The 57671-nt window shown below is 46.0% G+C and carries 55 protein-coding genes (2 of these 55 only partly in view); 45 read left to right on the plus strand and 10 right to left on the minus strand.

Annotated features, from left to right (window positions below):
• The 6 genes from DWZ38_RS03975 to DWZ38_RS04000 form a co-directional block, all read left to right on the plus strand.
• Positions 1 to 296, plus strand: partial view of a hypothetical protein gene (locus tag DWZ38_RS03975; RefSeq protein WP_117850241.1) — the 3' portion only. 3094 nt of this gene lie to the left of the window's left edge; only the last 296 of its 3390 coding nucleotides appear in the window; its start codon lies off the left edge, out of view; it ends in the stop codon at positions 294 to 296.
• Positions 297 to 312: 16 nt separating this feature from the next.
• Complete coding sequence (locus tag DWZ38_RS03980) at positions 313 to 1506, plus strand: ABC transporter substrate-binding protein (protein ID WP_117850243.1); 1194 nt, start codon at positions 313 to 315, stop codon at positions 1504 to 1506.
• Positions 1507 to 1573: 67 nt separating this feature from the next.
• Positions 1574 to 2626 (plus strand): iron ABC transporter permease, encoded by a 1053-nt coding sequence (locus DWZ38_RS03985; RefSeq protein WP_117850245.1) that lies wholly within the window; start codon positions 1574 to 1576, stop codon positions 2624 to 2626.
• Positions 2627 to 2628: 2 nt separating this feature from the next.
• The gene (locus DWZ38_RS03990; RefSeq protein ID WP_117850247.1) at positions 2629 to 3729 is read left to right on the plus strand and encodes an ABC transporter ATP-binding protein; all 1101 of its coding nucleotides are present in this window, start codon (positions 2629 to 2631) and stop codon (positions 3727 to 3729) included.
• 622 nt (positions 3730 to 4351) lie between these two features.
• Positions 4352 to 4648 (plus strand): type II toxin-antitoxin system RelE/ParE family toxin, encoded by a 297-nt coding sequence (locus DWZ38_RS03995; RefSeq protein ID WP_117850250.1) that lies wholly within the window; start codon positions 4352 to 4354, stop codon positions 4646 to 4648.
• A gap of 22 nt (positions 4649 to 4670) precedes the next feature.
• Entirely contained in the window at positions 4671 to 5723 is a 1053-nt protein-coding gene (locus tag DWZ38_RS04000) for a HigA family addiction module antitoxin (RefSeq protein ID WP_117850252.1), read from the plus strand.
• Between the two features lie 407 nt (positions 5724 to 6130).
• Here the strand turns inward: DWZ38_RS04000 and DWZ38_RS04005 are convergent, their stop codons facing one another.
• The 3 genes from DWZ38_RS04005 to DWZ38_RS04015 are packed head-to-tail and all read right to left on the minus strand — an operon-like array spanning position 6131 to position 11530.
• Positions 6131 to 8509 (minus strand): glycoside hydrolase family 95 protein, encoded by a 2379-nt coding sequence (locus tag DWZ38_RS04005; RefSeq protein ID WP_178105272.1) that lies wholly within the window; start codon positions 8507 to 8509, stop codon positions 6131 to 6133.
• Between the two features lie 43 nt (positions 8510 to 8552).
• Entirely contained in the window at positions 8553 to 9731 is a 1179-nt protein-coding gene (locus DWZ38_RS04010; protein ID WP_117850257.1) for a response regulator, read from the minus strand.
• 29 nt (positions 9732 to 9760) lie between these two features.
• Positions 9761 to 11530, minus strand: coding sequence for a sensor histidine kinase (locus DWZ38_RS04015; RefSeq protein WP_117850260.1), 1770 nt, complete (start codon positions 11528 to 11530; stop codon positions 9761 to 9763).
• A gap of 278 nt (positions 11531 to 11808) precedes the next feature.
• Between DWZ38_RS04015 and DWZ38_RS04020 the strand changes: the two genes are divergently transcribed.
• From DWZ38_RS04020 to DWZ38_RS04045, 6 genes are all read left to right on the plus strand, one after another.
• Positions 11809 to 13155: a carbohydrate ABC transporter substrate-binding protein gene (locus tag DWZ38_RS04020; protein ID WP_117850262.1), complete on the plus strand. Its 1347-nt coding sequence runs from the start codon at positions 11809 to 11811 to the stop codon at positions 13153 to 13155.
• Between the two features lie 111 nt (positions 13156 to 13266).
• Entirely contained in the window at positions 13267 to 14148 is an 882-nt protein-coding gene (locus DWZ38_RS04025; protein WP_117850265.1) for a sugar ABC transporter permease, read from the plus strand.
• Between the two features lie 10 nt (positions 14149 to 14158).
• Positions 14159 to 14986 carry a carbohydrate ABC transporter permease gene (locus DWZ38_RS04030; protein ID WP_117850267.1) on the plus strand — a complete coding sequence of 276 codons (828 nt, stop codon included), beginning with the start codon at positions 14159 to 14161 and terminating at the stop codon, positions 14984 to 14986.
• A 14-nt stretch (positions 14987 to 15000) separates the two neighbouring features.
• Positions 15001 to 16434: an alpha-L-fucosidase gene (locus DWZ38_RS04035; protein ID WP_117850269.1), complete on the plus strand. Its 1434-nt coding sequence runs from the start codon at positions 15001 to 15003 to the stop codon at positions 16432 to 16434.
• Between the two features lie 136 nt (positions 16435 to 16570).
• Positions 16571 to 17434: a YitT family protein gene (locus DWZ38_RS04040; protein WP_117850271.1), complete on the plus strand. Its 864-nt coding sequence runs from the start codon at positions 16571 to 16573 to the stop codon at positions 17432 to 17434.
• A 110-nt stretch (positions 17435 to 17544) separates the two neighbouring features.
• On the plus strand, positions 17545 to 18915 hold the full coding sequence (locus tag DWZ38_RS04045) for an MATE family efflux transporter (protein WP_117850274.1): 1371 nt from the start codon (positions 17545 to 17547) through the stop codon (positions 18913 to 18915).
• 46 nt (positions 18916 to 18961) lie between these two features.
• Here the strand turns inward: DWZ38_RS04045 and DWZ38_RS04050 are convergent, their stop codons facing one another.
• Positions 18962 to 19483 carry a hypothetical protein gene (locus tag DWZ38_RS04050; RefSeq protein ID WP_117850277.1) on the minus strand — a complete coding sequence of 174 codons (522 nt, stop codon included), beginning with the start codon at positions 19481 to 19483 and terminating at the stop codon, positions 18962 to 18964.
• A gap of 175 nt (positions 19484 to 19658) precedes the next feature.
• Here DWZ38_RS04050 and DWZ38_RS04055 point away from each other — a divergent pair, with 175 nt between their 5' ends.
• Both DWZ38_RS04055 and DWZ38_RS04060 read left to right on the plus strand, forming a co-directional pair.
• Entirely contained in the window at positions 19659 to 21035 is a 1377-nt protein-coding gene (locus DWZ38_RS04055) for a sodium-dependent transporter (RefSeq protein WP_117850279.1), read from the plus strand.
• Between the two features lie 94 nt (positions 21036 to 21129).
• The gene (locus DWZ38_RS04060; protein ID WP_117850282.1) at positions 21130 to 21837 is read left to right on the plus strand and encodes a FadR/GntR family transcriptional regulator; all 708 of its coding nucleotides are present in this window, start codon (positions 21130 to 21132) and stop codon (positions 21835 to 21837) included.
• Positions 21838 to 21910: 73 nt separating this feature from the next.
• On the opposite strand, the gene DWZ38_RS04065 is transcribed toward DWZ38_RS04060, so the two are convergent.
• On the minus strand, positions 21911 to 22183 hold the full coding sequence (locus tag DWZ38_RS04065) for a hypothetical protein (protein WP_117850284.1): 273 nt from the start codon (positions 22181 to 22183) through the stop codon (positions 21911 to 21913).
• A gap of 79 nt (positions 22184 to 22262) precedes the next feature.
• Between DWZ38_RS04065 and DWZ38_RS04070 the strand changes: the two genes are divergently transcribed.
• From DWZ38_RS04070 to DWZ38_RS04135, 14 genes are all read left to right on the plus strand, one after another.
• Positions 22263 to 22967 carry a LytTR family DNA-binding domain-containing protein gene (locus DWZ38_RS04070; RefSeq protein WP_021926241.1) on the plus strand — a complete coding sequence of 235 codons (705 nt, stop codon included), beginning with the start codon at positions 22263 to 22265 and terminating at the stop codon, positions 22965 to 22967.
• 7 nt (positions 22968 to 22974) lie between these two features.
• A complete protein-coding gene (locus DWZ38_RS04075) occupies positions 22975 to 23637 on the plus strand; it encodes an ATP-binding protein (RefSeq protein ID WP_021926240.1) in 663 nt (220 codons plus the stop codon).
• Positions 23638 to 23755: 118 nt separating this feature from the next.
• Positions 23756 to 25690: an ABC transporter ATP-binding protein gene (locus tag DWZ38_RS04080; protein ID WP_243000141.1), complete on the plus strand. Its 1935-nt coding sequence runs from the start codon at positions 23756 to 23758 to the stop codon at positions 25688 to 25690.
• Positions 25677 to 27548, plus strand: coding sequence for an ABC transporter ATP-binding protein (locus tag DWZ38_RS04085; protein WP_117850289.1), 1872 nt, complete (start codon positions 25677 to 25679; stop codon positions 27546 to 27548). Before DWZ38_RS04080 ends, DWZ38_RS04085 begins: the two co-directional genes overlap by 14 nt.
• A gap of 149 nt (positions 27549 to 27697) precedes the next feature.
• Positions 27698 to 28363 (plus strand): response regulator transcription factor, encoded by a 666-nt coding sequence (locus DWZ38_RS04090; RefSeq protein WP_021926237.1) that lies wholly within the window; start codon positions 27698 to 27700, stop codon positions 28361 to 28363.
• Positions 28360 to 29790: a HAMP domain-containing sensor histidine kinase gene (locus tag DWZ38_RS04095; RefSeq protein WP_117850292.1), complete on the plus strand. Its 1431-nt coding sequence runs from the start codon at positions 28360 to 28362 to the stop codon at positions 29788 to 29790. The genes DWZ38_RS04090 and DWZ38_RS04095 overlap by 4 nt, the downstream gene beginning before the upstream one ends.
• Positions 29791 to 30058: 268 nt before the next feature.
• Positions 30059 to 31030, plus strand: a complete 972-nt coding sequence (locus tag DWZ38_RS22670; RefSeq protein ID WP_243000142.1) for a DUF6034 family protein — start codon at positions 30059 to 30061, stop codon at positions 31028 to 31030.
• A complete protein-coding gene (locus DWZ38_RS22675; protein ID WP_243000150.1) occupies positions 31012 to 31647 on the plus strand; it encodes a DUF6034 family protein in 636 nt (211 codons plus the stop codon). Before DWZ38_RS22670 ends, DWZ38_RS22675 begins: the two co-directional genes overlap by 19 nt.
• 1 nt (position 31648) lies before the next feature.
• Positions 31649 to 32539 carry a hypothetical protein gene (locus DWZ38_RS04110; protein WP_117850296.1) on the plus strand — a complete coding sequence of 297 codons (891 nt, stop codon included), beginning with the start codon at positions 31649 to 31651 and terminating at the stop codon, positions 32537 to 32539.
• Between the two features lie 21 nt (positions 32540 to 32560).
• On the plus strand, positions 32561 to 33289 hold the full coding sequence (locus DWZ38_RS04115) for an ABC transporter permease (RefSeq protein WP_243000143.1): 729 nt from the start codon (positions 32561 to 32563) through the stop codon (positions 33287 to 33289).
• Positions 33267 to 33926 carry an ATP-binding cassette domain-containing protein gene (locus tag DWZ38_RS04120; RefSeq protein WP_117850299.1) on the plus strand — a complete coding sequence of 220 codons (660 nt, stop codon included), beginning with the start codon at positions 33267 to 33269 and terminating at the stop codon, positions 33924 to 33926. The genes DWZ38_RS04115 and DWZ38_RS04120 overlap by 23 nt, the downstream gene beginning before the upstream one ends.
• A gap of 312 nt (positions 33927 to 34238) precedes the next feature.
• The gene (locus DWZ38_RS04125) at positions 34239 to 35495 is read left to right on the plus strand and encodes a hypothetical protein (protein WP_178105273.1); all 1257 of its coding nucleotides are present in this window, start codon (positions 34239 to 34241) and stop codon (positions 35493 to 35495) included.
• The gene (locus DWZ38_RS04130; protein ID WP_021926230.1) at positions 35492 to 36247 is read left to right on the plus strand and encodes a hypothetical protein; all 756 of its coding nucleotides are present in this window, start codon (positions 35492 to 35494) and stop codon (positions 36245 to 36247) included. The genes DWZ38_RS04125 and DWZ38_RS04130 overlap by 4 nt, the downstream gene beginning before the upstream one ends.
• Positions 36248 to 36388: 141 nt before the next feature.
• A complete protein-coding gene (locus tag DWZ38_RS04135) occupies positions 36389 to 36940 on the plus strand; it encodes a CDP-alcohol phosphatidyltransferase family protein (protein WP_021926229.1) in 552 nt (183 codons plus the stop codon).
• 76 nt (positions 36941 to 37016) lie between these two features.
• Here the strand turns inward: DWZ38_RS04135 and DWZ38_RS04140 are convergent, their stop codons facing one another.
• The 4 genes from DWZ38_RS04140 to DWZ38_RS04155 are packed head-to-tail and all read right to left on the minus strand — an operon-like array spanning position 37017 to position 40768.
• Positions 37017 to 37805, minus strand: coding sequence for an ABC transporter ATP-binding protein (locus DWZ38_RS04140; RefSeq protein ID WP_117850307.1), 789 nt, complete (start codon positions 37803 to 37805; stop codon positions 37017 to 37019).
• Between the two features lie 27 nt (positions 37806 to 37832).
• A complete protein-coding gene (locus tag DWZ38_RS04145; protein ID WP_021926227.1) occupies positions 37833 to 38840 on the minus strand; it encodes an iron ABC transporter permease in 1008 nt (335 codons plus the stop codon).
• Positions 38833 to 39834, minus strand: coding sequence for an iron ABC transporter permease (locus DWZ38_RS04150; protein WP_021926226.1), 1002 nt, complete (start codon positions 39832 to 39834; stop codon positions 38833 to 38835). Before DWZ38_RS04150 ends, DWZ38_RS04145 begins: the two co-directional genes overlap by 8 nt.
• A gap of 1 nt (position 39835) precedes the next feature.
• Entirely contained in the window at positions 39836 to 40768 is a 933-nt protein-coding gene (locus DWZ38_RS04155) for an ABC transporter substrate-binding protein (RefSeq protein WP_117850309.1), read from the minus strand.
• A gap of 201 nt (positions 40769 to 40969) precedes the next feature.
• Between DWZ38_RS04155 and DWZ38_RS04160 the strand changes: the two genes are divergently transcribed.
• From DWZ38_RS04160 to DWZ38_RS04190, 7 genes are all read left to right on the plus strand, one after another.
• Positions 40970 to 41998 (plus strand): AraC family transcriptional regulator, encoded by a 1029-nt coding sequence (locus tag DWZ38_RS04160; RefSeq protein ID WP_021926224.1) that lies wholly within the window; start codon positions 40970 to 40972, stop codon positions 41996 to 41998.
• A gap of 9 nt (positions 41999 to 42007) precedes the next feature.
• The gene (locus DWZ38_RS04165) at positions 42008 to 42370 is read left to right on the plus strand and encodes a hypothetical protein (RefSeq protein WP_117850312.1); all 363 of its coding nucleotides are present in this window, start codon (positions 42008 to 42010) and stop codon (positions 42368 to 42370) included.
• 384 nt (positions 42371 to 42754) lie between these two features.
• The gene (locus tag DWZ38_RS04170; RefSeq protein ID WP_021925126.1) at positions 42755 to 43000 is read left to right on the plus strand and encodes a TM1266 family iron-only hydrogenase system putative regulator; all 246 of its coding nucleotides are present in this window, start codon (positions 42755 to 42757) and stop codon (positions 42998 to 43000) included.
• A 214-nt stretch (positions 43001 to 43214) separates the two neighbouring features.
• Positions 43215 to 44276, plus strand: a complete 1062-nt coding sequence (gene hydE, locus DWZ38_RS04175; protein WP_021925125.1) for a [FeFe] hydrogenase H-cluster radical SAM maturase HydE — start codon at positions 43215 to 43217, stop codon at positions 44274 to 44276.
• A 74-nt stretch (positions 44277 to 44350) separates the two neighbouring features.
• Positions 44351 to 45766 carry a [FeFe] hydrogenase H-cluster radical SAM maturase HydG gene (gene hydG / locus DWZ38_RS04180; protein WP_117850314.1) on the plus strand — a complete coding sequence of 472 codons (1416 nt, stop codon included), beginning with the start codon at positions 44351 to 44353 and terminating at the stop codon, positions 45764 to 45766.
• A gap of 95 nt (positions 45767 to 45861) precedes the next feature.
• The gene (gene hydF / locus DWZ38_RS04185) at positions 45862 to 47064 is read left to right on the plus strand and encodes a [FeFe] hydrogenase H-cluster maturation GTPase HydF (protein WP_117850316.1); all 1203 of its coding nucleotides are present in this window, start codon (positions 45862 to 45864) and stop codon (positions 47062 to 47064) included.
• Between the two features lie 284 nt (positions 47065 to 47348).
• Complete coding sequence (locus tag DWZ38_RS04190) at positions 47349 to 47552, plus strand: hypothetical protein (protein WP_117850319.1); 204 nt, start codon at positions 47349 to 47351, stop codon at positions 47550 to 47552.
• Between the two features lie 91 nt (positions 47553 to 47643).
• Here DWZ38_RS04190 and DWZ38_RS04195 read toward each other — a convergent pair whose 3' ends face one another.
• Positions 47644 to 48555, minus strand: a complete 912-nt coding sequence (locus DWZ38_RS04195; RefSeq protein ID WP_021926199.1) for a LysR family transcriptional regulator — start codon at positions 48553 to 48555, stop codon at positions 47644 to 47646.
• Positions 48556 to 48668: 113 nt separating this feature from the next.
• Here DWZ38_RS04195 and DWZ38_RS04200 point away from each other — a divergent pair, with 113 nt between their 5' ends.
• The 10 genes from DWZ38_RS04200 to DWZ38_RS04250 form a co-directional block, all read left to right on the plus strand.
• Positions 48669 to 49553, plus strand: coding sequence for a 4Fe-4S dicluster domain-containing protein (locus tag DWZ38_RS04200; RefSeq protein ID WP_117850322.1), 885 nt, complete (start codon positions 48669 to 48671; stop codon positions 49551 to 49553).
• Positions 49554 to 49956: 403 nt separating this feature from the next.
• Complete coding sequence (locus DWZ38_RS04210; protein ID WP_178105274.1) at positions 49957 to 50160, plus strand: HEPN domain-containing protein; 204 nt, start codon at positions 49957 to 49959, stop codon at positions 50158 to 50160.
• A gap of 408 nt (positions 50161 to 50568) precedes the next feature.
• Positions 50569 to 52110: an ABC transporter substrate-binding protein gene (locus tag DWZ38_RS04220; protein ID WP_117850329.1), complete on the plus strand. Its 1542-nt coding sequence runs from the start codon at positions 50569 to 50571 to the stop codon at positions 52108 to 52110.
• Entirely contained in the window at positions 52110 to 52685 is a 576-nt protein-coding gene (locus DWZ38_RS23280; protein WP_347518772.1) for an ATP-binding cassette domain-containing protein, read from the plus strand. The genes DWZ38_RS04220 and DWZ38_RS23280 overlap by 1 nt, the downstream gene beginning before the upstream one ends.
• A complete protein-coding gene (locus DWZ38_RS23285; RefSeq protein WP_347518775.1) occupies positions 52598 to 53134 on the plus strand; it encodes an ABC transporter ATP-binding protein in 537 nt (178 codons plus the stop codon). The genes DWZ38_RS23280 and DWZ38_RS23285 overlap by 88 nt, the downstream gene beginning before the upstream one ends.
• On the plus strand, positions 53127 to 54029 hold the full coding sequence (locus DWZ38_RS04230) for an ATP-binding cassette domain-containing protein (protein WP_117850332.1): 903 nt from the start codon (positions 53127 to 53129) through the stop codon (positions 54027 to 54029). The genes DWZ38_RS23285 and DWZ38_RS04230 overlap by 8 nt, the downstream gene beginning before the upstream one ends.
• A complete protein-coding gene (locus DWZ38_RS04235) occupies positions 54030 to 55037 on the plus strand; it encodes an ABC transporter permease (protein WP_021926193.1) in 1008 nt (335 codons plus the stop codon).
• Positions 55034 to 55930 (plus strand): ABC transporter permease, encoded by an 897-nt coding sequence (locus DWZ38_RS04240; RefSeq protein WP_117850334.1) that lies wholly within the window; start codon positions 55034 to 55036, stop codon positions 55928 to 55930. The genes DWZ38_RS04235 and DWZ38_RS04240 overlap by 4 nt, the downstream gene beginning before the upstream one ends.
• A gap of 137 nt (positions 55931 to 56067) precedes the next feature.
• The gene (locus DWZ38_RS04245; RefSeq protein WP_243000144.1) at positions 56068 to 57291 is read left to right on the plus strand and encodes a HipA domain-containing protein; all 1224 of its coding nucleotides are present in this window, start codon (positions 56068 to 56070) and stop codon (positions 57289 to 57291) included.
• A 213-nt stretch (positions 57292 to 57504) separates the two neighbouring features.
• Positions 57505 to 57671 carry the 5' end (the start) of a class I SAM-dependent methyltransferase gene (locus DWZ38_RS04250; protein ID WP_117850337.1) on the plus strand. Its footprint extends 565 nt past the window's final position, so the window shows 167 of its 732 coding nt (coding positions 1–167); its start codon is at positions 57505 to 57507; its stop codon lies beyond the right edge, outside the window.

Consider the following 57671-nt stretch of genomic DNA (forward strand, 5'->3'; position numbering starts at 1 on the left):
CTGCAGCATTAGAGAATGGCTCTGTATCCTTCGCAGGCAAATACGATGACACCGACTATAAAGAGCTTGTTAAGAGCCAGTGCAATCTTGCCATCCTTCCATCCGATATTCTTCCGGCAGAGGAAACAGAAACAGAAGAAAAGCTGGAAGCACTGAAGGATATGGCAGCGAAGTATGCAACCCTGAAGATTCCGTTTATTATTGACCGTTCTGCAGACGAAGAGGATGAGGATGCAAAAGCAGAATGGACAAAAGCATTCCAGGCAATTTTCACTGAAACAGATGAAGAGGCATAAGCCACAGGAGAAAACTATGTACGATAAAAAGCTGAAATACCGGATTCTTGGCATTTTTGCAGCAGCTGTGATGACTTTTACAGCAGTAACTCCTGTATGGGCAGAAGAAAATACGGAAGTATCTGAAACAGATGCTTCCGTGGACACTTCCTCTGACCATACAGCACCAGACCTTCCGGGACTTACTTACCAGTCCACCATGGAGCTGTCCTTTGCAGAATGCTTTGATGTGTATTACTATAATGATGGCTATAAGCTTCTGGATGTCCATGATGATGCACAGTACCTTGTAGTACCGGAAGGAATGGAGGCACCGGATGGTCTGGATGACAGCATTCAGGTTCTCCAGCAGCCATTGGATACCATCTACATGGCAGCCACTTCCCCAATGGCATTGTTTGATGCCATCGGCGCGGTAGGTTCCATCAAATTATCCGGACTGGATGCTTCCGGCTGGTATATCCAGTCAGCTGCAGATGCCATTAATTCCGGTGACATGACCTTCGCAGGCAAATATGATGAACCGGATTATGAGCTTCTGGTAGGAGAGGACTGTGATCTTGCAATTGAATCTACCATGATCCTCCATGCACCAAAGGTACAGGAGATGATCGAAACCCTTGGAATTCCGGTATTTATCGACCGTTCCAGCTATGAAAGCCAGCCCCTTGGCCGTACGGAGTGGATCAAGCTTTACGGAGCTATGATGAACAAGGAAGAGGAAGCAGCCGCTTTCTTTGACAGTCAGGCGCAGATCATTGAGAAATTAAAGGATTTCACCAACACAGAGAAAACCGTGGCATTTTTCTATATCAACACCAGCGGTTCCCCGGTTGTCCGAAATCCCAAAGATTACATTTCCAGCATGATCGACATTGCAGGCGGGCGAAATGTATTTGCAGACCTTCAGGATGACAGCGGCAAAACCTCTGTTTCCATCACAATGGAAGAGTTTTACAACACTGCTGTGGATGCAGATTATCTGATCTACAATACCAGCATTGATGCCTCTGTAAAGAGCCTTGACGACCTTCTGGCTAAGGACAGTCTTCTGGCTGATTTCAAGGCAGTAAAGGATGGAAATGTATGGATCACCGATAATTCCATGTATCAGCATACGGATACCATCGGCGAGCTGATCAATGATTTTAACCTGATGCTCACAGGCGGCAGCGAGGAGGATATGACCTTCCTGCACAAATTGAACTGATTTTTAAGCGGACTTCTGTAAAGTGGTCCGCTTTCCCATAATAAAACACAAATGGAGTAAACCTAGAATGAGTAAACAACCTGGTGGAACCAGCTTCCACATGGAAAATTTCAAAAGAAGATCCCGCTACGCCCTGGTGTTTATTCTTTTGATCCTGGCATTTTGCGTGATCACCGTGCTGAATATCAATACCGGTAATGTCCATATTTCCCTGTCAGAAATCGCAGACATTCTTTTAAAAAAAGTGACAGATACAAAAGAGTACAGCATTATCTGGAAAATCCGTCTGCCCAGAATCCTGATGGCAGCTATTTTGGGCGGCGCTTTATCCTTATCCGGTTTTTTGCTGCAGACCTTTTTCGAAAACCCAATTGCTGGACCATTTGTACTTGGCATTTCCTCCGGTGCAAAAATGGTAGTAGCTCTTACCATGATTTATTATCTTGGAAGAGCAGCAAATGTTACTTCTTATACCCTGATCATTGCAGCCTTTATCGGTTCTTTAATTTCAATTGGATTTATCCTTTTGATTTCAAAAAGGATCAAGCATATGGCTACCCTTCTGGTTGCCGGAATTATGATCGGCTATATTTGCTCTGCAGTGACAGACTTTGTAGTTACCTTTGCAGATGATTCCGATATTGTTAATCTCCACGGCTGGTCTCAGGGAAGCTTTTCCGGTATGAGCTGGAGCAACGTATATATTTCCTTTGTGGTAATCGGAATTACCTTGATTCTGACCTTCCTTCTGTCAAAGCCCATAGGTGCTTATCAGCTTGGAGAGGCATACGCCCAAAGCATGGGAGTAAATATCCGCTTCTTCCGTGTTGCCCTGATCCTGCTTTCCAGCATTTTGTCTGCAACCGTAACTGCTTTTGCCGGACCGATTTCCTTTGTTGGAATCGCAGTTCCCTTCCTGATGAAAAGAAGCTTTAACACATCAAGACCACTTATTATTATCCCGGGAACCTTTCTTGGAGGAGCTGTTTTCTGTATGATGTGTGACCTGATCGCCAGAATGGCATTTGCACCGCTAGAGCTGAATATCAGTACTGTCACCTCCATATTTGGTGCACCGGTAGTTATTTTTATGATGCTGCGTAAAAAGAGAGGAAACTAAGGATGGAAAATTACTATTTTAAAATGGACCATCTGTCCGTAGGATACAACAAAAAAGCACTGATCCACGATATCTGTATTGGCATCAAAAAAGGAGAAATTGTGACTTTGATCGGACCAAATGGCTCCGGTAAATCTACAATTTTGAAAAGTATCACCCGTCAGCTGCAGATTATTGGCGGAAAGGTTTACTTTGACGACCAGAATCTCACCTCCTTTTCTTTTAGGGATCTTTCCACCCGTATGGCGGTGGTTCTTACAGAGCGTATGAAGCCGGAGCTGATGACCTGCCATGATATTGTGGCAACAGGACGCTATCCTTATACAGGACGGCTTGGTCTTCTTACAAGAGAGGATGAGGAAAAGGTAGAAGAGGCCATGCGTGCAGTACATGCCCAGGAGCTTGGAGGCCGTGATTTTAACAATATCAGTGACGGACAGCGGCAGCGTGTTCTGCTTGCCCGTGCCATCTGCCAGGAGCCGGATGTTATTATCCTGGATGAGCCAACCTCCTTCCTTGATATCAAGCACAAGCTGGATCTGCTTTCCATTCTCCGGGATATGGCAAAAATGAAGCATATTACAGTGATCATGTCTCTTCATGAAATCGATCTGGCACAGAAGATTGCAGATAAGATTATTTGCGTAAAAGGAGACACCATTTCCCATTTCGGAAGACCGGAGGATATTTTTGAGGAAAATATGATCCGGGATTTGTATGACATTAACAATGGCTTTTTTGATCCGCTGTTTGGAAGTATTGAGCTTCCAAAGCCGGAGGGAGAGGCGAAAACATTTGTAATCTGCGGAAACGGAACCGGTATTCCTGTGTTCCGGCAGCTGCAGAAGGAGCATACGCCGTTTATTGCGGGAATTCTTTATACCAATGATGTAGACTACCGTCTGGCACGACTTCTGGCGGCAGATGTGATAACAGAAAGGCCTTTTATGGATATTTCTGAAGAGACCTTTCAAAAAGCCCTCCGTGTGATGGAGCAGTGTGAGAGAATCATTTGCACGGATGTACCTGTGGGTAGCTGTAATATGCGGCTGGGGCAGTTGATTGAGGCGGCAAAAAAGAGCGGAAAGATGGTTAGGGGCTGAGGGGGAATTTAGTGAAGCAGTCGTTTACAGGACGTGAGTTCGCAAGGTATATTCATCGCAGGTCGTCGCAACACTCCGACGAGCTAACTGCCAACTGCGACTAAACATCTCAGGAGAGCCTTCAATGTTAAGTCTTCGTAGGCAGTGGATCTCGTCTCCGTTAAGAGCGCTCCTGAAATGACCTGCTCACGAATATACCTTGTGAACTCACTGGTTACTGGTAAGGCGAATGTGCTGAAACGATACTTCTTCACTGGCACTGAGAGGGAATTCAGACCGATGCTTATTGACTGGCATTAAGGAGAATTCTAGCAAAGTGGGGCGTGCAGATTGCGGGAATGATTTTTCAAATACGCTCTAAGCAGGTCATTTCAGGTGCGTCTTTAGCAGTTAGTTCACCGGAGCGTTGCACCGACCTGCGTGGAATAACAGGTGTTCAGAGGCGTCCGCCTTGATTCACTAAACTGCATCTTAGCATCAGTTTCCGGTTAACTCACTGGAATCGAGATGGTTGTAGGATATTTAATTTACCTGTTAGGTTAATTGTAAAATTGACACATATTAAGAAATGTGCTAATATTTTATTAACCTAGCAGGTAAATTTTTTATAGGAGAGTGGCGGTTGGAAATTACGTACAAAAACAATAAAATCAGGAAAATTTGTACGGATATCAAGGTCGCTGAAAAAACATACGGTGCCCAAATGGCAGAAAAAATAGACATGCGTATAGGTGAAATATCAGCGGCTGACACAGTGGAAATGATGATTCAATTTCGTATTGGTCGCTGTCATCCTTTAACGCAAAACCGAAAGGGCCAGTATGCTATGGATCTTGTTCATCCGTACCGGTTAGTATTTGAAAAAAATGGAAATGAAATCCAGATTGCGAATATTTTAGAAATCGTTGATTATCATTAACTAGTATATCGGAGGTATTACTATGATCAGGAGCAGAAGTTATATAGCGACACCACCTGGAGCCACAATCAAAGAGCAGTTAACTGACAGAGGCATGAGTCAGAAAGAATTTGCCGCAAGAATGAATATGTCAGAGAAGCATATCAGCAAGCTTATTAATGGAGAGGTGCAGCTTACTCCAGACTGTGCAGTCAGACTGGAAGTGGTTCTTGGTGTGTATGCCAAGTTTTGGAATAACCTTGAAGCCGCCTACAGAGAGAAGTTAATTAAGGTTGAAGCTGAAAATTCAATGGAACAGGATGAAGAAATTGCCAGAAAGTTTCCTTATAGTGAAATGGCAAAATATGGCTGGGTTCCTGCTACAAGAAATATAAAAGAAAAAGTGATCAACTTAAGAAAATATTTTGGGATTGTGGAACTTTCCTTGTTAGAAAACAGGCAGATTACACGAATTGCCTGCCGCAGACTGGCGATTACGGAAAAAAGTGATTTGGCACTTATGGCCTGGGCGCAAAGAGTAAAGGTTATTGCCAGGGAAATTGAAACAAAACCGATAAATGTGAAAGGACTCAATAATAGACTTGATGAGATTCGAAAGCTGACACTGATGGAGCCGAAACAGTTTAGTCCTAAATTAAAATTTCTTTTATCGGAGTATGGAATTGCATTAGTTTTTTTGCCGCATTTGAAGGGTTCTTTTTTGCACGGAGCTACATTTCTTGATGGAAACAAAATTGTTTTGGGCCTGACTGCCAGGGGAAGTGACGCGGACAAATTTTGGTTCAGCCTGTTCCATGAGTTAGGGCATATTATGCTTGGACACATAGGAAATTCTGATGGAACATCGGAGCAGGATGAAATTGCTGCAAATGAATGGGCGAGAGATCAGCTGATTCCAGCAGATGCTTTTATAAAGTTTAAAGAGAATCATGTATTTTCCATTGATGCGGTGAGGGTATTTGCAGGAATGATTCATATTGCTCCTGGAATTGTAGTTGGCAGATTGCAAAATGAAGGTGAAATTAAGCATAATATGCTCAATGAGTTGAAAGAACACTATGTTATTATTGGGTAATTGAAACTTTCTGTCCTACAGAAATGATGCAGTTTTTGTCACATTGGCGGGACTTAGTGAAGCAGTTGTTTTAGTTGTTTTGTTACCAGGACGTGAGTTCGCAAGGAGAATGTGCTAAAACGATACTTCTTCACTGGCACTGAGAGGGAATTCAGACTGGTACTTATTTACTGGCATTAAGGGGAATTCCAGCCGATGCACAGCCTCTGGACACCTGTTACTCCTAAGCAGGTCATTTCAGGTGCGTCCTTAGCGGAGGTGAAATCCACTGCTTATGAAGGCTTAATCGTGAAGGCTCTCCTGAACGATTTAGCCGTAGTTAGCAGTTAGTTCCCCGGAGCGTTGCACCGACCTGCGTGGAATAACAGGTGTTCAGAGGCGTCCGCCTTGATTCACTAAATTCCGCCTCAGCTCAGCCCCCCATTTCCTTCGTACGCCACACCCCCACGCAGTGAATACCCCCTCACACCCCCTTTTCCGACACGGAGACGCAAAGTGGTATCATGAGCAGGAGTTAAGGTATAGGTGACATTCTTCCCCTCCCATTTAAGATCCACGCGGATGTTCCCACGGGCAATGAACCCGGTGGCTTCCCCGTTTCTCCAGGAGGGTGGGAGCGCAGGGAGAAGGACAAGCTCTTCGCCCTGGCTTTGAACCAGAACCTCGGCGACAGCAGCACTGTAGCCTAAGTTTCCGTCAATCTGGAATGGCGGATGAGCACAAAACAGATTGGGATAGATACCGCCTCTTCGCATTCCCATTTCTTTCGTTGGATCTACCACGTAAAACAGATTTTTCATAATTTTCTCTACATGAGCGCCATCCTCCATACGCGCCCACATCAGAACCTTCCAAGCCAGACTCCATCCGGTCCCCTCGTCTCCCCGAAGCTCAAGACTCTTTCTCACTGCTTTATACAATTCCGGTGTCTGAGGAGTAATGCCGCAGCCAGGATGAAGCTCGTAAAGATGGGAAACATGGCGATGATGCACATCCTGCTCCGGAAATTCCTGGTTCCACTCCAGAATCTGCCCCTTGCTTCCCACCGCAGTAGGTACCATGCGCTCCAAGGCTTCCAGTACATCATACAATATCTGGCTCTGCAGGCCAAGCACTTCACAGCCCTTCACATAATCCCGAAACAGATTTCTTACAATGGCAAGGGTATTTTCACTGTATTTGGCCACGGAACAATCCTCATAAAACAGATTTTCCGGTGAGGTAGCGGGGCAGATAGCAAGTCCCTGATCTGTTTCCTGAAGCTGAGCCAGACAGAATCGCACATTTTCCTCCAGTATAGGCATAATTTCCTTCAAATACTCTTTATCTTCCGTAAATAAATACTGATCAAACAGGTTTCTGCAGAGCCATGCCTCCCCAAATGGCCAGAACGACCATACCGCCTTTCCCGTTGCAGGAGAGGTTTTACCCCAGATATCTGTGTTGTGGAAGCAGGTGGTTCCCTCACAGTTAAACAGCTCTCTGGCAGTTTTCTGTCCGTTTTTTACCAGTGCTTTGCAAAGATTTACCAGCGGCTCCTGCATTTGAGCAAGATTCAAGGGACCTGTCATCCAGTAATTCATTTCTGTATTGATATTTACGGTGAAATCTCCGAACCATGGGGGAATAATATCATTGCTCCAGATTCCCTGCAGATTGGCAGCCTGGGTGCCCGGTCTGGAAGAGGAGATGAGCAGATATTTTCCGAAAGCAAACAAGATTGCATAAAGCTCCGGGTCAGATGCACCCTCATGAAATGCGGCAAGACGCTCCCGCAGATCATACCGGGAATTTCTATTCGAAAGCTTCTGGACATCATCCCACAGTCTTAATGAAGTTCTTCCATAAAAAGATTTATATTCTTTCACATGCTCATCCAGCAGCTCTTCAAAAGGTTTTGAAAGTTTCTCTAAATCATCAGCCAGCATATGACGAATTTCTGTATCGGAATACTGGCTGGTATATGCTTTGTCAAATCCCCGGAAGCTGGTACGAATTGCCATACGGATTTCCACCCCTGTCACATGCTCCAAAAGAATTCCATCCGCAGACACGGCAGCACTTCCACCTTCTGCAGTTACACACCCTTCTCCTATAAAGTGTACGCCCTGAAGCTCTGGTTCTTCGGGGAAAAGAAACTCTTCCGGTTTATTTTCCTTAATAACCTTCAGTCCGCTTCTTCCCGGACAGATTCCGGTAAGCGTGAAATGATTTTCCTTATAATCCTTCTCACGGATAAAGGCTCCGTCACAGTGAATAAAAATGGAGAATGGCTTGGTGCTTTTGATCTGATACACAAGTCCCTGAGCCGGTGCGCTGATAAAGCAGGTACGTGTAACCTTAGCTTCATTTCTCACATAGTGCTCAAAGGCCACAGCCCGGTCTAAATCCAAACACCTTTCATAATCTGTCACAGATGTATCAGAATCTGGTGAAGCACCTGCAAATGTATCTTCATCAGCACCATAATTATCCTCCACAAAATCCAGATGCAGATCTCCAAAGGGCAGATAAACCTGTACATCCTCAGCTTCTTCCAGCTTCTTTTCTATGACCATTTTTGCTTCTTCATATTTCCCGGCTTTTGCAAGCTCCCCGGCCTGCTTCACCACTTCAGGGGAAAGCCCGGTCTGTCCGCTGTAAGGAGAGCCTGACCATAAGGTATCTTCGTTTAACTGCAGTACTTCATGATCCGGGGTTCCGTGAATAACTGCTCCTATTCGTCCATTTCCCAGAGGAAATCCTTCCAGCCAGCATTTTGCCGAATTTTTAAAATATAATTCCATATATGTAGTCCTTTCCTTATTGTTTATTGGTATTATGATCCGCCTACTGATGATACTTCTTTCCATATTCTGATGGGGAAATCCCCATGTATTTCTTAAACAGCCTGCTGAAATAAAGCTGATCATCAATTCCTACCATGGAAGAGATCTCTTTCATGGATAGGGTATTCTCTTTGATCAAGGTTGCAGCCTTGCGCACCCGCAGATTATTCAGATAGTTGGTAATGCTTGTTCCAACCTCTGATTTAAAAATCCTGCACAGATAACTGGAGCTTAAATTCACATTTGCGGAAATAGAAGCCAGGGTAAGCCTGTACATATAATTTTCCTCCATATATTCCAGGGTCTTAGCCACATCTGCTTTATAATGTCCCTCACTGGAGGAAAATTCCCGGAATACACTCCGTGCTTCCTCATAATTTTTCATCATTTCCTGATAGGGCATATCCGGTGCAAAGGACTGGTACATGGTAAAACGATTGTACAGTTTTTTCACCAGCTGCTCCACCTTAATTTCACTGCCAGACAGCTCTGCCTGGGAAAAAACAACCAATGCGCTATAATCATTCAGTACCAGAATATAGGGCTGCAGCACTCCCTGGACCGCATCCAGGATCATATCCCGCAGAAGATTTCCGGATATGGAAAACGCTTCGTTAGATAAAAACTTCTCAAAGGTTACATAGCAGATGGCACAGGAAGCTTCCATAAACGCAAGTCTGGTTTTGTCGTGCTCAGCAATAAAATCTGAAAGCTTTGCATCCTTCCTGAAAAATTCCAGCAGCAGCGCTTGCATATTCTCTTTTGGATCCTTTTTTTCAGTTTCCCAATGACTGGGCACTCTGTCCTTTAATTTTTCTACCGTTTTATTTAAACAGGCAAGAAGGGTATCCGGCTGGATCTTAATTTTCAGCAGATAATCTGCCGCACCAAGCAGCAAGGCACTTCTCACAGAATCAAAATCCTCGTAATTGCTAAGAACCAGAATTTCACCGGGATATCCTTGTTCCTTTAAGATACGGATCAGCTCCAGCCCATCCATCCCGGGCATTTTCAGATCTGTGATGATCACATCCGGATGATGCTGGTTAATCAGAGGCAGTGCCTCAAGCCCATTTGATGCCGTTCCGCAAATAGAAAAGCCATGCTCCTCCCAGGGCAGGATGGAGCGAAGGGCAATCTTTACAATGGGCTCATCATCAATAATCAGTATACTGTACATGTATTATCCTTTCCGACCAATTGTGTATTTTATGAAAGTGAATCTGCATAGAGCTCCGGCAGAGTAAGCGTACACCTGGTTCCTTCTCCTGGCTGACTGTCAATTTTCAGCCCGTATTCCCGTCCGAAATTCAGCTGGATCCGATCATTTACATTGGCAACGCCAATTTTTTTTCGCTCCGGGTGGGGTGCCAGGGCGTCGTCCGTCACCTTAAAGCCTTTACCGTCATCGGACAGCTCTATAACCACATGATCTTCTTCTCGCCAGCAGGTAATCTGGATTTCCATTACGGTACCGTTATCTGAAGAGCCATGCATCACCGAATTTTCTGCCAGTGGCTGCAAAATCAGCTTGGGAACCAGGCAGGAGAGCAGTTCATCCTCCTCCACATGGAAGGAATACTCAAAGCTGCCAGCGTAGCGGATTCTGAGAATGGAAAAATAGTTTTCCAGATTTTCCAGTTCTTCCCGAATGGTAATATATTCGTTCTTATTGGTAAGGGTATTCTGTAAAAGACTGCTTAGTGCCTGAATTCCATCGCTTACGATCAGATCCTTATGCATAGCAGCCACAAACCGAAGGCTGTTCAGAGTGTTAAAAAGAAAATGAGGATTCAGCTGATACTGAAGCATCTGCAGCTCCAGTTCCCTTTTTCTCTCTTCCTGAGCCTTCTGCTGAGCCATCAGATGTTCAATGGTGTCTGCCATATGATCCATACTTCCGGAAAGTCTGGAAAGCTCGTCTTTATGATTGTCCTGAATACGCACAGATAAGTCCCCATGGGAAAGTGCTTTACAGAATTCCAGCATTCTTTTAATGGGAGACATAATTCCCTGATATACCATGGCTACGATCCCGATGCACAGCAAAACCAGAAGCATCACCACCGCAAGAATCTGCTTTAGCATGGCATAAACCTCTGAATTAATATAGTGGTAGGGCATGGTATATACAAATAGCTGATTCAGGTTTTTGTTATAAATGTAAGTTACCAGCTGTTCCTCCCCATCCTCCTGGATACTGAAGGAATCTGTTTTCTTTGGAAGCATTTCCCCGATTCTTTTCATAAGCTCTTTATCAATTTTCTTCCCCAGAGATATACTTCGGTTCCAGGAAGAAAGCACGGTTCCATCCATATTCATATACATAATATTGGAAGAATCCGACAGCCCTACAGGCTCCAGTACCGTCTTGGAAAAAATTTTCTCCTCAATGGAAATCAGGGTATATCCGATTACCCGGCTTTTGGAATACTGCTCATAAATCCTTCTTCCAAGAACCAGAATATCCCGGTCCCGGTAAGTGTGTACGTAAGCCCACACATCCTGATCCTGCTCCTCAAGCCGGGAAAGGATCCGGTCCACATCCTTCTGATAGAACCCGTCATACCCCAGATCATAAAAAATATTTCCCTCTGTATCATAGACGGTAATGTTTTTCGCCTGGGCGGGATAGATGATCTTATTGCGGATCATGCTCTGGATCTCATTGATCGCCTGATTCTTCTCCATGTCCGTCATGTCTTTTTTCAGAAGGCCTTCCTTAATCTCCTCGCTGATGCAGATAGAGCCGCACAGATACTGGTATTTTTCAATCTCGCTTACCATGTTCAGATTGATCATGGACAGGGTCTGGGAAATGGACGCAGAAAGCTTCTCCTGAAGTGCCACGGAAAATATATGAAAAGAATAGCCGCTGATCCCCGCTAATGGAATAATAGAAATCATCAGAAGGGCAATTACAAGTCTTGTTTTGATACTGAATTTACGAAATCCCTGAAAATGATGTTTTTTTCCCATGGCGGATCCTCCCATTGCTTTTGTCCTCTGACGGATATCTGTCAAAATATTATTATTTTCATTCATTATACAGGAAAAAAACAGAATAATCTATGTAAAAGCAAAAGACAAAAAAATAATACATATATGCCGCAAGAAAATCCATATCAGATATATTTTACAAGAAAATGTTCCATAGCAAGAGTTATTTTGTCGATTTACTATAAATGATTTTTCAAATATAATAGCATCATCAGGCAAACATAATAAAACAGCCAACCAGAAGGAGGAAACACCCTATGAAAAAAAGATTTGCAGCATCCGCTATGATCCTTGCCATGAGCGCAGCTACTGTACTTTCCCCGCTCACAGCATTTGCGGAAGCAGAAGAGCAGGAACTGAACATTGCCATTTTCCAGGGCGGATACGGAGATGCTTACTGGAACCAGATGGTAGAGCTTTTTGAAGCAAGCCATGAGGGCGTGAAGGTAAACATGACCATCAGCCCGACTATCGGTGATATCATCCGTCCACAGATCGTAGCCGGAAACGCACCGGATTTTATCTGCCTCAATGATGGAGCCGAGGATGGCGTTATCCTTTCCCTGATCAAGGAGCATGCGCTTCTCAATCTGGACGATGTATTTGACGGAGAAAACTATGCAGGAACCGGAACTCTTCGGGATGATATTACAGATGGTATCCTTTCCAGCACCAAATGTGCGCCTTACGGAGATGACGAAATCTATCTTGCACCATTTAGCAGCGGCCCGCAGGGTCTGATCTACAATAAGACCTTCTTCGAGGAAAATAATCTGGAAGTTCCCAAAACATGGGATGAGTTTTTCACACTTGGCGATACCTTGAAGGATATTGACGGACGTGCGCTTTTTACCTATCAGGGAATTTATCCAGGATACATGGAAGAAATGCTCTGGCCGGCAATCGCAAATGAGTGCGGCGAGGAAGCCCTTACCAGGATTGCCAATTATGAGGAAGGCTCTTTCAATAACGAAGGTGTGTTAAAGGCCCTTACCCATATCAAAGAGATCGCAGAAAAAGGCTATTTGTTAGAGGGTACTGTGGGCATGAACCATACGGAATCCCAGACAGAAATGATGCTTGGAAAAGCAGCATTTATCACGAATGGAACCTGGATGGAAAATGAGATGCAGGATGCTCCAAGAGAAGAGGGCTTTGAGTTTGCAATGGCTCCGATTCCGACTGAGAACGCAGACGATGTGCATTACATATTCGACAGCTGCGAGCAGTTCTCCATTCCGGCAGCTGCAAAGAATCCAGAGCTTGCAAAGGAATTCCTCCGTTTCCTGTACAGCGATGAATCTGTATCTGCATTTGCAGAGGCTTCCGGTGCACTTTACGCAACCAAGAGTGCCCGCGAGGTAGCAAAGGACAAGCTGTCTGCAGCAATCTACAACATGTACGGAATCTATGAAGAAGCAAAGGCATCCTCCTTGATTATGAGCTTCTCCGCAGTTCCGGCTGACTGTAAGGTGAATCCTAAGGATGAAATCTTCAACCCGATCACTTCTGTTATGAATGATGAAATGACAGTAGAAGAGTGGGCTCAGAATGTAGAAGATGCTTTTGCGCAGATTCGCGCTGACCAAGAAGCTGCAAAATAACAGGAGGAATATTGTTTTCCATAGAAAGGCTGCTGCACATGTATGCAGCAGCCTTTCTTCACCCAAAACGGATATTTCCATAACTTTAATATAAAAACGAGGTGACCTAGCGTGGTAAAAAAACCGAAATTATTCATAGCCTTATGTACACTTCCGGCTTTAATCCTTACGATCATCTTTATGATCGTTCCCATGGTGAATGCAGTTTACCTTTCCTTTACCAGCTCTACTGCACTCAGCGTTGGCTTTAACAGCAAATTCGTATTTTTAGATAACTATATTTACATGTTTCAGGACAAAGATTTTATCCGGGCTCTGCTTAACACCTTTAAGCTGATGCTGGTGATCCCGGCTGTGACTATTTTCCTTAGTCTGATCTTTGCCTTTATTCTCACCCAGGGCGAGCTTCAGGAAAAATCCTTTTACCGTACTGTTTTCTTTTTCCCAAGTATTATATCCATGACAGTTGTAGGTATTGTGTGGTCCTTTGTGTTTAATCCTACAAGAGGAATTCTGAACCATCTTCTGGATATGTTTCATCTTTCCACCTGGAAGCATGCCTGGCTTGGAGAGGGAAAAACTGCTCTGTGGTGTATCGGTGCTGCTCTGGTATGGCAGGCGATCGGATATTATATGGTAATGCATGTGGCTTCTATTGATGGAATTTCCCAGGAGGTGTACGAGGCAGCTTCTATTGATGGTGCTACCGGAACACAGAAATTTTTTAAGATCACCATTCCGCTTCTTCGAAAATCCATTGGAACCACCTATATTTTATCTCTTTCCGGAACCATAAACCTAAGCTTCACCCTGTCAAATGTTATGACAGGCGGCGGACCAAACGGGGCGTCCAGTGTCCTTCTTCAGTATATGTATACCCAGGGCATGCGAAACGCCAACTTCGGATATGCTATGGCTATTGCCATGTTTACCCTTGTACTTGCAATTATCATTGCAATAATCTCACGAAAGCTGTCGTCTGAAAAAGAATAGGAGGGAACTGATGAAAACTGTAAGAACATGGTGTGTCAGAATCCTGATGATTCTGTTCACGATTATTTTTCTTTATCCGCTTTTCTGGAACCTGATGTCTGCATTTAAAACCAATACAGAGTATCTGACGGATCCTTATGCGCTGCCTGCAGCACTGAATTTTGACAACTTTATTGCAGCCTGGGGAAAAGCAAACATTGCAGCCTATTTTGGAAATTCCGTACTGGTAACGGTACTTTCAACCGTGCTTTTGCTTTTATTTGTTATTCCTATTTCTTATGCGCTGGCAAGATACCGTTTTGTAGGGAGCAAGCTGATCTCAACCATTTATATGGCATGCATTTTCCTGCAGGCAACCTATATTATGATTCCTCTGTTTCTGGAATTACAGGCAATAAACGGATTGAACAATCTTCCGGTACTGTGCCTTGTTTATGCAGTCATGCAGTTTCCGTTTTGTATTTTTACTCTCCAGGGCTTTATGTCCGCTGTGCCAAGGGACTATGAGGAATCTGCCAGAATTGACGGCGCTACCAACCTTCAGCTTCTGCTTAAGGTAATGGTTCCTCTTGCCAAGCCTGGAATCGCTACCATTACCATGTTAAGTGCCATGGGCTTTTGGAATGAATATCCGCTGGCTCTTGTACTTCTCACAGAGGATGCAAAAAAAACACTTCCAATTGGTATGGCAAACCTGTTTGAGGTGCAAAAGTACGCTACAGACTGGGGTGCATTGTTTGCAGGACTTGTGATCGTCATGATTCCGACGATTATTATTTATCTTATTGGACAAAGATATCTGCTGCAGGGAATCGGCGCAGGCGGCTTAAAGGGTTAGAGAGGAGTTTATATATGCCAACAGATCAGGAATTAATTCGAATTGTTCCAAGTGACAGGCAGCTTGCCTATCAGGAAACGGAATTCTATGCATTTTTTCATTTCGGAATGAATACATATACAGACAGAGAATGGGGCGACGGAACCGAAGATCCCAAGCTTTTTAACCCTGCCAAGCTGGATGCCGACCAGTGGGTATCTGCAGCCAAAAGCGCAGGCATGAAGGGCGTGATCCTCACCTGCAAGCACCACGACGGCTTCTGCCTTTGGCCCACCAGATACACCAGTCACAGCGTTGCCTCAAGCCCATGGAAAAAGGGAACCGGTGATGTAGTCAAAGAGGTTTCGGATGCCTGCCGCCGTCACGGCATGAAATTCGGAATCTATCTTTCCCCCTGGGACCGGAACCAGCCCTGCTATGGAACGGGAAAGGAATATGATGATTACTATCTGGCTCAGCTTACCGAGCTGCTCACCGGATACGGAGAAATATTCAGTGTCTGGCTGGATGGTGCCTGCGGCGAGGGACCAAATGGCAAAAAACAGGTCTATGACTGGGAACGCTATTATGCCTGCGTGCGCAAATATCAGCCAGACGCCTGCATCTGTGTATGCGGCCCGGATATCCGCTGGTGCGGCAATGAAGCCGGAGATGTGCGTAAATCCGAGTGGAGTGTAGTTCCTGCCCGTACTGCACTGGCAGAGAGCATACAGGAAAAAAGCCAGCAGGCAGATGATGAGGAATTCCGTCAGCGAAAAATTACAAGTGACATGGAGGATCTTGGAAGCAGAGCCGCTCTTCAGGGAGAAAAGGACCTGATCTGGTATCCTGCTGAGGTCAATACCTCCATAAGACCGGGCTGGTTTTATCACACAAAAGAAGATAATCAGGTAAAAAGCCTTGAAGAGCTGATTTCTATTTACTGCGGATCTGTAGGTGGAAACGCTACCTTTCTTCTTAATGTTCCGCCTATGCCAAACGGGCTGCTCCATCCAAATGATGTTGCCAGGCTGGCAGAATTGGGACAGTGGAAGAGAAGTGCATTTTCCGGCAATCTTGCAGAATTTGCAGAGATAACTGCGTCCTCCGAAGATGCCGCTCATCCGGTTCAGAATGTTCTCACAGACACCAGAACCACCTGGTACCAGCCAGAGACAGATGCCAAAACCGGAGCTTTCCCAGCGGAACTTATTTTCAATCTGCATACCCAAAAGGCACTGGGCTATCTGGTAATAAAAGAGGCAATCCAGCACAGCCAGAGAGTGGAAGCCTTTTGTGTCTACGCACAAAAAGAAGAGAAGTGGGTTCTGGTTTATGAAGGAACCGTTATAGGATATCAGAAAATCGTGAAGCTTTCCGAAGCTTTCACCAGGAAGCTTAAAATTGTATTTTCTGATTATCGTGTTGCGCCTTTAATTTCCTTTGTGGGAATTTATCCCAAAAGATAATTTCATAAAATACCATTATTTTCCAGATAATTTTCTTTTAAACATATTATTATTCGCAATTCTTTGAGCGCAGTTTCTTTACAGAGACTGCGTTTTACGTTATACTTAAGATATCCAAAGAAGGAGAGTAAAACTTATGAAAAAGAAAATATTTACAAAAGACAACCTGATTTTTTTCCTGATCCTCAATCTGGGACTGATTTTCACGGCAGTAGGAATTTCCATTTTTAAAACACCCAACCATTTCGCATTTGGGGGAACCTCCGGTCTGTCCATCATACTGTCCACCCTTTTTCCACAATGGAATGTCGGTGTATTCATGTGGATCGTCAATGCAGTGCTGGTTGTGCTGGGATTTTTCTTCCTGGGAATCCATTCCATGGGCTGGACCATTTATTCCTCCTTTGCCTTGTCCTTTTTTGTCAGTGCCTGTGAATTTATTTACCCATTACAGGCACCACTGACTCATGATGTATTTTTGGAGCTGTGCTTTGCCGTTATTCTCCCCGCAGTTGGTGCTGCTATGGTATTTAATGTAGGTGCCTCTACAGGCGGTACCGATATTGTGGCTATGATCCTGCACAAATACACAAGCCTTGAGATCGGACGCGCCCTTTTGGTCAGTGACCTTGGAATCGTGCTTGTGGCAGCCTATCTTTACGGCGCACAGACCGGACTTTACTGTATCCTGGGCATGATCCTGAAATGCACCGTAGTAGACAGCGCCATTGAGAGCCTGAACCTTCGAAAGGTCTGTACCGTAATCTGTAAGTATCCGGACGAAGTAGAGGCTTTCATTATCAATGATCTTCACCGTTCTGCTACTGAGCAGAAGGCTTTCGGCATTTACACAAAAACGGAGCAGAAGGTGCTGATGACCGTTCTCACCAGAAGTGAGACCAACCGTCTTCGTATTTACCTGCGCCATCTGGATCCCCATGCTTTTATCACCATTGTAAACAGCAGTGAAATTATCGGAAAAGGGTTCCGAAGTATTTAAATGCCAGAAATCAGAATAGTGTAATTATCAGTCATAATAAGGGTGGTATTTTTCTCTCTGAAGCATTATAATGATATGACACAAATTTATAATGACTTGAAGGGGGAACTATGAAAAGTACGGTTTCAACGGGGAAAGACAACTTTTACCCGCAGATTTTCCGGCTGGCAATTCCGATCATTATCCAGAATCTGCTCAGCGCGGCAGTAAATTCAGCTGACGTGATCATGCTGAATTACGTAGGTCAGTCTGCTATCTCGGCAGTATCTCTGGCCGCCAATTATTCCAATATTTTGTTTATGGTTTATTACGGACTGGGAACAGGAGCGTCCCTTTTGTGTTCCCAGTATTCCGGCAAAAAGAACTTCCAGGCCATCCATGCAGTCGAAGGAATTGCCCTTCGTTTTTCCGTGGCAATATCCATTCTGGTGGCATTGGTGGCCTTTACTATGCCCCAACGGATGATGACCCTTTTTACATCTGACAGGGAACTGATTGCCATCGGCTCATCCTATCTGCGGATCATGGGAATCACATACATCTGCTGGGGAATTTCGGAAATTTACCTGGCGGTTCTTCGAAGCATCGGGCGTGTTACCGTCAGCATGGCCCTGAATATGCTGGCATTTATCCTGAATGTTTTGCTCAATGCCACTTTTATTTTCGGCCTGTTCGGGGCGCCGCGTCTTGGAGCTACCGGTGTTGCCATTGCAACTGCGCTTTCCAGACTGATCCAGCTGATTGCCTGCCTGATTGTTTCTTTCTTAAGCAAGGATGTGAAATTAAATCTTGCTTACATGTTCCTTAGAAGCAAGGTACTGCTGAATGATTTTATCCGGCTGTCACTTCCGGCACTTGGAAATGACCTGTCCTGGAGTGTTGCCTTTTCCATGTACTCCGTAATCTTAGGACACCTTGGCACAGACGCGGTTGCCGCCAATTCCCTGGTAGTAGTGGTGCGAAATATCGGCTCTGTATTCTGTTTTGCCATTGCAAGCGCAGGAACCATTTTGCTGGGACAGATTATGGGACAGGGGAACCTGGAAAAATCCAAACGATATGCTTCCAGAATGCTTCGCCTGACGGTAATCACAGGGGCTGTGGGCGGTCTGATTGTTCTTGCAGTCACGCCCTTTGTCCTGAGATTTGCATCTCTGAACGAGACTGCCATGCATTATCTGAAATATATGCTTCTTATCAACACCTACTACATTATGGGTTCTGCAGTCAATACTGCGCTGATCGCCGGTGTGTTCCGAGCCGGAGGGGATACTAAGTTCGGTCTGATCTGTGACACTATAGACATGTGGGTATACGCCGTACCCCTTGGCTTTTTCGCCGCATTTGTCCTGAAGCTTCCTGTGCTGTGGGTATATTTCCTTTTGTGCACCGACGAATTTGTGAAATGGCCCTGGGTATTTCGCCATTACCGAAAAGGCACCTGGGCAAAAAATATAACACGAGACGATCTGTTTGAATAAAACAAGGAAAAGGCAGCCGGAGTATATGATCCCGGCTGCCTTTTCCTTAGATTTCCACAAGAATTCCCTTTTCCTTATCATAGTGGCAGTACTTTCCGGTGCCAGAAATAAAGGGCTGATAAGTATCTGTGCGGGTATCCTTCACATACACGATTCCGGTGGCGATCATCTCCACCAGAGAAAAGCGTTTGCTTAAACTGGAAATCCACGCATAAGTCTTATTGCTGTCAGAATCTGCAGCTACCAGACTGTAACCCTCATCGCATGGCTTCAGGGTGAAATAAATCTTCTCCGGCTTGGTGCTCTCCTTAAATACCTGGCTGGCAATGTAGGAAGAAAAATGCTTCTCTACAAATTCCTGGAAAGAGTGGAGGGTATAAACTTCTCCGCTTACTTCATCCGTAATCCTGTCTCCGCGCTGCAGTCTTGCCTTGATCAGGGACAATGTTTCAATAGTCCAGTTGATAAAGGAAATGCTGCTGTAGGTCATGCTCTCCAGAAGCTGGTCGATCAGTTTCTTTGTCAATACGTTTGACTTGGTTGCTTCGTTAAAAAGTTCTTCATTCATAATCCGCGCCCTCCATAGTATAAGATGGTAATTGATAATTTTATTATAAGAGCCTAAGCTCAAAAAAGCAATAAGTTGCCCCATTCTTTCTATATATCATTTGCCTTTCCTGAAAAATCGTGGTATCATCTATAGCAGTATTATTCAAACAAACAGACGCGGAAAGGAAAATTTTATGGAAAAACACCATCACCACGAGAGAAGTACATTCTCCGGGAAACTGGGCTTTGTACTTTCTGCTGCCGGAGCCTCGGTAGGACTGGGAAATATCTGGAGATTCCCCTACCTGGCAGCCAAATACGGCGGCGGCATTTTTTTACTGATCTACATCATTCTGGCACTCACCTTCGGCTACTCCATGATCATTGCGGAAACAGCCCTTGGACGCATGACCCGCAAAAGCCCAGTAGGCGCTTTTGGCAAATTCGGCAAATCCAAATGGCTGTCCTTCGGCGGATGGATCAACGCCGTTATCCCCATCCTGATCGTACCGTATTACTCGGTAATCGGCGGATGGGTTATCAAGTATCTCATTGAATATGTAAAAGGCAACAGCCAGAAGCTGGCAGAAGACGGATATTTCTCCGCCTTTATCTCAGACGGAACCTCCACAGAGATCTGCTTTCTTGTATTTGCCCTTTTGACACTGGCAATTATTTTCGCAGGTGTCCGAAACGGAGTAGAACGTGTGTCCAAATTCATGATGCCGATCCTGGTATTTTTGTCCGTGCTGATCGCCATCTACTCGGTTACAAGACCTGGTGCCTTGGCTGGCGTGAAATATTTTCTGGTTCCCAACCCGGCTAACTTTTCCTGGATGACCGTGGTCGCAGCCATGGGACAGATGTTTTATTCTTTGTCCATTGCAATGGGAATCCTGGTCACCTTCGGTTCTTATATGAAACGAGACGTGTCCATCGAAGGCTCCACCACAAATGTGGAGATTTTTGACACCGCCATTGCCATTATGGCAGGCCTGATGATCATTCCGGCAGTCTTTGCATTTTCCGGTGGAGATCCGGATACCCTGCAGGCTGGTCCGGCGCTGATGTTCATTACCATCCCCAAGGTTTTTGCCAACATGGGATTTGGAACGCCAATTGGAATCATTTTTTTCCTGCTGGTACTGATGGCAGCTCTGACAAGCTCCATTGCCCTTACAGAAAGTGCCGTATCCACTTTCCAGGACGAGCTGAGATGGCCGAGAAAAGGTGCAACGGTAATCGTAGGCATCATCATGGTTATTCTTGGAAGCCTTTCTTCCCTGGGATACGGACCGCTGGCATTTGTGAAGATCATTGGCATGCAGTTCCTGGATTTCTTTGATTTCCTCACAAATTCGGTCATGATGCCTATCGCTGCATTTGCAACCTGCATTCTGATTTCCAGAGTCATCGGTGTTGGCAAAATTGAAGAGGAAGTGGAAGCAGACGGAGGATCTTTTAAAAGGAAAAAAGTCTTTCGTTTTATGATCCGGTATCTCTGCCCGATTTTTACTGTGATCATTCTGCTCAGTTCCGTGGCAAATGCATTCGGCTGGATTTCCATGTAAACGGAGCTGACTTCGGACAAAAGATACCGCAAAGCAGAGCGTGCAGATTGCGGGAACGATTTTTGATATATGCTCTAACACAAAGGAGAAAATTATGTTCAGAGAAATTGGTGAAGAAAGAACATTTAACGGGATTCTAAAACAGATCATCGAGAACATCCAGAAGGGAACCCTGAAAGCCGGAGCGGCACTTCCCGCGGAGCGGGTTATGGCAGAAGCCATGGGCGTATCCCGCTCGGCAGTCCGGGAAGTGCTCCGTGCGCTGGAGCTTCTTGGAATTGTGGAATCTGTTCCTGGTGGCGGCAATTACATTACTTCAGATCTTGACAACTGGCTCATCGGCCCGCTGTCCATCCTTTTCCAGTTAAACAACAGCTATCCCATTCAGAACCAGCAGCTTCGCGCCGCACTGGAGCGGGAATGCGCGGTTCTTGCAGCGAAGAAATGTACGCCCCTTGACGCAGCAGAGCTGCTGATAATCCTCACAAGGCTGGACGGTTCAGAGGATGAGAAAACCAGAGGGGATCTCGACAAGGAGCTTCATCACAAAATTGCCAAAATTGCAGACAATCCTATGCTTTACAGTGTTCTTTCCGCCGCTGATCAGCTGATCGAATCCAGCATTTTCGGAACAAGAGATTACATCATGCTGAAAAACCAGTCTGTCAAAGATGTGGATGATCAGCACAGAAGACTGGTGCACGCCATTATAAACGGTGACGCCAAGGAAGCGGAGCACTGTATGTCTGAGCATATGCAAACCATCGAGAAATATATGCTTGAAATGCAAAAAGAGCGGTAAAAACCGCCCCTTTTGTTCTGAGTAACTGACAGTCAGGGATTTTCCCCCGGCTGTCAGTTTTTCTTTTTGTAGATCAGATAAGAATAGAAAATAATTTCCCAGCACCAGAAAAAGGAGTCCAATCAGCAGCATCATTACCATGGCCATACTGATCTTTACGCCAAGGGCAATGAGATAAGTAGCACCGCTCATCAAAATAGAGAGCACCGGTTTTTCGAAATGTCAATATGAAAATAAATTCTGGAATTTCGAAGATGGAGCCGTCTAAATTGTTGCTGCGGACTTTACTGCTGACAGTGATTTTGCCTTGTAATTCCTGCCCATATCCTATATACTCATTTATCATACTTTGTAACTATTTGGCACTTTCCCAGTTACGGGAAATATTCCCTTGCTAAATCGTTACCATGATTTGGGGGCAAAAAATGGACACCATTTATCGAATTGCAATTTGTGATGATGAAGCGGCAGACCGCGCCTTCCTTTCCTCCCTTGTGAAAAAGTGGGGCAGTGCAAAGGAAGCGGCGGTGCGTGTTCGCGAATTTACTTCTGCGGAGAATTTTCTTTTTCATTACGCTGAGAATAAAGAATATGACATCCTTCTTCTGGATATTGAAATGGGAGACATGGACGGCATTTCCATGGCGAAAAAGCTGCGTCAGGACAACCATACCATCCAGATTGTGTTTGTCACCGGATATTCAGATTATATTGCAGAAGGATATGAGGTGGAGGCACTTCATTATCTATTGAAACCTCTGAAGGAAGAGAAGCTTTTCACAGTTCTGGACCGTGCAGCCCGTAAGCTTTCCGCAAATGAGAAAGTTCTGACTCTCACAAGCGGCGGGGAAATGGTGCGGTTTCCACTTAATCAGCTGCGGTATGCAGAAGTTTACAGAAACTATGTAACCCTGCATGAAATCAGTGATTTTACCCTGAAAATGACTCTTGGGGAACTGGAAAAACACCTGGATTCCCGTTTTTTCCGGGCAGGACGTTCCCTGATTGTCAACCTTACCCGGATCAGCCGTGTCACCAGAAAAGAAATTTATCTGCAGGATGGAACGGTTCTTCCTCTTCCAAGAGGTGTCTATGAGAAGCTTAACCGGGCCATTATAAATATGGAGTGAATGCACAATGGGATTTTTTTCGAAAAGAATGGATAAGAAGCTTGCCGTTTATCAGCAGGAACTGATCCAGACACACTATCAGGAAGTGGACAATATGTATCGCCAGATCCGGGGCTGGAGACACGACTACCGCAATCACATCCAGACCATGAAGGCCTATGCGGCGGCAGAAGACTGGGAAGCCATCCGGCATTATCTGGATCTGCTGGATGAGGATCTGACGACTGTGGATACCGTAGTCAAAACAGGAAATCCTATGGCAGATGCAATCTTAAACTCAAAAATCTCCCTGGCAAGGTCAAAGGAGATTCAGGTGATTGCAGATGCCGATATTCCGGTGAAGCTGAAATCTTCGGAGATCGATCTGTGCTGTATTATCGGAAACCTTTTTGACAATGCCATTGAGGCCAGCCTGGCGCTTCCCAAAGAGCAGCGGATCATTCGCATCTATATGGACATGAAAGGCACCCAGCTATACATTTCCTTTACCAATTTTACCGCTGGAAAGAAAATGAAAAAGGAGGGAAATCTGTTTAAAAGCACCAAAGGGGAAGGGCACGGTCTTGGCCTGATCCGCATTGATGATATCGTGAAACGTCTGGACGGATATATCAACCGCAACAGTGAGGATGGGGCTTTTACTACGGAGATTTTGATTCCGCAGGTATAAAAGCAGGGCACCTTATTTTTCCTTAAAATACTGCAGGTAAAACGTAACTTTACAATTCATCACCCCGATTAACAATTCGTCCCCGGTTTGACCCGGGGACATTTTTTCTGGTAAAATAATGAAAAAACCCAGAAAGGTACTCTTTATGTTTACAAAAAGCAACTCCACTCCTAAATATAACACCTTCCAAAACATTGGCTTTATGATCCGTCTGGCCTGGAATTCAGATGAAAAAATGGTTCTTGTACTTTGCCTTCTGATTGCACTTTTGTCAGTGGCGCAGAACCTGATCGATCTGTACATTTCCCCCGTGATCCTGGACGCCGTGGAAAACCATGTGCCTGTCATCCGGCTGCTTTTTACTATTGCAGGCTTTGCGATTGCCAGCATGGCCGTATCCGCTGCGCTGACCTACGCCAGGCAAAATTCCAGTCCCGGGCGCATCAGTGTCCGCTGTGAAATCGTCAACCTTCTAAACCGTAAAGCAGCCACCACCGCCTACCCAAACCTGGAAGACAACCGCTTTTTAAAACTGCTGGAAAAGTCAAATGAATACACCAACTGTAACCAGGAAGCAGCCGGAGCCATATGGGAAACCCTTACCTTACTGCTGATCAATCTTACCTGTTTCTTTCTTTACGGCAGCCTTCTGACCCAGGTTCAGCCAGTCCTGATCCTGGTGATTCTTGCCACTTCCGGGACCAGCTATTTTCTCTCCAGACATCTGGACAGCTATCGATATACCCACCTGGATGAGGAAGCAGAATATGCGAAACGGATGCTGTATCTTCTGAATCAGGCAAAGGACTTCGGCGCTGCAAAGGACATTCGGATCTTCGGGCTTTGCACCTGGCTGGAGGAACTGTATGAGAAAAATCTGGAAGCTTTTCTTGCCTTCCACAGGAAGGCGGAAGGGGTATACCTCTGGGCACGGATTGCAGATGTTATTCTCACCTTTTTGCGAAATGGAACCGCTTATGCATTCCTGATCTATCTGGTATTTCAGCAGGAGATGGATGTGCCGGCATTCCTTTTATTGTTCACCGCAGTAGATGGATTTTCCAGCTGGGTTCTTGGAATTCTGGATGGATTTCGCACCTTGCATAAGCAGTCCCTGGATATTTCCACTATCCGTGAATGCCTGGATTACCCGGAAATTTTCTCCTTCACGGATGGAATTCCCCTGAAATGGGAGACTCAAAAGAGCTATGAAATCCGCCTTGAGCATGTGTTTTTCCGCTATCCAAATGCCTCAGAGGACACCTTAAAAGACATCAATTTCACCCTTCATCCAGGAGAAAAACTAGCAATGGTAGGCTTAAATGGAGCTGGAAAAACCACATTGATCCGGCTGATCTGCGGCTTTTATGATCCTACGGCAGGCCATGTTTTGTTAAATGGAACGGATATCCGTACCTATAATCGTACGGATTATTACACGTTCTTTTCCGCAGTATTTCAGGAATTTTCCCTGCTGGCAGCAACTGTGGCAGCAAATGTCGCACAGACAGAGGATGAAATAGACCAGAAACGAGTGGAAGATTGCCTGGAAAAAGCCGGACTTCGCGCAAAAATCAAGTCCCTTCCCAGACAATATGAAACCTGTCTGAACCGGGAGGTTTATGAGGATGCAGTGCTTTTTTCCGGCGGGGAAACTCAGCGGCTTATGCTTGCCCGTGCCCTATATAAGGATGCTCCCTTTGTGATTTTAGACGAACCTACCGCAGCACTTGATCCCATTGCGGAAGCAGATATTTACGGCAAATACAACGAAATGACACAGGGAAAATCCTCTATTTTTATTTCCCACCGTCTTGCTTCCACAAGGTTCTGCGACCGGATCCTTATGCTTGGCGACGGCAAAATCCTGGAGGAAGGAACCCACGAAGAGCTCCTTAACCTTGGGGGAAAATACGCCCAGCTGTATGAGATTCAAAGCAAATATTACAGGGAAAAGACGGAAATGAACCATACTGATATGAGTAAATTTACAGATAGAGAGCAGACTAAATTCGTTTACAGGAAAGGAGAGGGCAGAAATGTCTCAGAATAAACAACGTTTATCCTGGCTGGAAATGCTGAAAGTCAACCAAAGAGCCTACCTGCTCTTTTACAAAATGTATCCCCGGATGATTCTTTCCCGCTTTGCCCTGATTATCTGGAAAGCGCTGACGCCGTATGTGGGCATCTATTTTTCCGCCCTTATTATTGAAGAACTGGCAGGGGCAAAGAACCCTGGACGGATTCGTTTTCTGGTGCTTCTTACCTTATTTTTGATAGCTGCAGGCAGCCTTGTAACGGCTCTTCTGGAAAAATGGAAGAACGTTCAAAGCGCTGGAATGTGGCTGAAGATCAAGAAAATTTTGTCCGAGAAGCTGTTTGAAACTGACTATGTAAATTTGAATGAAACGAAAAATATGGAGTTGTATTCTGCCATCTGCCAGAACCACAACAGCGCTGGCTGGGGCCTTTATCGCACTCTGGAAGACTGCGAAGCCCTGTGCCAGACGGTGATAGTGATCCTTGGCGGCGCCTCCCTGACCCTTTCCCTTTTCACAAGCCAGGTACCGGAAAGTGCAGGGAAATATACCATTTTAAACAATCCGTTATTTGTGATTTTAATCGCTTTGATTATGCTGGCAGTCACCTGCATTTCGCCTGTACTTGCAGGAAAAGCTGGACGCTATCTGACCAGCCTGGCAGATATCCATAACCTTGGAAACCGTATGTTTTCCTATTACGGACATCTTGGATATGACACCAAAAAAGCGGCAGATATGCGCATTTACAGACAGGATAAAATCTGCGAAAAATATAATTTAAACAAAGAAAGTACCTTTGGTTCCAGAGGGGTGTTTGCCAGATACCAGAAGGGTCCTGTGGGATTTTATCTTGCCGGGGCTTCGGCAGTGTCTGGGATTTTCACCGGAATCGCCTATGTTTTTGTGTGCCTAAAAGCGTGGGCGGGAGCCTTTGGACTGGGTGCAGTTACCAGATACGTTGCTTCCATCACCAGGGTTTACGGCGGGATTTCCACCCTGATCACGACAATGGAGGATATGCGAAGCAATGCCGCTTTTTTGAATATGGTATTTGAGTTTCTGGACATTCCGGATCACATGTATCAGGGCAGTCTGACGGTTGAAAAGCGAAATGACCGCAAATATGAGGTGGAATTTCGCAATGTGTCTTTTCAGTATCCGGGAAGCCAGGAATATGCCTTAAAGGATGTGAACATAAAGTTTGAAATCGGCAAAAAGCTGGCTGTGGTAGGTATGAATGGAAGCGGAAAAACGACCTTTATCAAGCTTCTTTGCCGTCTGTATGATCCTACAGAGGGGGAAATTCTGCTCAATGGAATCGATATCCGAAAGTACAATTACCGGGAATATATGACGATCTTTTCCGTGGTTTTCCAGGATTTCAAACTGTTTTCCCTGCCTCTTGGAGAGAATGTGGCAGCCAGAACAAATTATGACAGAGAACTGGTTACAGAAGCCCTTGAAAAAGCCGGATTTAAGCAGCGTCTTGCCAAAATGCCCCATGGCCTTTCTACCTGTTTATACAAGGAGTACACCGAATCCGGAGTGAGCATTTCCGGCGGGGAAGCCCAGAAAATTGCTATCGCAAGAGCCCTCTATAAGAATGCTCCCTTTATCATTCTGGACGAACCAACCGCTTCCCTGGATCCTGTAGCGGAAGCCGAGATCTACGAGAAATTTGCCGAAATTGTCGGTGACCGCACCGCCATCTACATCAGCCACCGCCTGTCCTCCTGCAAATTCTGCGACAAAATCGCTGTTTTCCACCACGGCACCATCGTCCAGACTGGCACCCACCAGTCCCTCCTCACCGACCAAACCGGCATCTACCACACCCTCTGGCAGGCCCAGGCACAGTATTATACATAGACATTGCAGGATTTTTGCTTTATTTTTGTATTCATTTCGTTACAATACGGTTACATTTCCACATTCAAAACAATGTATAATAAAACCCAGATGGCCCACAGCCATCCCTCTGCATAAATGCAACACTTAGAAAGGAACACCCACGAAAAATGAAAGCCAGAATCCTTGTAATAGAAGATGAAATCGCGATCAATGACCTGCTGTGCATGAACCTGGAGGTGACAGGGTATGAGACGGTGAGCTGCTTGGATGGAAACGAGGCAAGCGACACCATCCGCCAGGATCATAACTTCCAGTGCGCCCTTGTGGACATTATGCTCCCAGGCAAAGACGGCTACGCCCTTTTGCCAGAGCTGAAGCGCTTCGGCATCCCCGTCATTTTCCTCACCGCCAAAGCCGACCTGTCAAGCAAAGTAAAAGGCCTAAAAGAAGGAGCCGAAGACTACATTGTAAAGCCCTTCGAAATGCTGGAAGTCATGGTGCGCCTGGAAAAAGTACTGGAGCGCCACGGCAGCACCCAGGAGCAGCTTCAGATTGACGATGTCATCATTGACACCGTAAGCCACACCGTCACCAAAAACGGCGAAGAAATTTACCTGAAACCCATGGAATACAACTGCCTGATGATGTTCGTGAAAAGTCCTAACAAAGCCCTTTCAAGAGAACAGCTCCTTTCCGGCCTCTGGGGCGTGGAATTTGAAGGAGAAACACGCACCGTAGATGCCCACGTAGGCCGTATCCGCAAAAAGCTGGGCTGGCAGGACAAGATCAAAACCATCCCCCGCATCGGCTACCGACTGGAGGTGGATCTTTGAAGCTGTTTACCAAAATCTTTCTCCAGGTGACCTGTGTGATCCTGATTTTATCCTCCGCCATTTTTTTCTATACCACCTGCCGCTGGAAAGATCAGAGTCTGCAGGACATCAACAGCTATGAATGGAACAGATTTCAGACCAGTCTTTCCCAGATGGAAAACCAGTTAAGGATCGCAGGCAGCCAGTCAGATGCCTCCGATCCCGACCTTCAGGAAAAAATACTGGTCTACTCCTTTCGCCACGTTTTCCACGATTCCGCCGCTTTATACTGCAATGAAAAAGAACTTTACAACGGAACCTCCTATGAATTTGAGGCAGAAACCATCGGGAAATTGACAGCAGAAACCCTTCCTCAGAAAAAACTTTCCGCATTTTATGATTATGATCCTGTCATCAGCAAAACAGATGGTAAAACCCTTCTTTTGTATTCCTATTCCTCCACAGAATACACAGGGGAAGAGAACTATCAGATCGTCACCTACAAAGACATCACCGATGTGTTGAAACGCAGCCAGATCCTGTTTTTCCAGGCAGGCGCACTGACCCTTGGCCTTCTTCTTTTCACAGGCTTCCTTCTTTTTTTCAGCCTGAAAAAGATCATGGCGCCTCTTACCAAACTGAACGAAGCCGCCCTCTGCATTGCGGACGGAAACTACGATATCCAGGTTCCACAGAACGGAAACACCGAACTGGCACAGGTGGGAAAAAGCTTTAACCAGATGACTGCCAAAATAAAAGAGCAGATTGAAAGCCTCTCCGCCGTCAACCAGGCCCAGAGGCAGCTTCTTGGCAGCCTGGCCCACGAGCTGAAAACTCCTATGACCGCCATCATCGGCTACGCAGACACCCTTCTCACCGTCCGCCTGTCAAAGGAGCGGCAGGAGAGAGCACTGACCTATATTGGAAACGAATGCCGCCGGCTTTCCAGGCTTTCCGTAAAAATGCTGGAACTGACCGGACTGTATGAAACCGGGGAATCCCAGCTTACCCTTCAGGAGGTTCCGGTAGCGGATTTCCTGGATGAGGCCCGGAAACTGACTCTATACCGTCTTCAGGAAAAAAATCTCCATCTGGAAATTTCCTGCAATCCAGAGAATTTGAAAAAGACCTTCGACAAAGACCTGATGCTCAGTGTCGTCACCAACTTTATCGACAACGCAGTCAAGGCTTCGGAAGAAAATTCCAGAATTCTGCTTCACGCTACAAATGACCGACTTACTGTACAGGATTTCGGAAAAGGAATCCCCCCGGAGGACTTATCCAAAGTAACCGACGCCTTTTACATGGTAGATAAATCCCGTTCCCGGGCAAATGGAAGCGTAGGCCTTGGTCTTTCCCTCTGCCAGAAAATCGCAGATCTGCACGGCTATCAGATGAAAATTGAAAGTACGGTAGGAGAGGGAACGAAGGTTTCTGTTTTATGGTGATATCATTCTCACCAATTACATCTCGGTTACAACTTGCGGAAGATTCGATGCTTAAACAGGCGCTATCATCTATACCAGAACGTGACCTGAAAAATGTCCCCGGCCATCCGCCGATTCCCCTAAAGCATGTTTGGAAAAAATTTCCGCAGCCTGTAACTTACATTCTGCAAAATTTTTCCAAACGCCTCACATTTTTCAGTCACGCTCGGATAAATGGCAATGCTTCCCTATGCAGTGTTGCCATACAGGAAGGGAGAACTTACCAGATATGAGAAAAAACATAGAAAAAATAATCGGTCTTACCCTTTGTGTAGGAATGCTCACCGGATGCGCCCAGACCCCCGAATCTTCTCTTGTAAAGCCAAAAGGGAGCAGTGCCATGGATGCCTACAAAGAAGCAGATGACAGTGTGGACATGGTAGAAAATAACACAGCCTCTGACGAAGCAGCTGCAGATTCAAACAGCGCAGCCTCCGAGAACGACAACACCACTGACAGCAATAACAGCAGTTCTGCCGCCTCCGCTGCCAAGACCACCATCCGCGACCTGATTAATGCGCCGCAAACCTACAAAAGTCAGGTCACAGACGACAGTGCCAAGCTGGTGGTAAACACAGACGCTACCGTGGAAATCCCGGCTGTGGACAAAATATCTGCCATTTCCGTAACCCCGGCAGAGGTTACCCAGGATCTTCTGGACCGCATCACGGACGCCTTTTTTTCCGATGCTACCCTGTACACTGCAGACAGCTATTACGTCCAGACCAAGAGCGAGATCAAAGAGATCCTGGATGGATTAAAGGAAGATGTGGCAAACGGAAATCTGGATCCCAATAACTGGGGAACAGATGATGACGGAAATTATATCTACGATATTTATGCGGATATTGAATACTGGGAATCAGAATATGAAACAGCCCCGGAAGCCAAAACCTTGGTGGAAGGAAGACCGGTGGCAGGCGTCGCGTCCCAGGCCTCTGATGGACAGATTATGGAAGAGAATTCCTTTTCAGGCGTAGCAGTCATGAATGACGGTTCCAAATATTACTATAAAACTTATTCCAGCGGCTCGGATACTCTTGCTGTCAGGATCAAAAAAACGGCGAAGGCAGGCGGCGAAGCACTTCAAACGATACAAGCTGGTTTGATTATACAGACAGCAACGGTTTCCAGAAACCCACAGAGGAATCCATCGGCCTTTCACTTGAGAATGCCAAAAAACTGGTACAGGAAAAAGTAGATAAAATGGGGATTACCGATCTGCAATGTACTGGATGGGATTATGCTGTGTGTACTAATCTGGAAGATGACAACACTTTAAGCAACATTGGAACAGGATATCATATTTACTACAACCGTGTCATAAATGGAGTTCCCATAACCCAGACAATGGATTCCGGCGACAATCTGGAGGACATGGACAGTACCATGGAAACCTGGTCTTATGAAAGTCTGGAGTTTTTTGTAGATAAAGATGGGATCGCATCGGTGGCTTACCGTGATCCTTACATCATCGGAGAAACCAAAACAGAGAATTTAAGCCTCCTTCCTTTCAGTGAGATCATGAAAACCTACGAAAAAATGATGGTGGTCACAAACGCCGACAACATGGAATACGAAAATTCCAGGGTCTATGACATCGACCGGATCGTCCTTGGCTATGCCAGAATTTATGAGCCTTCCAAGGATGCCCACACAGGGCTTCTGGTTCCTGTCTGGGATTTCTTCGGAACCAGAAAAACAGAAACCGAGTATGACGGGGAATCCTATTCCGACACAACCGATTACCCCACCTGGAGCTATCTTACCATCAATGCCGTAGACGGAAGCATTATCGATCGCAGCCTGGGCTACTGATATGAAACAGGTATTTGGAATTGTCCGCTACAATTTCTTCGGCTTTTTCCGAAATCCCAAGGTGATTTTTACTTTTCTCCTGGAATTTGTGCTCAGCTTCCTGCTCACCGGAAGGATTATGATCGTCATGGAAACCTACGACACTCCGGTGCAGGCCATTGAGCCGTTCCTGTGGACCTTCGGAGATGGGACTGCGGTGCTTTTAAGCTCCCTGCTTTTGCTCCTTTTGTTCTCAGACCTGCCCAAAATGACGCCCGTCACCCCCTACCAGCTGATCCGCACCACCAAGAAAAAATGGCTGTTTGGGCAGTTTGTCTACGTCACCCTGGTGACCATTTTGTACACAGTGCTTATGCTTCTTTTTACTTCTGTGCTGTGCATGCAGAACAGTTATCCCGGCAATCTGTGGAGCGAAACCGCCGCCATGCTTGGCTATTCCAGCCTTGGCAAAAACCTGCAGGTGCCGTCCACTGTAAGAGTTATGGAAAGCATTTCCCCCTATGGATGCATGCTGCAGGTTTTCCTTTTGCTTTTTTGCTATTCTTTGACCTTAAGCTTTGTGATTCTTGTGGGAAATCTTTATAAGGGAAAAACAAAGGGCATGATCTTTGGGCTGTTTTACAGCGTGTACGGATTTCTGCTGGATCCCAAGGTGCTGGCAGTGATTTTCCATAAGGAAGACTACGAAATGTACCAGATGAATGTGCTGGTCAGTTGGATCAGTCCGCTGAACCAGGCGGTGTACGGAAAACACAATTTTGGCTATGACGCGCTGCTCCCCACCATCTGGCAGTCCTGCCTGTTTTTCCTGTTTTTTCTTGTGCTTCTTGCTTTTCTTGCCCTTTTTAAAATGCGAAAATACCAGTTTGAATTTCTTGGAGAAAAGGCATGAGTTGCGGAAGGGAGGACAATAATGACAGGTGAACTGAAACGCATGCTCACAGGAAAAAGCTTTCTGGCAGCGTGGCTCATTGCCTGCCTTTCCCTTGCGGCAGGCGCATCTTACCCTAACCTGAAAAAAGTTCTGGAATGCGGCACCTTCCTCCGGCTTCTGAACGGTTCCCTGGAAAGCCAGGTTCTGTCCTTTGCCATTCCGGTGGCGGCTGTATTGCCATGGAGCGATTCCTTTTTGCAGGAATACAAAAGCGGCTTTCTAAAGGCAGTGCTGCCCAGAACCGACCGGAGACGTTATGTGGAGGGAAAAGTATTTTCCGTTGTGATGTCCGGATTTCTGGTCTGGATATTTGCAGTGGTTGCCATGCTTTTTGTCAGTTTTGTTATATTTTATCCCATGGAAGAAAGAGGCAGTTTCCCAAAAGAGCTGCTGCTTGAGCTGATTCAAAAGGCCCTTCGGGTTGGAATTACTGGAAGCATTCTCAGTACTTTCGGCGGTATTTGCGCAGTTCTTGGAAATTCCCCTTATATGGCATATGGAATTCCCTTTGTCACCTATTATTTTGGAATCATTCTCCATGAGCGTTACTTTAAGGAGCTGATCTGGTTTTACCCGGTAGAATGGATCCAGGCAGCCGGAGACTGGGAATCGGAGAAAGATGGGTTGTGGTTATTTTTGTTATTATTTCTTCTTGTGCTGATTCCTATTTTGGGAGGTGTATTATATGAAAAAATCCAGGAAATCTGAAGCTGCCTGCGTGCAGATCCGCCAGGTAACCAAACGCTTCGGCGAAGACCTGGTTCTAAAAGAGGTCAATCTTACCCTGAACTGCGGACAGGTTTACGGCATTGTAGGAAACAATGGTTCCGGCAAAACCGTGTTGATGAAGTGCATCTGCGGTTTCCTCCCCGCCACCACAGGAACCATCCATGTGTTCGGAAAACAGATCGGCAGGGACGTAGATTTCCCGGAAAGTCTCGGAGTCATCATCGAAACTCCCGGCTTTCTCACCCAGTATACAGGCGCTAAAAATCTGGAAATTCTGGCGGATATGAGAGGGCAGATCACCAAAGCCGACATCCGCCTGATTCTTCGCAAGGTAGGCCTTGACCCGGACATGAAAAAAACTGTGGGAAAATACTCCCTTGGCATGCGCCAGCGCCTTGGAATTGCCCAGGCCATTATGGAAAATCCTCGTTTTCTTATTCTGGACGAGCCTTTCAACGGGCTGGACAAACACGGCGTAGCAGAAATCCGGGAACTGCTTCTGGAACTGAAAGCCGCCGGAAAAACCATCCTCCTGGCCAGTCACAATGAGGAAGATATCCGCATCCTGTGCGACCATGTTTACGAAATGGACGGCGGAATTTTAAGAGAACGGTAAGCTTCGTACCTTCCCAATGATACGCTTTGCACCGCACAGGAATTATGATTTGCATAATTACGCATCGCATTTCTCGATTTTTCTGTGAATTTTGTTCCCCCAAAAGCTTGCGTAATCTCCGAATAATTATAAGGAAAGGACAAATTGGATATGAGGAACTGTCAATTACAAATTTACACAAAAAATAATAGCATTCATAAAAAATCATACAGGCGTTTTTTGAGCGGTGCTTATCTTTTCCTTGTTATCTTTTTACTGCCAGTTCCCGCCGCAGCATCTGTCCCCGATGAGAACGGTACATTTTCGGAAGAAATGGAAAATTCTTTGGACAATGAAAGTTCCGTCAACAATTCCAGCGGCGATGATTTCAGCGACCATAACTTTAACTCCACAGATAACCGGGAGCCCGGCTCCGATAGTTCTTCTGGTTCAGATAGCCAGTCACCGGACTCCGATAACTCATCCTCTGACCTGGACGGATTTTTCTCAGGCGATGACACCAGCAGTTCTTCCAAGGATAAAACCATCCATGTCATCATCGAAAATGGAAATTCTTCAAATGACTTAAACGGAAACGGCTCCGCCATAATAGATCCAGATGCAGACAACGGAACTATATCAGGAGACGGATATACAGACGGCGGCTCTGGAGGATACACGGGCGGCAGTTCAGGCAGCTCATCCTCCGGTGAAGTCATTCTCCATAAGCCCCAGCTTCTCTTAGAAGACAGCAACCTTTCCGGTCAGTCCCTGAAAGCCGGAACCACCCAGGAAATGTCTGTGGTCTTCCGCAACAAAAGCCGCAGCCAGAACGTATTCGGCCTGAAGATTTCCCTTTCTACAGAAACAAAGGGAATCGAATTTGCCAAAAATTCTTTCTATGTACAAAGACTAACTCCCGGGGAAGCCATCACCCTCAAGTCGCTGATGACCATAGCGGAAGATACCGCCCCAGGACAAGTCACCGTCACTTTTTCCCTGGAATATGAGGACTCCAAGGCAACCGCAGCTACTGGCACAGAAACCCTCACCTTCAATATTTCGCAACAGCTTCGCGCCGAGCTGGAAGCTTCCGACATTCCCTCCATCGTCTACACCATGGACACCATCGAAGTCCCGGTAAAAGCCATGAACCTTGGCAGAGACAAGCTCTACAACGCCAAAGTCCGCCTGGAAGCCACGGGCCTAAGCCCCAGCGGAACGGTATTTCTCGGAAATATCGAAGCCGGCACTGCAGCAGAGGGCAGTATGAAAATCTATGTAAAGGGAAAAACGAATGAAACCGCAGCCACCTTATCCCCAGGCCAAATCTCCGGCCGTTTCATCCTCACCTACGAGGATTCCTCTGGAAATTCCTACGAGACCGCCTCTGACTTCCTGACCGAACTCAAAGAATCCCAGATCCAGTCCCTGAAAGTGGAAGAGGACCAGACCGAAACCAACAGCTGGTGGTATTCTATCCTTGCTGTAGGCGCCCTTTTCCTGATCTGCATCATTTTGCTTCTCCTGGTAAGCCTGCGCCGAAAAAACGTACTCCTGGAAGAAGCCAGAAAGGCGGCCTCCCAATGAAAAAGAAAAAAGCCGACAGCTTCACCTGTTTTCTCGCCGCCCTGTGCACCCTGATTTTTTTCCTGCTTATCCGGCTTTTCCTTGGCATGCAGGAGGAGAGAAGAACCTATACCGCACTGGTGTCCCTTGGCGATCTCACCTACGATAACGACTTTCTGAAAAGCGCGTCAAAGATAATAGGCATCCAGGCAGTTTACCCGGTTGTGGAAATTCCAGTAACCTTAAAAATAGAAGATTACACAGAAACCACCGCCTTCTACGGAATTGACCTAAGTGCCTTTGTTCAAAGTCCAGATGAGGATTCCCTGGGAACCGTTCCCCTTTTGCTCCTTGGCAAAAATTCCCTCTCCAATATGAAAGACTCCAATGGCCACCAGATTTCCCAAAATCAGCAGCAAAAATATCTGCAAATGGGAGAGGAGCTCTCCATCACCTACTCCCTGGATACCGGCATTGCATCTGACAGCCTTACCGCCACGGCTTCCTACACCACCGTTTCTTCTGCGACAGGCAGTGCTACCTCCAATATGGCTAATGCTTCTGGAAACAATCCTTCCAGTGTTGCCGCTTCCACCTGGCTTCCCTGCCATGCAGCCGCCGTCCTGGAAAACCAGGATACCGAAATCTACATTCCCTTTTCCCACGCCCAAGCCCTGTGCCAGTCCAGCGGAATGAATCAATCTATTACAAGTGTCCTCCTGAAAATAAACGGCAAAGAAAACCTGGAAAACGCCAGGCAGCTATTCCAATAAATAAACTCCTCCACCTTCCCCCAAGCCTGCATAGCCCCCGCCTGTCTTTTGCCTTACAGATTTGTCTCAATCCCAAATCTGTAAATTGATTTTCCCTCCAAAATGCTTTACAATGGGAAGCAACCAAGGAGGAGAAACGTTATGAAACTGGACAAAAAACAAATTTTTACCATTCCCAACCTGTTAAGCACATTCCGCATTGTACTGGCGTTCGTATTTTTAGCCGCATTTTATCAGTCCGGGGCATCCGGCAGAAGCAATCTGCTCACAGCCATCATCCTGCTTTCCGCACTCACCGATTTCCTGGATGGCAAGATTGCCCGGAAATTCAACATGGTCAGCGAGCTCGGCAAGATCCTGGATCCTATTGCAGACAAGATCACCCAAGGTGTTCTGATCTTATGCCTGATGAAAGAATATTCCCTTTTGAAATGGCTATTCCTTCTTTTCGCAGTGAAAGAAGCCTTCATGGGAATCGTGGGAGTGAAGGTCTTAAAGAAAACCCAGGAAAACAAAGGCGCCATGTGGTACGGCAAGGTCTGTACCGCCTTCTTTTACCTGGTCATGCTGTTGCTTCTTTTCATCCCCGACATGCCCATGAACATCGCCAACACTTTGATCCTGGCCTGCAGCTTTTTCATGGCCCTGTCATTTATCCTATACGCCAAACGCTACAAAGACCTGCTTTCCTAAACAAACAGGTCAACTGCCAACAGCCGTAATAAAAGAGGAAAGAGCATCTGTGTCACGCACATTTGCTCTTTCCTCTTTATTTTTCCAGCCGGTAGGTGACACACATTGGTTTCTGTGTCCACGGATCGGTTTCCATATACGCATCCAGCGAAAATACATTATGAAAAACCTCCGGCGTCATAATTTCCTCTGGCGTACCCTCATAGAGTACCTTCCCGTCCCGCATGGCAATGATCCAGTCAGAAAATCTGGCAGACTGGTTCAAGTCATGAATTACCAGTGCAATGGTTTTTTCCTGAGTTTTGTTCAGCATTTCCAGAAGCTCCAGGATTTCCAGCTGATGCGCCATATCCAGATAAGTAGTAGGCTCATCCAAAAGGATCAGCGGCGTATCCTGTGCCAATGCCATTGCGATCCAGGCCCTCTGGCGCTGACCGCCGGAAAGCGCATCCACCCGCCGATGTGCTAGTTCCTGCATTTTGGTAAGCTCAAGAGCCCACTGTATGGCATCTTTGTCCTCTTTTTTCAGTTTCCCGAACCCCTTCTGATAGGGATATCTTCCATAGGAGACCAGTTCCTGCACCGTAAGTCCGCCGGGAGCCTGAGGACTCTGTGGTAAAATTGCCATTCTCCTTGCAACCTCCACAGCAGGCATCTGGGTAATGGAATTTCCCTCCAGGAAAACCTCTCCGGATCTTACAGGAATCATACGGGAGAGTGCCTTCAATAAAGTAGATTTTCCACAGCCGTTGGGGCCGATAATAGAAGTTATCTTTCCCTTTGGAATCTGGACGCTCATAGACGGGATAATCAGATTCTGCTGATAGGCAACGGAAATATCCTTGCCGTAAATAGCTGGTTTCATTACGTTTTGTTCCTCCAAATTTATGATTTAATCCTGCATGATCAGTAAATAAAGAAAATAAGGCGCACCGATTACCGCAGCCACAATTCCAATGGGAATCTCATTTGGAATCAGCAGGGTTCTGGAAATAATATCGGAAAACACCAGAAGCACCGCACCCAGTAAAGCTGTAATCCCAATCAGGGATCTGTAGTTCGGACCGGTCAGACGCCTTGCCAGATGAGGACACACAAGCCCCACAAAGCTTAAGCCGCCGCCTACAGCGCAGCAAAGACTGGACATTCCAATGGCGATTCCAAGAAGAATGGCAGACTGCTTCGAAACTTCAACCCCAAGACCGGTTGCGGTCTGATTTCCAAGAACCAGAACATTCAAGGTCCGGCTTTTGTAAAAAGCTAGTAGCCCCAGCACCAGAAGGCAAACAAATAAAATGTGCACATTTGACCAGGATGCACCCCAGATACTTCCGGCGAGCCAGTTCTGCACAAAGGCATATTCACTGTCTGACATGCGGAGCATCAGCATGGTAGTCACACTGGAAACAGCAGTGGAAACCGCAATTCCAATCAGCAGAAGCCTTTTGGGGGAAAGTCCATTTCCCGTAAATGCCAACCGATAATCTATGATTGCAACGATCACAGACCCTGCAAAAGCGATCACTGGCAGAAGAGGTGTCATATTCTGGCTGCTGCCTGCAAAAAATACGATAAACACAGCCAGCGCAAGTCCTGCTCCGGCATTAATTCCAAGAATTCCGGGCTCTGCCATATCATTTTTCGCCACGCCCTGTATGATTCCGCCGGCAAGTCCAAGTCCTACGCCAACCAAAAGACTGGTAAAAATCCTGGGAAGGCGAAGCTGAATCAGGGTGTACCGAAGTCCCGGATCTCCGCCGCCTAAGATAATTTCCCAAAAATCCTGGAGAGAAAGCCGGCTGTACCCTGCATAAATATCTGCAAGGATTCCCGCTGCAAGAAGAACCAAAAGAATCAGGGACACCATACAGACTCTTTTTTTCTGCTTTGCATCAGTCATTTTCATCCGCCCCCTTTCTTGCCGTCCAAATGAAAAATGGGACTCCCACAACTGCAAAAACAAGTCCCACCGGCGTTTCGGAAGGCGCATTGATCACTCTGGAAATAATATCCGCAAGAAGCATAAACACAGCCCCTGTAATCATAGAGCCAGGTATCACTGTGCCGTAGTCAGAGCCTGCAAAAAAACGGACCACATGGGGAACCAGAAGTCCCACAAAGGAAACGGGTCCTGCAAGTGCAACCGCACTTCCTGCAAGAAGAAGCACTGCCACCAAACATAATGTTTTTGTCCTTTCCACCTTGATTCCAAGTCCTCTTGCCGCGTCATCCCCAAGGCTTAAAAGGGAAATCCTTTTGGAAAGAAGCATCGCCAGAAGAAGTCCTGCCGCAATTCCAGGAACTGCAAAGGTCAGCTGTTTCATACGGATTCCCGCAACGCCGCCAGCTGTCCAGAAGGTAAGATCATAGCCAATATTATAAAAAAGGGAGATTGCCTGACAGATGGAAGAGAGGAAAATGCTTACCGCACTTCCCGCAAGAACCAGCCTGACAGGATCCAGCTTTTTGTGGCGAAGGCTCATCAGCCCATATACAAGAAGCAGGGCAGCACCAGCGCCCAGAAAAGAACACATTACAATGCCGGAAAAGCTCATTCCCGGCAAAAAAGCAAGACATACCGCCAGGGCAAAAGAGGATCCTGCATTAATTCCAAGAAGCCCGGAATCGGCAAGAGGATTCCGGGTGATTCCCTGCATGATCGCACCGGCGCAGGCAAATGCGGCACCTACGATGATACAGCCGATGGTTCTTGGAATCCGAAGCTCAAGAATGGCAATCTGCGCAGAATCGGACCAGTCCGGCTGCAAAATCGCCTGCAGGATCTTTTCCCCGGATATATTTGTACTTCCAAACCTTACAGAACAAACCGCAGCCACAAAAAGGGCTGCGATTCCAACAATAAAAAATATGGTTTTTCTAATTCGGGAGTTCATTTTAGTCCTCAAAGCCTCTGAAGAAATCAAGGAAAATGTCAAGCTGTGCATTCAGTGTGATAGGATCACGGTGCATAAAGGATACCTGCTCATAGGAAAGAACCTTTCCATTTTTCACTGCATCCAGGTTGTTCCACAGCTGGGAATCCTCCACAAAAGAGCTGTCTGTATCCGCAAGAACCCCGTACAAAATGAAGTCGCCGGTATATTCCGGAAGTGCTTCCAGAGAAACAACTTCATAAGCGGTATCCCCGTCTACCATTTCCTCCTGAACTTTTTCCGGTGCCTTTAAATCCCACATATCATATAAAATGCTTCCGCCTCTTGCGAAATGACTTCCCATTGTATAGATCTGCTGCGGCCATACCTCTACGATGGAAACAGTCTGATCCCCTACAATTCCCTGGATTTCTTCTTTTGCATCCATCACGCGGGTATTGAAATCATCTACATAAGCCTGCGCTTCGTCCTCTTTTCCCACCAGATCTGCAATGTAAAGGAAAAGCTCCTCGTCAGAGCGCTTTCCATCTTCAATATAAACAGTAGGTGCAATTGCAGAATACTTCTCATAATCAGCCTCTGTAATGGTGACGATCAGATCTGGCTGTTCTGCCACGATCATTTCCAGAGAGGTTTCTGCGCTTGTAACGTTCATTGCCTGGATCCCGTCTATATATTCCTCCAGAAATTTATTGGATAAGGAGTAAGGAGACGCGATAACCGGCTTTACATCTACTGCAAGAAATTCTCCAAGATAGTAATCGGACACGATTTTTTCAGGATTGACTGGAATTTCCACCTCACCCTTATCTGTCTCTACCGTGCGCATTTCCTGTTCTTCTGCAGCGGATACGGTGAAAGCAGTGCATGTAAACGCGGTTGCAAGTGCTGCGGCTGCAAGAAGCAAACCTGTGTGTTTTTCTCTTGTTTTCATACTTATTATCCTTTCTGTGGTTCATGTGTTTAACAAAAATTAGTGTTAGCTAACTGGACGAGGGGTATCATATCACAGAAATTTCCGTCTGGCAATGTCTCAATAAAATTACACCCGATTGGAATATTCTTTTGCATTTTCAGGAAAATACCTGGTATAATAAAAGCTGTAAATTACAGAAGATGGGGGAAATCTGATTTTATGTCATTGGAAAAGCACCTGGAATTCCAGGAAAAAATATTGAAAGCTTTGAACTTTTGCCCAAAATCCCTGGAATCCTGTACCAGATGGGATAATAAGGAAAATCCAGAGGATGGGTTCCTGATTCTCTATGAACGAAAGGGATTTTACAGCCTGGCAGTTGCCCAGTATACTGTGCATCATAATTTTTCCATTTCTTTTCAGGATGAAGAACCGCTGCTTCGTTTCGGAAACTTTTATACCGGAATCACCCATTTCAAAATTGACGGAGTAAAAGCAGATTCTTCCACGCCGGACTCTTTTCTGGTGCTGGAAGGACATCTGAAGGGACAACAGTTCTGGAAAAAAGGAGAGCAGTACTGCGGAATTGAGGTTTCTATCGCCCCTTCATTTGTGGAACTGCTGAAAACTGTGGATCCGCACATTTTTTCCGTAACCTGTTTTACCAGAAACGTGACTTATCACTGGCTTCCTACTGCAGCCATGACTACTTTGCGCCAGCTCACCAACATGGCAGTCCGGGGCACTCTTACTCCTTTGATTTTGGAAGGATGCATTCTCCAGTGTCTTGGAAGCATCAGTGAATCTGTAAAAAACGGCCAGTTCAGCCTGGATGAAAAATGCCCAAGTACCATGCTGGGAAACAGGCAGATTACTTTTTCTTCTTTCGACCTGTCTGCCATCAGCCAGGCGTATCAGATTCTCACCGATCACCCGGAGTCTGCTCCCAGTATTCCGGAGCTGAGTAAGCTGCTGCTTCTGAATGAACAGAAGCTGAAAGCTGGTTTTCAAATGTGCTATCACATATCCATCGGACAATATGTCCATGAATGCCGTATGACAAAAGCCGCCCAGCTTCTTGGCAATACCAGCCTCAGTGTCCTGGAGATCAGCCATGAAACCGGATACAAAAGCTGCGCCAGCTTCATAAAAGCATTCCGGAAATTTTACCAGAAAACACCCCTGCAGTTCCGCGCCAGCCAGAAAACCAGCCAACAAGCCAGCAGCTCCCAGGAAAGTTTTTCTTGACTTAAACCCATGTTTAAGCCTTATTATGATATCAGGGGCAAAATAGGGGCAAAAGACCTTTTGCCCCTAACCTCTGCCTCCACGCTGGCAAACAAGGTTCTGGATATGGGCCTAATCGACATGATGATGTTTTCCATCAACCCTATGTACGATTACGGACAGGGAGATTTTTCCATCGGAAGCAATGCCGAGCGCTATGAACTGTATTACAGATGTGAAAAAAAAGGCGTTGGAATCTCCGTCATGAAGCCATTCAATGCCGGACAGCTTTTCCCCCTTATGACCATCAAGAACCATTCCAATCTTGCCTCAGACGACCGTGTTTACGGCTTGAGAAGCGTGACAACACCAATTTCATCGTCACCTCCGTAATCTCCGACTGGGCCATCAAATTCAAAACCGGATGCAAATCTGAGTATTCATTAGTGGATATTCAGGGAAAATAAATACAATTGCGAAATAGTTGCTGCATGCTTTCGGCGCAGCAACTATTTTTGGTTACTGGTTCACTCCGTGCCCAGTAACACGCTTCGCGATGCACAGAAATCATGCTTTGCATGATTTCGCGCCGCAATCCTCGGGTTTTCTGTGAACTTTGTTCACAAAAAACACCTCGCGGAATATTACCTATGAACAGCAACTATTTTTGTGCAAAATGCTTGTTAAAAATATAATTTTTATTGCTTTTTGGTTAATTTATCACTATAATAAACACAAATAACTTGTTGTTTTTTTATTTTACAGAAAGGATTTTCCATGGAAACACGAGTTGCTGTGATCAGCATTATTGTAGAGAATACGGACGCCGTCGAACCACTGAACGGACTTTTGCATACCTATGGAGAATACATCATCGGACGGATGGGTATTCCCCATCGTGAAAAAGGCATCAACATTATCTGCGTGGTGCTGGATGCTCCCCTTGACAAGATCAATGCACTGTCCGGTGCTCTTGGACGGCTGAATGGGATTTCCACCAAGGTGGCTTATTCCAAGGTCTGAAAGAGGTATAGCCTGGAAAAGTTTAGAAGCTTTTACAATTGAATACAAGCATCCCCTGACACTGAAACCAATCCTTGAGGTGAAAGATACGATGATTTTTTTGCAGACATATGATCTGTGATATTTTTGCAGACACAAATCCTGCCGCTGTATCTTTCCCTTTTAAGAGGGGGAGCGAAGCGGCGGGATTTTTTTTATAAAAGGGAGATGGTTTATGATCCAAGCACAAATAGAACGCATTGACAAATTAGAACAGCAGCACATTCTGCCAAAAGAAGAACTGATCACACTTTTGGACGGGCAAAATGAAGCGCTTTCTGCCTATCTTTTTTCTAGAGCAGATGCTGTGCGCAGGGTCAATTACGGTACAGATGTCTACGTCCGCGGTCTGATCGAGTTCACCAACTACTGCAGAAATGACTGCTATTACTGCGGCATCCGCCGTTCCAACCCAAATGCCAGCCGTTACCGGCTGACCGAAGAGGAGATTCTTGGCTGCTGCAAAGAGGGCTATCAGCTTGGTTTTCGCACCTTCGTACTGCAGGGCGGAGAGGACCCTTTTTACACTCCAGAACGGATTGAGCATCTGGTGCGCTCTATCAAAAGTCAGCATCCTGACTGCGCCATCACCCTTTCCGTGGGAGAGCATGATCGGGAAACCTACCAGCGCTGGTTTGACGCAGGAGCAGAACGGTACCTTCTCCGTCACGAAACTGCCGAGGATGCTCACTACCGGATTTTACATCCGCCGGAACTAAGCCTGGCTCACCGGAAACAATGCCTGTGGGATTTAAAAAGCATTGGCTACCAGGTTGGCTGCGGATTCATGGTAGGCTCTCCTGGACAGAACAGTTCGCAGCTGGCAGAGGACCTGCTTTTTATCCACGAGCTGCAGCCGGAGATGGTGGGCATCGGCCCTTTTATTCCACAGAAAGACACCCCATTTCGGGCTCAGGCCCCCGGCACCTTAGAGCAGACCCTTTTTCTCCTTGGCATCCTTCGTCTGATGCTTCCCCAGGCTCTGCTTCCGGCCACCACAGCCCTTGGAACCATCCACCCAAAGGGCCGGGAAAAAGGCATCCAGGCTGGTGCAAACGTGTGCATGCCCAACCTTTCCCCTACAGAGGTGCGGGAAAAATACGCACTCTACGACAACAAGATCTGCACTGGGGATGAGGCAGCACAGTGCCGCAACTGTCTTTCCATGCGCATGAAATCCATTGGATATCAGGTAGTGGTGTCTAGAGGCGACCATCTTTCCAGGCGCTCAAAATAAAAACTGAATACGGAACTCCATAACACTTCACTAATGGGAAAGGCCCGTCCTGACCCAAAAGAAAGGAAACCATTATGTACGATCCCAAATCATTAAAAGCCGAAGAATTTATTGACCACGAAGAAATCCTTGCATCCCTTGCCTATGCAGACGAACACAAAGACGACCTCCCCCTGATTGATGAGATCCTGGAAAAAGCAAAGCTGCGTAAAGGCTTAAGCCACAGGGATGCCTCCGTGCTTCTTGCCTGCGAAACCCCGGAAAAGGTTCAGGAAATCTATGCTCTGGCCGAGCAGATCAAAAAGGATTTTTACGGCAACCGTATTGTAATGTTTGCGCCTTTGTACCTTTCCAACTATTGCGTAAACGGCTGTACTTACTGTCCCTACCATGCCATCAACAAGCACATCCCCCGCAAAAAGCTGACCCAGGAGGAAATCCGCGCGGAAGTTATCGCTCTTCAGGATCAGGGCCACAAGCGTCTTGCCCTGGAAGCAGGAGAGGATCCCATCCACAATCCCATTGAATACATACTGGAATCTATCCAAACCATTTATTCCATCAAACACAAAAACGGCGCCATCCGCAGGGTAAACGTAAACATCGCTGCAACCACCGTGGAAAATTACCGGAAGCTTCACGATGCCGGCATCGGCACCTACATTCTTTTCCAGGAAACCTATCACAAGGAATCTTATGAGCAGCTTCACCCATGGGGACCGAAGCATGACTATGCTTATCATACCGAAGCTATGGACCGTGCCATGAAGGGCGGCATTGATGATGTAGGACTTGGCGTTTTGTTCGGGCTGGATAAATACCGCTATGAGTTTGCGGGAATCCTTATGCACGCCGAGCATCTGGAGGCTGTTCACGGGGTGGGACCGCATACCATTTCCGTTCCCCGTATCTGTCCGGCGGATGATATCGATCCTTCTGCTTTTTCCAATGCAATCAGCGATGATACCTTTGCCAAGATCGTGGCATGTATCCGCATTGCCGTTCCTTACACTGGCATGATCGTATCCACCCGGGAAAGCCAGCGCTGCCGTGAGCGGGTGCTCCATCTTGGAATTTCCCAGATCAGCGGAGGTTCCCGCACAAGCGTAGGCGGATACACGGAAGAGGAGCGACCGGAAGACACGGTACAGTTTGATATTTCTGACCGCCGCAGCCTGGATGAGGTAGTCTGTTGGTTAATGGAAATGGGCTATGTTCCTTCTTTTTGCACCGCCTGTTACCGGGAGGGGCGGACAGGCGACCGGTTCATGTCTCTTTGCAAATCCGGTCAGATCCAGAACTGCTGTCTGCCAAACGCCCTGATGACCTTAAAAGAATACCTGCAGGATTACGCCTCCGCCAAAACCCGCACCCTCGGCGACACCATGATCCAGTCCCAGCTTCAGGATATTCCAAACGAAAAAGCAAGAAAAATTGTGGAAGAGCGCCTTGTGAAGATTGCAGGCGGAGAGCGGGATTTCCGGTTCTAGAGCCTTTTTCAAACACGCTCTAGAGCAAATATCTTGGGGGATGGCGTCTGCTGTCCCCACATTTGTATTTTCAAAGAAAAAGGAGATGCTAAGCTATGAGCACTTTAAATCAAACACCCTCCGCAGGCCGCCTCCACATCAGCTTTTTCGGCTGCCGAAACGCAGGCAAATCAAGCGTAGTCAACGCCGTAACTGGCCAGGAGCTTTCCATTGTATCAGACATAAAAGGAACCACCACCGACCCGGTTACCAAATCCATGGAGCTTCTTCCCCTTGGCCCCGTAGTCATCATTGACACTCCAGGCATTGATGATGTAGGAGAGCTTGGCGAACTTCGCGTAAAACGCACCAAACGAATCCTGAACAAAACTGACATTGCCGTACTTGTGGTAGATGCCACAGCAGGACCAACCACTGCCGATCAGGAACTGATCACTCTTTTCCGTGAAAAAGAGCTTCCCTATCTGATCGTATACAACAAATCCGACCTTATTTCTCCCATACCAGATGCCGGGGAACATGAGATCTGGGTCAGCGCCCTAAAGAAAACCAATATCCAAGAATTAAAGGAACGCTTAGGCCACCTGATTCAAAACGACACCATGACAAAAAAACTGGTCGGCCACTTGCTAAAACCTCTTGATACCGTGATCCTGGTCTGTCCCATCGATGAATCCGCACCAAAAGGAAGGCTGATCCTGCCCCAGCAGCAGGCCATCCGGGATGTATTAGAAGCCGGGGCAATTGCAGTGGTAGTCCGGGAGCATGAACTTGCAGCAGCCCTGGACCAGCTGGGAAATAAGGCAGCAATGGTCATCACAGACAGCCAGGCATTTTCCATGGTAGGAAAAATCACACCCGATTCCATCCCCCTGACTTCTTTTTCCATACTGATGGCAAATTACAAAGGCTTCCTGAAAACTGCAGTGGCAGGCGTTTCCGCCCTGAAAAACCTTCAGGACGGGGACACTGTTCTCATCGCTGAGGGCTGTACCCACCACCGCCAGTGCAACGACATCGGCACCGTAAAGCTGCCAAACTGGCTCCAGCAGTACACCGGCAAGTCCCTGAATTTCCAATTCTGCTCCGGCACCGAATTCCCAGAGAACCTTGCCCCTTATTCCATGGTGATCCACTGCGGCGGCTGCATGCTGAACCACCGCGAAATCCAGTACCGCATGCGCACCGCCACCGACCAGTCCATCCCCTTCACCAACTACGGCACCATAATCGCCCTGATCACCGGAACCTTAGCCCGCAGCCTTTGCATCTTCCCGGAGATTCATGAGATGCTGTGATTATATTACCAGTGAACGGTAATATAATAATTTGCAATTGACAATATGGTATATATACCATATACCAATCTAAAGGAACCAAACCTGCCATAGAATTTCTTAATGGTTTAGATACAAAAATGCGGGCAAAAGTTGGTTCTGATACTGGTGAGTCCTGCTATCTTCTGGACCAACTGATGGGACTGGAACATCATGCCAGAATAACGGAAGATGCACAGGCAAGAATCCTGCAATCAGACGGAGGACCTGATGGTCCTCCATTTTTTATATAGGAGGATTTGATTATGCTGTTATTACAACTTATCCTGTACTGTCTCCTGTTCTTTTTGCTGGTAAAATGCGCGGCTAAAGACAGCGGACTCAACTGTATCTATTTTTATCCAAAGGAATACATAAACGAGGCCGAGAAACGCGGCCTGGCCACCATTCTGTATCTGATCATCGCCCTTGCCGTCGCCGGAATTGTAGTATTGATCAGTAAAATCTAATGAAGGAGCCATATTCCTGCCCTTTTGATTTGATGAATAAAATTTCAATAATTCTTTACACTTCCGCCAGACATGGAAAATATTGGATACATCATTCCAGTATCCCCATATCCGGCGAAAGTTCTATATTTTCATAAGTGTGAAGCAGTCTTTCCAGTTCATGAATAGCAGGAGAGAGGAACTTGTTTTTGTGATAAACAAGTTTGAATTTTCGGTTCCATTCCCCATTTTGATTATAAAAAACCCTGATTTTTCCATGCCGGATCTCATGCGGCATCAGGCGAAGAGACATAACCGCAAGTACCCGGTCATAAAGCACAGCATTCAGAAGCGCCCGGGGACTGTTGGCCTCCCAAACCGTCTGCACAAAAATATGATGCTTCGCAGCATACTCCTCAAACAGCTGCCTGGTTCCGCTTCCCTGTTCACGCATAGCAAAAGGTTCCCCCACAAGATCCTGTACTTGAATGCGTTTTTTCCCATAAAATGGATGATCCTTTCCCACCGCAAGCACCAAGCAGTCATCAATAATCGGAAGAACAGTAAGATCCGGAGAAAGGATTTCCCCCTCCACAATTCCCACATCCAGCTCCGAGCGAAGAAGCTTCTGCTCAATATCCTTGGTATTGCTCACATAAGAATGGACCCGAATCTCCGGGCAGTTCTTTTGAAGCCGGGGAATCAGAAAGGGCGTCAAACAAGTTCCCACCGTAATAGTAGAACCCAGCTTCAGTGTGGAAGACTGCCCCTGATTCAGCATCAGTTCCTCCAGCTGCTGAAACTGCCGGATCAGATTTCGCGCCTGGGGAAGCAAAAGCTGGCCCCGTTCTGTGAGATACAGCTTCTTTCCCAATCGTTCAAAAAGAAGACCATTGTAATGCTTTTCCAACTCCCGAATGGCCTGGCTCACCGTCGGCTGAGACAAATATAAAGAAGCAGCAGCGGCGCTCATAGACCCCAGATCCGCCACTGCAACAAAAATCGTCAGATGTCTTATCGTCATATCTATTGCTCCTTATATAGAAAATACCTATCATTTCTATAAAATAATATCATTTTTCAAATACATCCTCAAGTGCTATATTAAAGGAAATACACATGAAACGAGGTAGCAAAATGTCAGCATTAACAGTCAGCAAAGAAGACGAAGCCCGCGTAAAAGGAATGGGCTTTCTTAACAATCGCGGAACAGACCTTTTTTCCGCCCGTGTCCTTACCGTAAACGGCAAAGTAACCGCCGCACAGCACCGCTGCATGGCAGAAGCAGCAGAGAAGTTCGGCAACGGCAACCTTCTATATACCACCAGACTTTCCGTGGAAATTCAGGGGATTCCCTATGATAAGATTGAAGAATTCCAGCAGTTTATCGCCAAAGAAGGCCTGGTAACCGGTGGAACCGGAGCCAAAGTCCGTCCTGTAGTATCCTGCAAGGGAACCACCTGCCAGTACGGACTTCTGGATTCCTACGCCATTTCCGAGGAAATCTACAAGCGCTTCTATGAAGGCTACCGGAATGTTGCCCTTCCCCACAAATTTAAGATTGCAGTAGGCGGCTGCCCAAACAACTGTGTCAAGCCAAACCTGAACGATGTCGGCATCATCGGCCAGAAAATCCCCCAGGTGGACACCGATGTCTGTAAAGGCTGCAAAAAATGTGCCATCGAAGCCGCCTGTCCAAACAAAGCAGCAAAAGTAGTGGACGGAAAAATCCAGATCGACAAAGACACCTGCCGCCACTGCGGACGCTGCGTAGGAAAATGCCCGTTCCACACCATCGAAGACGGCACCTACGGCTACAAGATCTACATCGGCGGCCGCTGGGGCAAAAAAGTATCAAAAGGACGCTCCCTCAGTAAAATTTTCACCTCCAAAGACGAAGCCTTAGACGTAATCGAAAAGGCAATCCTTTTCTTCCGTGATAACGGCATCAAGGGAGAACGCTTCGCAGAAACCATCGAGCGAATCGGATTTGAAAATGTAGAGAAACAGCTGCTTGGCTAAATAAGCAGATTACGAAAAGAACATTCCATGACCCAGGAGCAGTTAGCAGAAGCACTGGGCTCTTCTATACGCTGATTGCAAAGAGAGGGTATTTCTATTCTCTGTTCACAGTTGCACAATAATCCCCAACAGCAAGCCAGCTAAATATGAAGAGAAATACCATGCAGTATCTACATGACAACTACATAGAGAGGTGTTATAATTAGGCTGCAAATAAAAATACAATAACAACTGCCTTTAAAAATTTATTTATTCGGTTCTTTTGCAAATGATACCTATACGGAAGAAAGCGATTTTGATTTTTATATCATTGTAAACGATGAAATAAAAAATTTAAAAGACTTAACTACCCAAGCATATCGTTCTATTCGAAAGATAAAAAAACGTCCAGTCGATATTATTGTTGAAACAGAAAGCACATTCGAAAATAAAAAATCAGGTATCTATCCAGGATAAATTTTATGATTATGCAGACGAACTGACACCATATGGTGTTGTTGTAAGATATCCCAGTGAACTGTTTTTAGAGGAACATCATGTTATAGATGCCTTAAAAATGGCAGATGAAATTATAAAATGGGGAAAAACAACGATTGAGTCGTTATAGCAGCCATATGCAAAATAAAAATGTATAATGCAGTCTCTGGAAATCTGCATTATACATTTTTTATTTTACAGGAAGTTTCTTCAATTGCGAACAAGCGGATCTCTTTGTTTCCATAATTCTGATGTAAATACAGTGTTTGACATAAGCCGCACTCTTTATGAACGGAATTTTGAAAAAATCAATACAATATACAAAGAAAAATCAATTCCAGCTGAACTGGGACTTGTAATTGGAGCCATCACGGAATCCCAGAAATTAATCAACCTTGCTACCGTTTCGAAAAATTAATTTAACTCTGAGGCTGGATACGTTTCCCCCACAGGGCTTGTTCCCCTCATCCTTGTTTGTTAAGCTGTATATGCAGACGAAATATTTCGAACAAGTAAAACGAAGGAGAATAAGAATAGAATGAGAAAAAGAAAAACATTGCTTGGACTTGGAATTGCCTGTGCATGCATGATGATTCCCGCTGTCTGTGTATGCGCTAAAGAAAACGACACCACGCTAGTTTACGGAAGCGGTGTTTATACAAGGATCAATCCCGCCATGGATGAGCACGGAGAAATCAACATTTTGCTTTTTGACGGTCTGACCGCCCACGATGGCGACAACCAGGTAGTTCCCGGACTTGCCAGCAGCTGGGATTTTGATACCCAAACAAATACCTATACATTTCACATGGCAGAAAATGCCACATGGCACGACGGTGAACCGGTTACTGCAGAGGATGTGAAATTCACCATCGAAGCAATTATGAATCCGGAAAACGGTTCCGAAAATGCACCAAACTACGAGGATGTCCAGGAAATCAACGTAATTGATGATCACACCATTTCTTTTCAGCTGGATGCCCCCAATGTAGCATTTCTGGATTACATGACCATGGCAGTTCTTCCCAAACACCTTCTGGAAGGAGAAGATATGCAGACCAGTGATTTCTTCCGTAATCCTGTGGGTACAGGTCCCTATAAGCTGGAATCCTGGGAAAAAGGACAGGCGATCACCCTGACCCGGAACGAAGATTATTTCAAAGGCACACCTAACATTGACACCATTGTTTTCAAAATTGTAGAAGACGACAACGCAAAAGCCTTACAGCTTAGATCTGGTGAACTAAACCTGGCTCTTCTCACACCAAAGGATGCAGCAGCATTCACAGAAGATGAAAGCTACACCTGCTATGATATGAAAACATCTGATTACCGTGGAATCATGTTTAATTTTGCCAATGAATACTGGCAGAACAACCGCGATCTGATCCCGGCAGTCTGTTACGGAATTGACCGTCAGGCAATTGTAGACGCAGTTCTTCTTGGACAGGGAATGACTGCTTACGGTCCTCTTCAGAGAAATATTTACAACAATGAAAATGTGGAGCATTATGGCTATGATCCTGCAAGGGCAAAAGCAGTACTGGAAGACGCAGGCTGTGAAATGGGAGAGGACGGATTCTATTACAGAAACGGGGAAAAGGTTGGCTTTGTGATCAGTGTAGGTGCAGGCGACCAGGTTCGTGCGGACATAGCCCAGATTGCAGCCCAGGAACTAAAGGAAATTGGAATGGATGTCACAGTGGAAATCCCCACCCAGGTTGACTGGGGCGGACAGATGACATATCTGATCGGATGGGGAAGCCCCTTTGATGCAGATGACCATACCTATAAAGTGTTCGGCACAGACAAAGGCGCCAACTACTCCAGCTATTCCAATGAACTGGTAGACCAGTACCTCACTAAGGCCCGCCAGTCAGATGATCCCGAAGTACGAAAAGAAGCCTATGCCAGCTTCCTAGAAGAGCTTGCAAAGGATCCCGCATACGCTTTTATCTGCTACATTGATGCCAATTACGTTGCGGATTCCCGCATTCAGGGAATTGATTCCCATACCGTTATGGGGCACCATGGAGTTGGTATTTTCTGGAATGTGAAAGACTGGACGATTGCAGAATAATGAAACAGCCAGAAAAAAATGTTTTGGAAGTGAAAAACCTGTCCGTCAGCTTTCACAGTACAGCTGGAGAAGTACAGGCTGTGCGGGACGTCTCTTTTTCCCTGAAAAAAGGAGAAGTGCTGGCCATTGTAGGCGAATCCGGCTGCGGAAAAAGTGTACTGTGCAAAAGCATCATGAAGCTTTTGCCGGGAAGTGCCCAAATAAAATCCGGCAAAATCCTTCTTAACGGAACTGACATTACAGATTATAAAGAAAAGGAAATGCAAAAAATCCGCGGCAGTGCCTTTTCCATGATTTTTCAGGATCCTATGACCTCCCTGAACCCTACTATAAAAATCGGCCAGCAGATTGCAGAAGCCATCCTTGTACACCATCCAAAGAAATCCAGGGAAGAGGTTTATAACAGGGTCATCGAACTGATGGAGCTGGGGGAATTGAGCGTCCAAAAGAACGGTACCATCTCTATCCCTGGCATTTTTCCGGCGGAATGCGCCAGAGAAGCGTTATGGCCATTGCCCTTGCGTCCAATCCGGATATCCTGTTTGCGGATGAACCTACAACAGCACTGGATGTAACGATTCAGGCACAGATTCTGGACCTTCTAAGGGAAATTCAAAAAAAGCTTGGAACCTCCACCATTCTGGTATCACACGACCTTGGCGTCGTTGCCCGGGCGGCAGATCGGGTTGCCGTTATGTATGCAGGAAAAATTGTGGAGATCGGAACCGCAGAGGAAATCTATTATGATCCAAGACACCCCTATACCTGGGGGCTGCTGCGCTCACTGCCTGCTTTTTCCCGTGGGAAATCACAGCTTTATACCATTCCCGGCATGCCTCCCACACTGATCGATCCGCCAGACGGAGACGCTTATGCCTGCCGGAATGAATACGCCCTTGGAATCGACTATGAGAAAATGCCGCCTATGTTTCCCATTACCGATACCCATTCTGCTGCCACATGGCTGCTTGATAAAAGGGCACCCAAAATAATTCCGCCAGTGGGAGGAAAACCAATTGAATAAAGAAACTTTGATCGAAGTAAAAAATCTGACGCACCGCTTTTCTCTTTCCAGGAAAATCGCTGTTAACGCAGTCAATGATGTTTCTTTTCAGATTTATAAAGGCGAGATCCTGGGACTGGTAGGGGAATCCGGTTCCGGGAAATCCACAATAGCACGCTGCCTGATGAATATTTACACCCCCACAGCCGGGAAAATTTTGTACAAGGGAATCAATATTCATGATCCCGGAGAATTCCGGAAGAATAAGAAGCTGCTGCAAACCAGGAGGCAGATTATTTTTCAAGATTCTGCCTCCAGTTTAAATCCCAGAATGAAAGCAGCAGATATTATTGCAGAATCGCTGAAGATCCATCATATTACGCCGCCTCGGGGAACCTGCCAGAAAGAGGCGGCTTTTCAGATGCAGTATGTAGGTCTTGATGAAAGTTTTCTGGACAGGTATCCTTCTGAGCTTTCTGGAGGGCAGCGGCAGCGGATTGCCATTGCGAGGGCACTTGCCATGGACCCGGAGTTTCTGGCAGCAGATGAACCTATAGCAGCCCTTGATGTTTCCATTCAGGCACAGGTAATCAATTTATTTAAACATCTGCAGCAGGAACATGGATTTACATTTTTGTTTATTGCCCATGATCTTGCCATGGTGGAATATCTCTGTGACCGGGTAGGTGTGATGTACCGGGGCCGGCTGGTGGAATTAGCTCCTGCCAAAGAACTTTTTGCCAATCCTGTTCATGGATATACCAGGACTTTGCTGTCTGCAATTCCCATTCCAGATCCGATCCGCGAAAGAAACAGAAAGTTAGTGGTTTATGATGAATCTGATTTTGGTGAAGGGGAAATGAAAGAAATATCCCCTGGTCATTTTGTGCTAAAACCTTATAAGGGGGAAAGATAAATGGGAAAGCGTGACCGCAATCTTTATTATGGAAAAAAACTGCTCCTTTTTCTGGGCAGTGTTTTCCTTCTGTCTGTGGTGGTTTTCTATGTAGCGCGGCTTGCGCCTGGAGATCCTCTTGTTTCCTACTATGGAGACCGGACTGAAAAAATGAGTCCAGCGGAACGGGAATGGGCCATGGAAAAACTGGGGCTGAATGAACCAATCTATGTCCAGTATGTAAAATGGCTGGAAAATGCAGTTCATGGAAACTTTGGCATTTCTTTTAAATACAAGCAGGACGTAATAAAAGTAATCAGCCAAAGAATGACAAATACCCTTTTGCTTGGCGGAATCGGTTTTCTGATCATTTTTGCGGGTTCTCTTTTGCTGGGAATCTTCTGTGCATGGAATGAAGAGAAGTGGATTGATAAAATCTTATGCAGGCTGGGCACCATCTCCAGCTGCATCCCGGAATTCTGGATTTCTCTTGTACTGATCCTGATTTTTTCCGTTACCCTTCGGATTCTGCCAAGCAGCGGTGCTTATTCCACTGGAAAAGCAGCGGATATCCCTGACCGGATTCTTCATCTGATTCTGCCCCTTACCGTTGTATCCCTGGAGCATTTATGGTATTACGCTTATATGGTCCGCAACAAGATACAGGAAGAGGTAAGAGCCGATTATGTCCTGCTGGCAAAATCAAAGGGACTGGGCAAAAAAGGCATTTTGTTTGGCCATTGCCTGCGAAATGTTATGCCTTCCTATCTTAGCATTATGGCAATTGCAGTTCCCCATGTTCTGGGCGGAACCTTTGTTGTCGAGAGCGTATTTTCCTATCCGGGAATCGGTGCCTTATCCTACGAAAGTGCCAGATATCACGACTATAATCTTCTTATGATCCTTTGCATGATATCCGGTATCCTTGTAATTTTCTGCAACATGTTAAGCCAGATCATAAATGAGCACATTGACCCCAGAATCAGGGCCCGGGAAATAACAGATACCTCGGAGGTAACAGATTTATGATGGAAACAGCAAACGACTCCTTCCAGATTGTAGGACAGCGTCCTGCACCGGAACGAACTGCCCGGCTTCCAAAGAAATGGTTCCAGGGAAAGCCCTTGATCTCAATTATGATTTTAGCAGCTATTATTTTGGGCTGTCTGTGCGCCGAGCTGATCATGACAAAGGACCCCACTTATATGGATCTGCAAAATTACAATCAGGCACCGAACAGAGAGTTTTTATTTGGAACGGATACCATGGGAAGGGATATTTTTTCCATGCTCTGGTACGGCGGCAGGATTTCCCTGACAATTGGAGTATTGTCTACCTTTATTTCTACTTTCCTTGCAATTGTGATCGGTTCTTTTTGCGGAATTGCACCCCAGTGGCTGGACAGCCTCCTCATGCGTTTTACAGAAATTTTTCTTAGCATTCCGTCCCTTTTGCTGATCATCCTTTTTCAGGCAGTCTGGGGAAAAGCAAATGTATTCAGCCTCTCTGTTGTGATCGGGCTGACAAGCTGGACAAGTATTGCCAAGGTGGTACGCACAGAAGTCCGTCAGATCCGAAACAATGAGTACGTAATTGCGTCCAGATGCATGGGCGGTAATTTTTTTCATATTTTATGGAAGCATCTCACGCCTAATTTCCTTCCCTCCATTATGTTTATGGTAGTGATGAATATAAGAAGTGCGATCATATCGGAATCTACCTTAAGTTTTATGGGAATTGGCCTTCCGCTGGAGATCATTTCCTGGGGAAGCATGCTTTCCCTTGCAGAAAAAGCCCTCCTGACCAGTTCCTGGTGGATCATCCTCATCCCCGGAATCTTCCTGATAACAACCTTGCTTTGTATGACAAACATTGGGAACTACCTGCGAAGGAGTGGAAACCAGAAGGAAAGTAATTTGTAATGGAAATATCATTTTCCAGAACTGCTTTGGCCCAATCGATAATCACACGGTTTAGTAAAATTTAACACATAGGAAGCATATTTTGTTTGAAGCAGGTATGGGGCTGTGTTATATTATAAAAAAAGGAGGCGGCTAAAATGGCAGAATACATTCTTATGCATAAGAATATTCCCGTTATTAAAATGGAATTAACAGAAGCAGATGGCATTACAAAAATTCTTGACCTCTACGCCCCGGAGCACCTCCCCATAGGTATTCCAGTGAAAAAGAATACAGTGGATAAAAAGGCTTTAAACATGTGGTGGGCAGACCGCTCTATTCCTTCAAGCCGTTCCGGTGTGCAGGAAGCATTGAATGAAATCGGACTTGCAGATACGAAGATGCTTCTTGTCCGAAGCTTTGGCCTTAGCCTTTCTGATCAGTACTGGATAAAACCAGACGGTACAGATCTTGAATGGAAACGAATTAATTTTTTTGACAACGCTTTTTCCGATGATATAGGAAATGTATTATTTGGCTTGAAAAAAAGAGAGGGGAATTTTGATTTCAGTTCTCCGGATAATACCTCTGATGGCTGCCTGAAAAAAAGGTGGAAAATCATAGATGGAAGAAGATGCCTTCTCAAGGGCGGAAGCAATCCCTTCCGTCAGCAGCCATTCAACGAAGTAATTGCATCCAATATCATGGAGAAACTGGGCATCCCTCACATTCCCTACACGATTCTGTGGGACGATGACATGCCATACAGTGTATGTGAGGATTTTGTTACAAAAGATATGGACCTTGTCAGTGCATGGCGAATCTTTCAGACCCGTAAGAAAAAAAACGATGTATCCGTATATCAGCATTATGTGAATTGCTGTTTGGAACTTGGCGTAAATGTGGTACCTGCACTGGATCAGATGATCGTGATCGATTACATCATTGCAAACGAAGACCGGCATCTGAATAATTTCGGACTTCTTAGAAACGCCGAAACTCTCCAGTGGCTTGGCGCCTCCCCCATTTTTGACAGCGGTTCTTCTTTAGGATACAACAAAGTTCCGTTTGACATCCTTAAGGAAAGAGAAATCATATGCAAGCCCTTCAAGAAATCCCATGACGAGCAGCTTAAGCTTGTCTCTTCCTTTGACTGGATAGATTTCAGGCTGCTGCAGGATACAGGAAAAAAAATCCGCCGGGTGTTTGATGACCAGCGCATCAGCAATTTTATTGACCAGAAACGTATCGATGCAATCGTCCAGTCCACAGAACAACGGATTCAAAAGCTCCAGACCTTTGCAGCACAGAAGAAAACATATTTTATCACTACCGAAAATGATGTAACAGAAAATGTGGCGGATGACTACAGAAATCTTTAATCACTTAAAAGAAGGGGGAAACCGTATAAACAAAAGAAAATGGATCTGCCGGATCCATGTGCCTGGACTGGGTGAGCCGGGGAATTATTTTCTGGCTGCGTTTTCGTCATGGCAAATGGAAAACCTACCGGGTCATCTGAGAAATTCCCGATGAAATTTCTGCATCTTTATGTTATACTTTTGCAGGAAAAACAAAGATAAGGAATCGAAAGAATGAATAATGAAATCGTAGTCTGCTTTGAAAAAGGCGGACAAAAAGATATGGCCGAAGCTTTCGCAAGACGAATCGGCGCCGAAATTTCAGAAAAGCCAGGTCCAAAGCTGACCATTCTTTTTCATGCCAAAGGCGTTTCTCTGACCGGATACGGTCTGTCCTATCA

The organism is Ruminococcus sp. AF31-8BH, from assembly GCF_003460605.1.
Lineage (GTDB): Bacteria > Bacillota > Clostridia > Lachnospirales > Lachnospiraceae > Blautia_A > Blautia_A acetigignens.

Bases quoted from the DNA above. Each gene is read 5' to 3' on its own strand.
- DWZ38_RS04000 (WP_117850252.1), top strand. From the start codon at position 4,671: ATGATCAGGAGCAGAAGTTATATAGCGACACCACCTGGAGCCACAATC.
- DWZ38_RS23280 (WP_347518772.1), top strand. From the start codon at position 52,110: ATGAAACAGCCAGAAAAAAATGTTTTGGAAGTGAAAAACCTGTCCGTC.
- DWZ38_RS04020 (WP_117850262.1), top strand. From the start codon at position 11,809: ATGAAAAAAAGATTTGCAGCATCCGCTATGATCCTTGCCATGAGCGCA.
- DWZ38_RS04120 (WP_117850299.1), top strand. From the start codon at position 33,267: ATGAAAAAATCCAGGAAATCTGAAGCTGCCTGCGTGCAGATCCGCCAG.
- hydF (WP_117850316.1), top strand. From the start codon at position 45,862: ATGAGCACTTTAAATCAAACACCCTCCGCAGGCCGCCTCCACATCAGC.
- DWZ38_RS04080 (WP_243000141.1), top strand. From the start codon at position 23,756: ATGAAAAAACCCAGAAAGGTACTCTTTATGTTTACAAAAAGCAACTCC.
- DWZ38_RS04090 (WP_021926237.1), top strand. From the start codon at position 27,698: ATGAAAGCCAGAATCCTTGTAATAGAAGATGAAATCGCGATCAATGAC.
- DWZ38_RS04030 (WP_117850267.1), top strand. From the start codon at position 14,159: ATGAAAACTGTAAGAACATGGTGTGTCAGAATCCTGATGATTCTGTTC.
- DWZ38_RS04055 (WP_117850279.1), top strand. From the start codon at position 19,659: ATGGAAAAACACCATCACCACGAGAGAAGTACATTCTCCGGGAAACTG.
- DWZ38_RS04170 (WP_021925126.1), top strand. From the start codon at position 42,755: ATGGAAACACGAGTTGCTGTGATCAGCATTATTGTAGAGAATACGGAC.
- DWZ38_RS03985 (WP_117850245.1), top strand. From the start codon at position 1,574: ATGAGTAAACAACCTGGTGGAACCAGCTTCCACATGGAAAATTTCAAA.
- DWZ38_RS04010 (WP_117850257.1), bottom strand. From the start codon at position 9,731: ATGTACAGTATACTGATTATTGATGATGAGCCCATTGTAAAGATTGCC.
- DWZ38_RS04085 (WP_117850289.1), top strand. From the start codon at position 25,677: ATGTCTCAGAATAAACAACGTTTATCCTGGCTGGAAATGCTGAAAGTC.
- DWZ38_RS04060 (WP_117850282.1), top strand. From the start codon at position 21,130: ATGTTCAGAGAAATTGGTGAAGAAAGAACATTTAACGGGATTCTAAAA.
- DWZ38_RS04160 (WP_021926224.1), top strand. From the start codon at position 40,970: ATGTCATTGGAAAAGCACCTGGAATTCCAGGAAAAAATATTGAAAGCT.
- DWZ38_RS04195 (WP_021926199.1), bottom strand. From the start codon at position 48,555: ATGACGATAAGACATCTGACGATTTTTGTTGCAGTGGCGGATCTGGGG.
- DWZ38_RS23285 (WP_347518775.1), top strand. From the start codon at position 52,598: ATGCGCCAGAGAAGCGTTATGGCCATTGCCCTTGCGTCCAATCCGGAT.
- DWZ38_RS04015 (WP_117850260.1), bottom strand. From the start codon at position 11,530: ATGGGAAAAAAACATCATTTTCAGGGATTTCGTAAATTCAGTATCAAA.
- DWZ38_RS04075 (WP_021926240.1), top strand. From the start codon at position 22,975: ATGGGATTTTTTTCGAAAAGAATGGATAAGAAGCTTGCCGTTTATCAG.
- DWZ38_RS04070 (WP_021926241.1), top strand. From the start codon at position 22,263: ATGGACACCATTTATCGAATTGCAATTTGTGATGATGAAGCGGCAGAC.
- DWZ38_RS04140 (WP_117850307.1), bottom strand. From the start codon at position 37,805: ATGAAACCAGCTATTTACGGCAAGGATATTTCCGTTGCCTATCAGCAG.
- DWZ38_RS04145 (WP_021926227.1), bottom strand. From the start codon at position 38,840: ATGACTGATGCAAAGCAGAAAAAAAGAGTCTGTATGGTGTCCCTGATT.
- DWZ38_RS04190 (WP_117850319.1), top strand. From the start codon at position 47,349: ATGCTGTTATTACAACTTATCCTGTACTGTCTCCTGTTCTTTTTGCTG.
- DWZ38_RS04045 (WP_117850274.1), top strand. From the start codon at position 17,545: ATGAAAAGTACGGTTTCAACGGGGAAAGACAACTTTTACCCGCAGATT.
- DWZ38_RS04240 (WP_117850334.1), top strand. From the start codon at position 55,034: ATGATGGAAACAGCAAACGACTCCTTCCAGATTGTAGGACAGCGTCCT.
- DWZ38_RS04245 (WP_243000144.1), top strand. From the start codon at position 56,068: ATGGCAGAATACATTCTTATGCATAAGAATATTCCCGTTATTAAAATG.
- DWZ38_RS04235 (WP_021926193.1), top strand. From the start codon at position 54,030: ATGGGAAAGCGTGACCGCAATCTTTATTATGGAAAAAAACTGCTCCTT.
- DWZ38_RS04155 (WP_117850309.1), bottom strand. From the start codon at position 40,768: ATGAAAACAAGAGAAAAACACACAGGTTTGCTTCTTGCAGCCGCAGCA.
- DWZ38_RS03980 (WP_117850243.1), top strand. From the start codon at position 313: ATGTACGATAAAAAGCTGAAATACCGGATTCTTGGCATTTTTGCAGCA.
- hydG (WP_117850314.1), top strand. From the start codon at position 44,351: ATGTACGATCCCAAATCATTAAAAGCCGAAGAATTTATTGACCACGAA.
- DWZ38_RS04125 (WP_178105273.1), top strand. From the start codon at position 34,239: ATGGAAAATTCTTTGGACAATGAAAGTTCCGTCAACAATTCCAGCGGC.
- DWZ38_RS04065 (WP_117850284.1), bottom strand. From the start codon at position 22,183: ATGATAAATGAGTATATAGGATATGGGCAGGAATTACAAGGCAAAATC.
- DWZ38_RS04005 (WP_178105272.1), bottom strand. From the start codon at position 8,509: ATGGAATTATATTTTAAAAATTCGGCAAAATGCTGGCTGGAAGGATTT.
- DWZ38_RS22670 (WP_243000142.1), top strand. From the start codon at position 30,059: ATGAGAAAAAACATAGAAAAAATAATCGGTCTTACCCTTTGTGTAGGA.
- DWZ38_RS04035 (WP_117850269.1), top strand. From the start codon at position 15,001: ATGCCAACAGATCAGGAATTAATTCGAATTGTTCCAAGTGACAGGCAG.
- DWZ38_RS03990 (WP_117850247.1), top strand. From the start codon at position 2,629: ATGGAAAATTACTATTTTAAAATGGACCATCTGTCCGTAGGATACAAC.
- DWZ38_RS04040 (WP_117850271.1), top strand. From the start codon at position 16,571: ATGAAAAAGAAAATATTTACAAAAGACAACCTGATTTTTTTCCTGATC.
- DWZ38_RS04165 (WP_117850312.1), top strand. From the start codon at position 42,008: ATGTTTAAGCCTTATTATGATATCAGGGGCAAAATAGGGGCAAAAGAC.
- DWZ38_RS04130 (WP_021926230.1), top strand. From the start codon at position 35,492: ATGAAAAAGAAAAAAGCCGACAGCTTCACCTGTTTTCTCGCCGCCCTG.
- DWZ38_RS04115 (WP_243000143.1), top strand. From the start codon at position 32,561: ATGACAGGTGAACTGAAACGCATGCTCACAGGAAAAAGCTTTCTGGCA.
- hydE (WP_021925125.1), top strand. From the start codon at position 43,215: ATGATCCAAGCACAAATAGAACGCATTGACAAATTAGAACAGCAGCAC.
- DWZ38_RS04150 (WP_021926226.1), bottom strand. From the start codon at position 39,834: ATGAACTCCCGAATTAGAAAAACCATATTTTTTATTGTTGGAATCGCA.
- DWZ38_RS04050 (WP_117850277.1), bottom strand. From the start codon at position 19,483: ATGAATGAAGAACTTTTTAACGAAGCAACCAAGTCAAACGTATTGACA.
- DWZ38_RS04135 (WP_021926229.1), top strand. From the start codon at position 36,389: ATGAAACTGGACAAAAAACAAATTTTTACCATTCCCAACCTGTTAAGC.
- DWZ38_RS04200 (WP_117850322.1), top strand. From the start codon at position 48,669: ATGTCAGCATTAACAGTCAGCAAAGAAGACGAAGCCCGCGTAAAAGGA.
- DWZ38_RS04110 (WP_117850296.1), top strand. From the start codon at position 31,649: ATGAAACAGGTATTTGGAATTGTCCGCTACAATTTCTTCGGCTTTTTC.
- DWZ38_RS04220 (WP_117850329.1), top strand. From the start codon at position 50,569: ATGAGAAAAAGAAAAACATTGCTTGGACTTGGAATTGCCTGTGCATGC.